We start from the raw sequence: 44,737 nt of genomic DNA, 5'->3' as shown, positions 1-44,737 counted from the left end.
CGACGACAGCGACCTGCTCGACGCGGTGCTCGCGCTCGTCGGGCCCGAGCGAGCCAGTCCCCCGGCGCTCTGGCTCCTGCTGCTCGACGCGGACGCACGTCCGCTCCCCGTCGTCCTCCCCCTGGTCGGCATCCCGCTCCAGCCGGAGCCGCGCGACGTCCGGCAGGTGATGGTCGCGATCGGCGACGTCCTCGCCCACGACGCCCCCGGAGGGTCGCTCGTGGTCGCGGTCGTACGGGCGGCCGGTGGGGACCGCGGGTCGTTCGAACGCACGTGGGAGCCCGCGCTGCGCGAGGCCGCCGCGGACCGCGGGATCACGGTCAGGGCGGTGCTGGCGGTCGGTGAGCACCGTGCGAGGGTCCTGCGGAGCTGACCCGCTCCGCCGCGACGCCACAGCTCGACGGCCCCGCGACCCTCCGCACGAGGGTGCGGAGGGTCGCTCCCGTGGGTCGACCGGTCAGCGACCGGGCGCTGCCGGGCGGGCGGTCACCGGGCGTCCGCGTCCGCGAGCTCGGGCGGCCAGACGACGGCGAACCGCTCGCAGACGATCTCGTCGCTCTCCGACCACGTCGCGCCCCGCGCTGCGCACGTGCGGGTCCAGTAGATGCGGTGCTCGCGGCGCCAGCTCTCGAGCGACCGGTCGTCCTCGCCCTCGGCGTACGCGAAGTCGGCGTCGACCTGGTCGAACGTGAGGATGCGCAGGTCCGTGCTGCGGATGACGATCGCGGGCGCGCCCGTGCTGTCGCACGCGATCCAGTGGCTCCCGACACGCGGCAGCTCGTCACCCCGCGCGCGGTACTCGCTGGTCAGCTCGGCGGTCCCGCGCTTCGGGCCGTGCGTCACGGTGCGCAAGAGCTGGTCCGCCAGGCGCGGGTTGTCGCCGAAGTACTCGACCGTGTAGTCGGAGCACGCCGCGACGGCGGCCGGGTGGGCGGCCGCGTAGGCGGCCCAGAACGCGTCGGCCGCGGCACGGTCGACCGGGGGCAGGGCGGTGGGCTGGTCCTCGTGGGGCATGCCGCCCACGCTACGGACGCGCCGACCGCGGGGACGAGCGCATACCTCGTCGGCGCGGCGTGACGGTCGTCTCACGACGGGCACGCGCTCCTCCGTCGGGGACCACGTGCCGTCGAGGCCGACGTGCCGACTACCCACGTGCCGACGACTCAGCGCGCTGCCCTGCACGACCTCCGCCCCGCGCTACCTCCGCCCCGCGCGCCCACCTTGCCGCCGCCTCAGGCGGGCCCGGGCGCCGCGTCGTCGATCGCCGCGAGCTGCTCGAGCGTCGGCTCCCAGAGTGCCGACGCGACGTTCGATCGGACCTGCTCGGAGGTGCGTGCGCCCGAGATGATGGACGCGACGCCGGGCTGGGCGGCCAGGCCGCCGAGTGCGAGCGTCGGCAGGTCGATCCCCCAGTCCTGCGCGAGCGCCGCGAGCGCCTCGATCCGGTCGAAGTCCGCCGCCGCGAGCCGCTGCGGCATCCGCGACAGGCGGCTGCCCTCGGGTGCGTCCTGACCACGTCGGTACTTGCCGGTCAGCAGGCCGGAGGCCAACGGGACGTACGGCAGGATCCCCACGCCGACCTGCTCGGCCGCGGGCACCAGCTCGGCCTCGGCCGTGCGGTCCAGGAGGTTGTAGCGGTTCTGCGCGGACACGAACGGTGTCGTGCCCGCCGAACGTGCTGCCCAGTCGGCGTCCACGACCTGCCACGCGGCGAAGTTCGAGGAGCCGACGTAGCGGACCTTGCCCTCGACCACGAGCTCGTGCAGCGCCGCGAGGGTCTCCTCGATCGGCGTACCGACGTCCGGCGCGTGCAGCTGGTAGAGGTCCACGTGGTCGGTGCCCAGGCGCCGCAACGAGCCCTCGATCGCACGCCGCACGTAGCGCCGCGAGCCGCGCGCGCCCCAGTCGGCGCCGTTGAGCCCGCCGACGTCCATGCCGAACTTCGTCGCCACGACGACGTCGTCGCGGCGCCCGCGCAGCGCGGCGCCCAGCAGCTCCTCGCTCTGGCCGGGGACGCCGCCGTACACGTCCGCGGTGTCGAAGAACGTCACGCCCGCGTCCAGCGCCGCGCCGACCACGTCGGCCACGCCGTCCGGCGCGAGCGTCGCACCGAACGTGTTGCACCCCAGCCCTGCCGTGGACACCGTCAGGCCGCTGTCGCCGAGTCGGCGGTACGTCATCGTCATGGGCCCAGCCTAGGCACGTGACCACGGCGTCCGCCCGCGTCACCGTGCTCCCCCGGCTCCCCCGGCCCCGACGCGCGCCCTCCGTCGGGAACTGCCACAGTGGGTGTTCACCAGACCTTCACCGCGGGCAGGAACATCGCCGTACCGACCCGCGTTGACGAACAGGAAGCAGAACGATTCGATCAATCCGGCGGGGCGCGAGCCGCCGGAGCCACACGGCACGGAGGTCCACCATGGCCAACAGGTCCCTGCGCGGCATGCGCATCGGGTCCCACAGCATGGAGACCGAGCAGGGCGTCGACTTCGCCCCTCGTCTCCAGGCGTACTACGACTGCCCCAACGGGCACACGATCATCCTGCCGTTCTCGGTCGAGGCGGACGTCCCGGTGGTGTGGGAGTGCCGCTGCGGCACCGAGGCGCTGCTGCGCGACGCGTCCAAGCCCGAGGTGAAGGCAGGCAAGCCGCCGCGCACGCACTGGGACATGCTGCTCGAGCGTCGCACGGTCAACGAGCTGCAGGAGCTGCTCGACGAGCGGCTCGACCTGCTGCGTGCGGGAAAGCTGCGCCGCAGCGCCTGACGCGCACCCCGCGACCAGCCGTCACGACGCCCCCCGGTGCCTGCGCCGGGGGGCGTCGTGCTGTTCGCGTCCTGACGCCCGGGGGTGCTCCCGACGCCTCGGCGTCAGGCCGGGCCCTCCGGCCGGTCGGCGCGGCGCAGGCGCGCCGCGCCGACCATGCCGGCGAGCGTGACCCAGACGGCCAGCGCGCACGTCACGCGCGCCGGCCAGTCCCCCGCGCGTGCCGCCGGCGTCAGGGAGTCGCGCAGCGGCAGGTCGGCGATCATCTGCTCGGCGGTGAACAGGTCGGTGCTCTGGGTGACCACGCCGTTGGGGGCGATGACGGCGCTCACCCCGACGGTCGAGATCTGCACGGTCGCGCGGCCGAGCTCGACGGCGCGCAGCCGGGCCATCGCGAGCTGCTGGGTCGACTCGTCCGACCACCCGAAGGACGCGTTGTTGGTCTGGACGACGAGGACCTCTCCGCCCTGCGTGACGGACTCGCGCACGATCGCGTCGTACGCGACCTCGAAGCAGATGACGTCCCCGAGCACGACGGTGCGGCCGAGCCGCTCGGAGTCCAGCGGGATCACCCCGGGCTTCGTGCCGGGGATCATGTCCTGCGTCACGAGGTCGACCGCCGAGGAGAAGTGGCGCACGAACGACCGCATCGGGATGTACTCCGCGAACGGCGCCGGTCGCTGCTTGGAGTACGTCGCGACCGGCCCGACGCCCGGCTCCCACAGCACGGCGGTGTTGTACCGACCGCCGGACTCCGGGTACTGCACCGTGCCCACGAGCAGCGGTGCCGCGACCTCACGGGCGACGCCGTCGATGAGCCCGGCCGCCTCGGCGTCGACCTGCGGGTCGATGTCGCTGCCGTTCTCGGGCCACAGCACGACGTCGAGGTCGCCGGGCGCCGTGCGCTCCAGCAGCGCGCGCGTCCCGGTGACGTGGTTGTCGAGGACCTGGCGCCGCTGACCGAACGCGTCGAGCCGTCCCGGCTCGGGCACGTTGCCCTGGACCGCACCGACGCGCAGCGTCCCGGTCTGCGCCGCCGTGTCCAGCGGGATCAGCAGCGAGCCCACAGCCAGGGCCCCGACGACGAGCAGCGGCACCAGCGTCCGGACGAACGCCACCTGCCCCGCCGCGAGCGCCGCCCGCGCGATGAGCAGACCGGCCCCCGCGACGACCGCGCTCAGCAGGGGCGTGCCCCCGAGCCACATGTACGCCGACAGCAGCGAGTCGGCCTGCGAGAAGGCCAGTCGTCCCCAGGGGAAGCCCCCGAACGGCCAGCTCGAGCGCAGCTCCTCCATGCCGACCCACAGCACCACGAACACGAGCAGCTGCCACCAGCCGCTGCGCCACACCGCGTGACCGCGGCGGGCCCACGCCCACGCCGCGCCGAACAGGGCGATGTACGACGCCTCGAGGACGGTGAGCGCGAGCCACGGCACGAGGCCGACGGCCTCGTCGGCCCACGTGATCATCGGGCCGAAGCACGCCAGGCCCCACACGAACCCCACGAGCGCGTTCCAGCGTGCGGAGTCGCGCCGCAGTGCGAGGTAGAGCAGCGCCATGCCCACCGGGGCGAGCAGGCTCCAGCCCGGGTCCGGGAACGCGAGGCGCGTGAACCACCCGCCGGCCGCTGCGAAGACGAGGGTCAACCAGCGGGCGGACGGCGGGAGAGGCACCGCAGCAGGGTACGTCAGCGGCGCGGGCGCCCGGCGGAGCGGGTGCCCGGCGACGCGAGTGTCCTGCGGCGCTGCGCGCCCCCGCTCCGACCGACCGGCCCGCGCGCCCTTCGTACCGGCGAGGCGGAGCCTGCCGTTCTCTGTTGGACGCGCGGGCCCGGTCGGAGCTCATGCGGCGCGGCGCCGATGCAGGCCTCGTGAGTCCCCCCGGCGCCCGCGACGGCGGGCCACTCGCGAAACTACCCGCCTCGGCACCACTGTCAAGGGGACGTCTGGCCAGGTCAGGGAGATCGGCGCAGGTCAGGGCGTCCGGATTGCCGGGAGCGCGATCACGAGGCCCGGCGTGTCGCCCGCGTGTCGCGAACCGGCGCCTTCCGGACGCCCGATCGACTCCGGGTCGACACCCGGCCGACGGCGCACCGTCGGCCACGGTTCACCCGGACGTGGTGTCGACCGGGTGCCGCCTCAGTCCAGCGCGTCGTGCAGGACGACACCCCCGCGCACGGTGCGCAGGCACTGCGGGGCGGGTGCGTCGGGCGACAGGTCGGGAAGCAGGGGGCTCCCGGCGCGTGCGTCGGCGCTCCACGCGGACGTCCGCGACGCCTGCACCACGAGGTGCTCCGCGCGCCACACCGCGAGGTGCGCCGGCGCGCCCACGCGCAGCTCGCCGGCACCGGTGTGGTCGAGGCCGGCGAGGCGCCAGCCGCCGCGCGTCGCGGCACGGAACGCCGCACGCACCGAGATCCGCTGGTGCTCCTCGTGGTGCGACGCCGCGGCGCGCACCCCCGCCCACGGGTCCAGCGGGGTCACGGGCGTGTCGGAGCCGAGCGCGAGCGGGACGCCCGCGGCCGCGAGGTCCGCGAACGGGTTCAGCGCGGCGGCGCGTCCGGCGCCCAGCCGGTGCGCGTACATGCCGTCGGGTCCGCCCCACGCGGCGTCGAACGCGGGCTGCACCGACAGCCGCAGCCCGAGCAGGACGATCTGCGCGAGCGAGTGCGCGTCGACCATCTCGGCGTGCTCGACGCGGTGCCCGGCCGCGGCGATCGCGGCGGTCCCCTCGACGTCGGCGGCGGCCCGCATCCCGAGCAGGAGCTCGTCGAGCGCACGGTCGCCGATGACGTGGAACGCGGCGTGCGAGCCTGCGCGCGTCACGGCGGTGACGTGGTTGGCGATCTGCTCGGCCGTGAGGTGCAGCGTGCCCGTGACGCCGGGCGCGTCCGCGTACGCGTGCCGCAGCGCCGCGGTCCGCGAGCCGAGCGAGCCGTCGACGTTGAGGTCTCCCCCGATGCCCGTCAGCCCCGGGACGTCGGCGAGCAGGGCGCGCGCGTCGTCGGCGGTCACGCACGCCTCCGCGCGGTACCCCACGACGAGCGGCAGGCCGCAGGCCGCGTCGGCGGTGAGCGCGAGCAGCTGGCGCAGCCCGTCGCGGGTGTCGACGTGCGGCGCCGACTGCTCGTGGACCGACGCGATGCCGACCGTGGCCGCCTGCGCGAGCGCCGCGCGGTACAGACCCTCGCGCTCGTCGTCCGCGACCGCGAGGGCGACGTCGCGCGCCGCGTGGTGCGCCGCACCCTCGACCCGGCCGTCGTCGGACCACCCCGGCAGCGCGCGGAGGCCCGCGAGGTCCGCCAGCGCGCTCGACACGACCGCCGAGTGCACGTCGACGCGTGCGAGGTACACCGGGAGCCCCTGGCCCGCCGCGTCGAGCTCGGCCAGCGTGGGCGGTCGGCCCTCGGGCCACGCGCCCTCGTCCCAGCCGGTCCCGCGCACGGGGCGACGGTCGCCCGCCGCCCGCTCGGCCGCGACGCGCGCGACGGCGTCGAGCACGTCACCGACCCCCGCCACGCCGGCCTCGGCGCGCAGGTCGAGCCCGGCCGACGCGAGCGCCGTCTCCAGGAGGTGGACGTGCGCGTCGACGAACGCGGGGGCGACGAGGGCGCCCTCGAGCTCGACGACCTCGTCGACGCCGGCCACCAGCCCGTCCGCGGTGTCGTCCGAGCCCATCCAGGCCACGGTGCCGTCCTCGACGAGCAGGGCCTCGGCGAACGGGTCGGCGGGAGAGTGCACCACTCCGTGCCGGTACAGGGTCGAGCTCACATCCGGCAACGATAGGGCCGGATGCCCCAGGGCGCGGCCCGAGACCGGTCCCCGGGCGCCGTGACCTGCGCCTCAGCGGCACTGCCGGTCGCCACGAGGTGACCGCTCAGACCGCCGAGTACGCGACGACACCGCGGCGCAGCGCGACGACCGCCCGCTCGGCCGTCGTCCTCAGCCGTGCCGTGGGTGCCGCGCCCGCGACCTGGTCGAGCACGTCGATCACCTGCTTGCACCACCGCACGAAGTCGCCCGCGGCGAGGTCGGACCCGCGCAGCACCGCGTCCAGGCTGCGGCCGGCGGCCCAGCGGTGGATGGCCTCGACGAGCCCGAGGTCGAGCGGCTGGATCGTCTCCAGCCGGGCCGCGTGCTCGAGGTCCTCGAGCTGCGACCACGCGCGCACGGCCGCGTCGAGCGCACGTCCCAGCCGTCCGTCGGGCCCGCCGGGCACGCGGGCGTCCGCGTCGTCGTCGCGACGCGACCGGTACACGAGCGTCGAGACGGCGGCGGCGAGCCCCGGGACGTCGAGCTCGTCCCACACGCCGCGGCGCAGGCACTCCGCGAGCACGAGGTCGTTCTCGGCGTACAGCCGACGCAGCCACCGGCCGTCGGGCGTCACCACGAGCGTGCCGTCGGCGTCGTGGTCGAGGTAGCCCAGCGTCCGCAGCACGTCGCACGTGCGGTCGAACACCGCGGCGATCGATCCGGTCCGGCCCGAGATGCGCTGCACGAGCGTCGCGTGCTGGTCCCGCAGCCGCTCCCAGCGCTCGGCCCACCGCGCGTGGTCCTCGCGCTCGGGGCAGCGGTGGCACGGGTGGGCCCGCAGGTCGCGGCGCAGGGCCTCGAGCGCGGCGTCCTCGGACGCGGCGGACCGCGCCTGCGCGCGGCGTCCGCCGGGACGGCCCGCCGGCGTGAGCTCGAGGTCGTCGAGCCGCGTGCGCAGCCGCGCCGCGAGGTCCCGTCGTGCCGCGGGCACCCGCACCTGGAAGCCGCCGGGCACCTTGAGCCGCCCGATCGTGCGCAGCCCCGTGCCCACGTCGGCGACCGTGAGCCGCCGCACCTGGCGGTCGACCGTGAGCACCGTCGGTCGCGGACCGTCGAACCCGCCCGGGCCGCCAGGATCGACGACCACGGCGTGCTGGGCGCGCCGGCCGACGGGGATCTCGACGACGTCCCCGACCCGGAGCCCGTCGAGCGTGCGGGCGACGTCCGCTCGGCGCGACGCGGCGGCCTCCTTGGCGGCGCCGCGCTCGCGGTCCGTGATGGCCCGGCGCAGCGCCATGTACTCGGCGAAGTCGCCCAGGTGGCAGGTCATGGCCTCGGCGTAGCCCTCGAGCGCCTCGGCGTGGCTCTGCGCCTGCCGCGCCAGCCCCACCACGCCGCGGTCGGCCTGGAACTGCGCGAACGACGTCTCCAGGACCTCGCGCGCCCGGTCGCGACCGACCTGCGCGACGAGGTTGACGGACATGTTGTAGGTCGGGCGGAACGACGAGCGCAGCGGGTACAGCCGGCGCGACGCGAGCCCCGCGAGCTGCACGGGGTCGAGGCCGGGGTGCGCGACGACCACCGCGTGGCCCTCGGTGTCGATGCCACGGCGGCCGGCCCGGCCGGTGAGCTGCGTGTACTCCCCCGGTGTGACGTCGACGTGGCCGCTGCCGTCCCACTTCACGAGCTTCTCGAGCACGACGGACCGCGCGGGCATGTTGATGCCGAGCGCGAGCGTCTCCGTGGCGAACACGACCTTGACCCACCCGCGCGAGAACAGGTCCTCGACCGTCTCCTTGAACAGCGGCAGCATCCCGGCGTGGTGCGCGGCGACGCCCCGGACGGCGGACTCGACGAACTGGTCGTACCCCAGCACCGCGAGGTCCTCGGGCGGGATCGCGGCGCACCGCTCCTCGACGACGCGACGGATCTCGGCCTGCTCGCGGGGGTTCGTGAGCCGCACGCCCGCCCGCAGGCACTGCTCGACGGCCGCCTGGCACCCGGCGCGCGAGAAGATGAACACGATCGCGGGCAGCAGGTCGGCCTGCGCGAGCTCGTCGACCACGACGAACCGTGGCGCGGGGCGCACGCCCCCGGGCCCGCGGTGGCCGCCGCCCCGGCCGCGTCCGCCGCGGTCGCCCGGGCCCCGGCGCGGCGGCCCGTCGGGCGGCTGGCGGCGCAGCAGATGCGCGAGGTCGGGGTTGATGGGCGGGTCGACGCCCGGGTCGGTCGGGTCCACGTGCCCGGCGTACAGGTCGAGGAGCTGGTCGCCGACCATGACGTGCTGCCCGAGCGGCACCGGCCGGTGCTCGCTGACGACGACGGTCGTGTCGCCGCGAACGGTCGCGAGCCAGTCGCCGAACTCCTCGGCGTTCGACACCGTCGCGGACAGCGACACGAGCTGCACGTCGTCGGGCAGGTGGATGATCACCTCTTCCCACACCGGGCCCCGGAACCGGTCGGCGAGGTAGTGCACCTCGTCCATGACGACGTACCCGAGCCCCGTGAGCGCCGGTGAGCCGGCGTACAGCATGTTGCGCAGCACCTCGGTGGTCATGACGACGACGTCGGCGTCGCCGTTGACGTTGGTGTCGCCCGTGAGCAGGCCGACGCGGTCGGCACCGTGCACGCGCGCCAGGTCGGCGTACTTCTGGTTCGACAGCGCCTTGATGGGCGTCGTGTAGAACGCCTTGCGCCCCGCGGCGAGCGCGAGGTGGACGGCGAACTCCCCCACGACCGTCTTGCCCGCGCCCGTGGGTGCCGCGACCAGGACGCCGCTGCCCCGTTCGAGCGCGGCGCAGGCCTCGAGCTGGAAGTCGTCGAGCGGGAAGTCGTGCCGCTCGCGGAAGGTCGCGAGCTCGCCGCGGTCGGCCCCGGCACGGCGCCGCGCGGCGGCGTACCGCTCGGCGGGCGACGGCTCGGCGTCGGCGGGCCGGGCGGGTCGCGTCGACCCGTCGGAGGGTGCGGTGCTCGACGCGGTGCGGTGGCGGTGACGACGGGAGGGCACGCGCCCACCCTAGGCACGCCGCGGCACGACGCTAGCCGAGGACGCGCAGCGCGCCGGGCACGATCTCGACGTCCAGCGGCAGCGGGCCCAGCCGCTCCCCGTCGGCGAACGCGTCGGGCGGCGGCGGGCCGAGCGCGGGCGCGTGCTCGACGGTCACGTGGGTCCCGCGCAGCACCCGGACGCGCGGGTCGTGCACGTGGGTGCCGCGGTACAGCCGGGGGAACAGCCCGACGACACCCCGACGGGTCAGTGGGCCGGCGAGCAGGACGTGCAGCAGCCCGTCGTCGGGCGCCGCGTCGGGTGCCACGCGCAGCCCGCCCCCGAACCACGGCGTGCTGGCGACCGCCACGAGCGTGCCGGCTGAGTCCCAGGTGGTGCCGTCGACGCGCACGCGGTAGCCGTAGGGCCGTAGCGACGCGAGCTCGGGCACGAGCGCTCGGACGTACCGGGCGTGGCCGTGCGGCCAGCGCAGCGCGTTCGCACGTGCGTTGACGGCGGCGTCGATGCCGCAGGACAGCACGCCGACGTACCACTCGGGGCCTGTGCCCGCGCCCCGGACGACCCGGACCGCGTCGACGCGCCGGGGGCCCGCCCGCAGGGCGTGGTCGACGACGGCGACGGCGCGGTCGGCGTCGCCCCGGGGCAGGCCCAGGGCCCGGGCCACGTCGTTGCCGGTGCCGACCGCGACCACGCCCAGCGGCACCGCCGTCCCCGCGACGAGGTTCGCGCCGAGGTGCACCATGCCGTCCCCGCCGACGACGACCAGGGCGTCGAGCCCGGCGGTCACCGCCTGCCGTGCGCGGGCCGTCGCGCGCGCGAGGTCCGGCGCGGACAGGTCGTGCACGTCGTGGCCCGCGCGCGTCAGCAGACGGTGCGCCCGTGCGCCGACGATCCCGCCGCGTCCGCGCCCGGCCACCGGGTTGACGACGAGCCCGAGGCGGCTCACGCAGCGCCGGCCGCGGAGCCCCCGGCCCCGCGACGGGGGCGCACCACGTCGTCCTCGGGCGTGGTGCCGTCGAGCCGGGGCAGCCCCTGGGCGACGAGGCGCCGGTCCAGGCGGCGGTCGTGCAGGTGGCAGATCCCGATCGCCAGGAAGAACAGGATGCAGATCGGGATGGCCACGACGAGCATCGTGATCGCGTCGGGCGTGGGCGTCGCGACGGCCGCGAACGTGAACGCGATGACGACCGCCCACCGCCAGCCCGCCAGCCACGCGCGCGCCCGCACCAGGCCCGCGAAGTTCAGGGCGACCATCACGACCGGGAGCAGGAACCCGATGCCGAACGCGAGGACCACGCGCATGACGAAGCTGAGGTACAGCTGCGCGTCGACCCAGTTGGTGGTGTCGGCCGGGGCGAAGTCGGTGAGCAGCCGTACGGCGTTGGGCAGGGCCCAGAACGCGAGCCCGGCCCCGGCGAGGAACAGCGGCACGCCCGCGGTGATGAAACCCACCGCGTAGCCCCGCTCGCGGCGCGTCAGGCCGGGGGTGATGAACGCCCACAGCTGGTACATCCACCACGGGCTGGTGACGAGCACCCCGAGGAACAGGGAGACCTTGATCTGCACGTCGAACGGTGTGGCGACGCCCTGGAAGTTCAGGGACACGGTGCCGCCGCGGCGTGCGGCGACGTCGAGGATCGGCTGCTGCAGCAGGTGGAAGACGGGCTCGTAGAAGAACCAGCCGGCGACGGTGCCGACCACGAGCCCGACGGCGGCCAGCGTGAGACGCCGGCGCAGCTCCCGCAGGTGCGCGCGCAGCGGCATCCGGCCGCCGTCGGCGGCGGGCTTGCGGGTCACGGTCGGTTCAGGAGCGCGGCGCGGCGGGCGGTGCGGGCGGCGGCGGAGGGACCTCGGAGCCGTCCGGCGCGGTGCTCGCGACGGGGTCGGGTGCGGTGCTCGTGCTCGCGGGCCGCGCGGCGCCGGGCTCGGCGGGTGCGGACGTCGACGTCCCGTCGCCGGTGAGGTCCTGCATCTCCTTCTTGAAGATCTTCAGCGACTGCCCCATGCTCCGGGCCACACCCGGCAGTCGGTTCGCGCCGAACAGCAGCAGGACGACGACGAGCAGGATGACGGCGTGCGTCGGGGTGAGCCTCATGACGAGTCCGTTCCCTCGGATGGGTGGCGGTGCTGACCGGGTGAGTCTACGTGGTGGACCCCCGCTGTCGAAGCGCTTCGCCCCGTTGCGCCGGAATCCGTGGCGCCGGCCGCCGGCGGCTCAGCCGAACCAGCGGCGCGACGCGTCCGCCACCGTCTCGCGGTGACGCGTGCGCCGCCGCGCGCGCCGAACCCGCCGCAGCGCGCGCAGCTCCTCGACGCGCGCCCCGAGCTCGTCCAGGTCCGCACCGAGCGCCGGACGCGCCTCTCCCTGCGCGGCGCGCGCCCGCGCCTCGAGCTCGGCGGCGTGCGCGGACACCTGCTCGGCGACCTCGCCCGCGCGGGCCAGCTCCTCCCCGAGCCCCACGAGCGAGCGCCAGAGCCGGCGGCCGAGCAGGAACGCCCCGCCGAGCGTGCCCAGGACCAGCAGGGTCCACACGGTGAACCAGAGCACGTCAGCCCTCCTCCGCGTCCAGCAGCGGCGTGTACGCGTCCAGCGCCGCGCGTGCGGCCGCCGCGGTGTCCCGGGCGACCCGCTCGGGCCGGACGTCGAGCACGTCGTCGGCGACCTGCAGCAGCAGGTGCCGCAACCAGGCCGGCTGCACGACGCGCAGCTCGACGTCGAACGAGCCGTCACCGCGCTCGTGCGTGCGCTCCACGGGCACGGACTCCGCGACCCAGCGCGCGCGCCCGGCCAGCCGCACCGTCACGAGCTCGCCCGACGCGTCGGGCTGGAACACGTCGGCGTCGGCCGTGACGTCGTGGGGCTGCGCCGCGTCGGGCAGCACGGTGGCCTCGACGACCCGGTCGAGCCGGAAGCGCCGCTCGGCGTCGGCCGCGAGCGACCACGCGAGCAGGTACGAGCGCTCGTCCTCGCTCACGAGGCGCACGGGGTCCACGTCGCGCTCGGTGAGGACGTCGGACGCGTCGACGTACCGCAGCCGCAGGCGGCGTCGCTCGGCCAGCGCCGTGCCGATCGCGGCCGCGACCGCCGGTGCCGCGCCGACCTGCAGCTCGACCTCGACCGGGACGGCGGCCGCGGCGTCACCGGTGGCGGCCTGCACCTTCGCGAGCACCGAGTCCAGCGCGGCCGCGCGGTCGGCGTCGAGCGCGGGACGCAGGGCCGCGAGCGAGCGCAGCGCCGCGAGGAGCGCCACGCCCTCGCGCGGGCCCAGCCGCAGCGGACGCGTCATGCCGCGCGACTCGGTCAGCCGCACCACGCCCTGCTCGTACGACGCGGCGTCGAAGTCGATGAGGTCGTCGGGCAGGTACCCGGGCGTGCCCGTCACCCACAGCGTGTCGACGTCGGCCATCACCTGCTCGGGCGCCACGCCGAACTGCGCGGCGAGCTGCTCGACCGGCACCGCGTCGTGCCGCTCGAGGTAGGCCACGATCCCCAGCATCCGCACGAGGCGGTCGCTCGCGCGCTCAGGCACCCCGCACCTCCTCGACCGCCGCGACGTCGTGCACGGCACGCTCCCCCGGCCGGTCGAGCCGCGCCGCGACGCGCAGCATCCCGACCACCTGGTCGCGCACGTCCGCGGGGGCCAGCACGACCACGGCGTCGCCGTACCCGACGACCTCCTCGGCCAGCTCCCAGCCGAGCCGGTACGGGACCGCCACGAGCTCACGTCCCTCGAGGACGCGGTCGGCACCCGCCGGCAGCGCGGCGTCCTGCGGCACGGCGACGGCGCGCGCCCGCAGCGCACCCGCGCGCTCCGGGGTCACGGCCAGCAGCGCGGTGCGCTCGGGACCGTCGCCGACCCACGCGCGCGACGCCTCGGCCAGCTCCTCGGGGGTCGGCGGTGTGAAGCCGCCCGCAGGCCCCAGCGGGCGTACGCCCCCGCGGATCCGGCTGAGCCGGAACGATCTGCTCGCGTCCCGGTCCCGGTCACGGGCGAGCAGCACCCAGCCGCCGCGGCGCGCCAGCAGCTTCCACGGCTCGACCCGACGCTCGCGGACCTCTCCGGTCGTGGCCGCGTGGTACGTGAAGCGCACGGCCTGCCGGTTCTGGACGGCGTCGACGAGCGGACCGAACGCGTCGCCGCCCGCGCGGACACGGGGCGCGAGGCCCGCGACGAGGTCGGCCGCACCCGGCTCCGCGCCGACCGCGCGCAGCTTGGTCAGCGCGCGCGTCGAGTCGGCGCGCAGGGACTGGTCCTGCCACACCTGCGCGGCCAGCGCGAGGACGCCGAGCTCGGCGGCCGTCAGCTCGACCGCGGGCAGCGACCAGTGCTCGACGTCGATGCGGTACCCGATGTCGTCACCGTGCCCGGCGTGCGTGACGGTGAGCACCGGGATGCCCAGGTCGCGCAGCGTGTCCTTGTCGCGCTCGAACATCCGCTCGAACGCGTCGTCGGAGCGAGCGTCGCGGTACCCGGCCACGGACGAGCGCACCTGCTCCTTCGTCATCCGGCCCGTGGTGTTGACCAGGGCGATGACGAGGTTGAGCAGGCGCTCGGCGGGTGGGATCGCGGGGGGCATCGGGCACCACGGTAGTCGCAGCGGGCGCCCCGCCCGACCCGGTGACGTGCGGCGCGCCGGTAGCGTGGGCGCGTGATCGCGTGGCGTGCCGGAGTCGTGACGGAGTGCCGGGCCCGGTGGGACGGTGCCTGCGAGTCGACCGTGGAGCTCGAGGGCGAGGACCGCACGGTCCGCGCGCTGTCGTACCCCCAGCTCGTGGGCGAGGTCGTGCCGGGTGCGCGCGTGCTGCTCAACGTGACCGCGCTGGTCCGCGGGCTGGGCACCGGCGGGTACGCGCTCGTCGTGGCCCGCACCGACGCGCTCGTGCCCGACCCGCTGCCCGGGCCCGGACACCTGGTCAAGGCCCGCTACACGCCGTTGCAGGCGATGGTCCTGGGGGTCGACGACCAGGAGTCCCCGCACCACGAGGCGCTGCGGGACGCCGACGACCTCGCCGGGATGCCCGTCGTGGTCGCGGACCTGCACTCCGCGCTGCCCGCCGTGGTCGCCGGTGCGCGCGCCGCGGCCGCGGCCGCCGGCCGCCCCGTACCGCGCGTCGTGTACGTCATGACCGACGGCGGAGCGCTGCCGGCGTGGTTCTCGCGCGCGGTCGACGGCCTGCGGAGCGCCGGCTGGATCGACGCGTGCGTCACCACGGGTCAGGCGTTCGGCGGCGACCTCGAGGCCGTCACCGTCCACACCGGGCTGCTCGCGGCCCGCCACGTGCTCGACGCCGACCTCGTGGTCGTCGCTCAGGGCCCCGGCAACCTCGGCACCGGGACCCGCTGGGGCTTCTCGGGCGTCGCGGCAGGCGAGGCCCTCAACGCGGCCGCGACCCTCGGGGGTCGGCCCGTCGCGTCGCTGCGGGTCTCGGGCGCCGACGCGCGCGAGCGCCACCTCGGTGTGTCGCACCACTCGTCGACCGCCTACGGGCGGGTCGCGCTCGCGCCGTGCGACGTCGTGGTCCCGGACTTCGCGGCCTCGCTCCCGGGGACGCCGCAGGACCTCCTGGCCGAGCCCGGCACGGGAGCGTGGCAGGTGCTCGCGGACCGCGTGGGCGCCCAGGTCGCCGCGCTCGTGGCGCCGCAGGGACGGCATCGCGCGGTGCGTGTGACGGCGGACGACGCGCTGCTCGACGCGCTGCGCGGCTCCCCCGTGACGCTCTCGACCATGGGTCGGCGGCTCGACGCGGACCCCGCAGCCTTCCTCGCTGCGGCGGTCGCCGGTGTGCACGCGGTGCGGTCGGCGCCGGTCTGACGGTCTCCGGTACCCGGGCGCCCCGGGTGCCCGGGGGTGTGTGGTCCCGGGCGTCGCCGCGGCGGGGTCAGTCGTCGCGCGGGGTCGCGGTGCGGCGGGCGACGAGCGTCGCGAGGCGGCGGGCCTCCTGCTCGGCGAACGCGCCGTCCGCGCGCTGCACGCCCATGACGGCGAGCGTGTCCCCGTCGGCCAGGTCGAGCTGCACCCACGCCCGGCCCTCACCGAAGCGCACCGACACGATCTGCGCCCAGTCGACGTGCGTCGTCACCAGCAGGTTCCGCACGACGATCCCGGTCGCGTCGGGCACGGCCCGCACGGACGCCTGACGCCAGCAGAACCACGCGATGAGGAGCCCGAACAGCACGAACCCGGTCTGGTCGAGCGGTGCGAGCCCCGGCATGGTCAGCACCAGCACCGCCGTGAGCGCGAGCACGACGACGGCCACCGCGAGCGTCACGACGCGCGCGAGGCGCGGGCGGAACGGTGCGGCGAGCGCGTCGTCGGGCGTGGGCACGTCAGATCCGGCAGGCGAGGATGGACGTCACGAGGATCGCGCGCGCGCCGACGTCGTACAGCGCGTCCATGACGCGGTTGGTCTGGCTGCGCGGGACCATCGCGCGCACGGCGGCCCACTCGCCGTTGTGCAGCGGCGACACCGTGGGCGACTCGAGCCCGGGCGTGATCGCCACCGCGTCGTCGACGAGGTGCAGCGGCACGTCGTAGTCCATGAGGACGTACTCGCGGGCCGTCAGCACGCCCTGCAGGCGCCGTGTGAGGGTGTCGAGGCCCGCGGGCTGGTCGACGTCGGCGCGCCGGATCAGCACGGCCTCGGAGCGCAGGATCGGCTCGCCGAAGACCTCGAGCCCCGCGGCACGCAGGGTCGAGCCGGTCTCGACGACGTCGGCGATGACGTCCGCGACGCCGAGGCGGATCGCTGACTCGACGGCCCCGTCGAGGCGCACGACGGCCTCGGGCTCGATGCCGCGCTCACGCAGGTAGGCGGCGACGAGCTCGGAGTACGAGGTCGCGACGCGCAGCCCGGCGATCTGCCGGGCGTCGGTCAGCCGCCCCGCGGCGCCGGCGAACCGGAACGTGGAGCGCGCGAAGCCGAGCGGCAGGTGCTCGACGGCCTCGGACGCGGAGTCGATGAGCAGGTCACGGCCGGTGATGCCGACGTCGACGGTCCCGGCGCCGACGTACACGGCGACGTCGCGGGGACGCAGGAAGAAGAACTCGACGTCGTTGTCCGGGTCGGGCAGCACGAGCTCGCGCGAGTCGCGGCGCTGGCGGTAGCCCGCCTCGCGCAGCATGTCGGCGGCGGGCTCCGACAGGGAGCCCTTGTTGGGGACGGCGATCCTCAGCACGGTGTCCTCGGGTGGTTCGGTGGGGTGTGGCGGGGGCGCGTCACAGGTGCGTGTAGACGTCCTGCAGCGTCAGGCCCTTGGCGAGCATGAGCACCTGCAGGTGGTAGAGCAGCTGGGAGATCTCCTCGGCGGCGCGCTCGTCGGACTCGTGCTCGGCGGCCATCCAGACCTCGGCGGCCTCCTCGACGATCTTCTTGCCGATGGCGTGCACGCCGGCGTCCAGCTCGGCGACCGTGCCGGAGCCCGCGGGGCGGGTCGTGGCCTTGTCGGACAGCTCGGCGAACAACGCGTCGAAGGTCTTCACGACCGACCAGCCTAGACGGGCGACGTGGTGGGTCGCGTCGCCGTCCACGTCCGCGGACGCGCGCGGGCGTCAGGCGGTCGGGACGCGTTCCGCCACGGCGTCGGTCGCGGCGGCCGCGTCGCGGGCGCGCCACCACACGACGAACCCGTAGAGGACGACGGCCCCGTAGACCGCGTAGAGCACGGCCGACGGGTAGTACCCGGCGGACAGCAGCAGCGGGACGCCGACCGCGTCGACGGCGATCCAGATGAGCCAGAACTCGATCCAGCCGCGCGCCATGCCGTACGTCGCGAGCATCGAGCCGACGAAGATCCACGCGTCCGCCCAGGGGCCCCACGACCCGAGCGCCGAGAACACGGCCGCGAAGACCGCCGTGCCCACGACCGCGACCGAGCCGATGAGGACCCACCCCCTCCGCCCGGCCCAGCGCGGCACGACGGCGGGGGCGTCGGCGTCGCCGCCCGCGGCCGCGGCCGCGGCCCGCTGCGCACCGCGCCAGCGCACCCAGCCGTACACGGACACGATGACGAAGAACACCTGCCGGCCCGCCTGCCCGTACAGGTCGGTCTGCTGCGGGGTGTGGAACACGCCGCCGAGGAACACCGTGAACAGCAGGACGTTCCCCACGACGCCCACGGGCCACGCCCACACGCGGCGCCGCAGGCCGCCGACCGCGGCCGCGAGGCCGAACAGGTTGCCGACGATCTCGCGCCAGAGCACGTCGTACCCCGCGACCGTCAGGGTCGCGTCGAAGAGCCAGCCGAGCGGGCCCACGTCACAGCCCCCGCAGCGCCAGGACGGTCGCGACAGCGGCCTGCGCGGCCTCGGCGCCCTTGTCCTCGTGGGACCCGGCCAGGCCGGCGCGGTCGAGCGCCTGCTGCTCGTCGTCGCACGTGAGCACGCCGAAGCCGACGGGCACGCCCGTGCGCACCGCGACGTCGGTGAGGCCCACCGTCGCGGCCTGGCACACGTACTCGAAGTGCGGCGTGCCGCCACGGATCACGACGCCCAGCGCCACGACCGCGTCGGCGTCCTGCGCGGCACGCGCCGCGGCCACGGGCAGCTCGAACGTGCCCGGCACGCGCACGACGCGCACGTCGGTCACCCGCGCGTCGTCGAGCGCGCGCCGCGCCCCGGCGATCAGGCCGTCCATGACGGTCGTGTGCCAGCTCGCGGCGACGACCGTGACGCGCAGCCCCGTGCCGTCGACGTCCAGGGTGGGCGATCCTGCGCCGCTCATGCCAGCTCCTCCAGGGGGTCGAACGCGTGGTCGGTGGTGTCGGTGCCCACGGGAGCGGGCGCGGCGTGCACGGGGGCGACGGGCACCGGGTCGACCCGCACGGGGTCGCCGGGCGCCGGGGTCGCGGACGCACCGGAGCCGTCCGGTGCGTCGTCGAGGTGCAGCAGGTGCCCCATGGTCGTGGCCTTGGTGCGCAGGTAGGCCTCGTTGTGCGGGGTGCGCCCCACCTCGAGCGCGCGCACCTGCGTGACCTCGACGCCGTGCGCGCGCAGGCCCGTGACCTTGGCGGGGTTGTTCGTCAGCAGGCGGACGCGGCGCGCGCCGAGGTCCGCGAGGATCGCGGCGGCCGCGCCGTACTCGCGCCGGTCCGCGGGCCAGCCGAGGTCGACGTTCGCCTCGACGGTGTCGCGGCCCGCGTCCTGCAGCGCGTACGCCGCCACCTTCGCGAGCAGCCCGATCCCCCGCCCCTCGTGCCCCCGCAGGTAGACGACCGCGCCGCCCTCCGCGGCGGCGATCCGCAGCGCCGCGTCGAGCTGCGGGCCGCAGTCGCACCGGGCGGAGCCGAACGCGTCGCCCGTGAGGCACTCGGAGTGCACGCGCACCGCCGGCTCGTCGACGAGGCCCGAGGCCGCCACGAGCGCGACGTGCTCGTCGCCCGTGCGCAGGTCGCGGTACCCGTGCACCCGGAACTCGCCGTGCGCGGTCGGCAGGGACGCGGTGTGCGTCGCGTGCACGCGCGGCTGCTCCGGGGCGGTCCCGGCGGCGGGCGCGACGTCGTCGTGCGCGAGGCGCCACGCCTGCAGGTCCGCGATCGTCAGCAGCACCAGGCCCGCCTCGGCGGCGATCGCCGACGCCTCGGGCAGGCGCACCATGCGACCGTCGTCCCGCACGAGCTCGGCGATCGCCCCCACGGCCTCCAGGCCGGCCAGCCGGCACAGGTCGACCGCGGCCTCGGTGTGCCCCGCCCGGTGCAGCACGCCGCCGGGCACCGCGCGCAGCGGCAGCACGTGCCCGGGGCGGATCAGGTCGCCGCGGCCCGACGCCGGGTCCGCCAGCACGCGCAGCGTGCGCGCCCGGTCGGCCGCCGAGATGCCCGTCGTCACGCCCGTCGCCGCGTCGACCGTCACGGTGTACGCCGTGCGGCGCGGGTCCTGGCTGCTGGGCACCATGAGCGGCAGGTCGAGTGCGTCCGCGCGCTCGGCCGGCATCGGCGCGCACAGGTACCCCGACGAGCGACGGATCGTCCACGCGACCCACTCGGGCGTCGCGGACTGCGCCGCGAGCACGACGTCCGCCTCGTCCTCCCGGTCCGCGGAGTCCGCGACGAGCACGGGACGCCCCGCGCGCAGCGCGTCGAGCGCCTCCTCGACCGTGCCCAGACGGACCTCGCCGTCCGCCGTCACCGTGCCACCCCCGACGTCGCGAGCAGCCGCTCGGTGTACTTCGCGAGCACGTCGACCTCGAGGTTCACGGTCGCGCCCGGTGCCAGGCTCCCCAGCGTCGTGACCTCGAGCGTCGTCGGGATCAGGGAGACCCCGAACACGTCGTCCCCCACGTGCGTCACCGTCAGCGACACGCCCGACACCGCGATCGAGCCCTTCTCCGCCACGTACCGCGCGAGCGCCGGGTCGAGGCCGATCTCGACCTCGTCCCACCGCGGCCCCGGGCGGCGCGAACGCACCACGCCCACACCGTCGACGTGCCCCTGCACGACGTGCCCGCCGTACCGACCACCCACCGTCAGCGCCCGCTCCAGGTTCACCCGGTCGCCCGCCCCCAGCCCGCCCAGCGCCGAGCGCCGCAGCGTCTCCGGCATGACGTCAGCAACGAACGTGCCGTCCCCCGGCAGCTCCGCGACCGTCAGGCACACCCCGCTCACCGCGATCGAGTCCCCCAGGTGCGCGTCGGACGTCACCAGGTCGCCCCGCACCCGCAGCCGCGCGTCCGCCTCCGCACCACCACCGGGCTCCAGCGCGACGACCGTGCCCAGCTCCTCGACGATGCCCGTGAACATCAGCGCTCCTCCTGCGACGTGGCCGCCGCGTGCGCGGCCGACCGGGGTTCGGGGGTCGCGACGACCAGCACGTCGGGACCCAGCGGGTGCACCTCGCGCGGCACCAGCCGCACGGCGTCGCCGATCGAGCGCACGCCCAGGTCGCCCAGCGCGGCCGGCCCGGTGCCGAGCAGCACCGGGGCCACGTACGCGTGCACCTCGTCGACCAGCCCCGCCGCGACGAACGCCGCCGCCAGCGTCGGCCCGCCCTCGACCAGCACGTGCCGCACCTCCCGCGCGTGCAGCGCCGCCAGCACCCGTGCGGGGTCGTGCGTGCGCAGGTGCACCAGCTCGCCGCCCGGGCCGCGCAGCCGCGCACCCTCCGGGACGTCACGGAGGCCGACGACCACCCGCAGCGGCTGGTGCTCGACGAGGGACCCGTCACCCGTCCGGGCCGTCAACGACGGGTCGTCCGCCAGCGCCGTGCCCGTCCCCACGACGATCGCGCCGACCTCGGCGCGCAGCCCGTGCGCGTGCCGGCGTGCGACGTCCGACGTGATCCACCGGCTGCTGCCGTCCACGGCCGCGACCCGCCCGTCGAGCGACGCCGCGAGCTTCAGCGTCACGAACGGCCGGCCCCGCGTCACCGCCGGCAGCCACGCCCCCAGCGCCGCCACGCCCTCGTCCGCGAGCACGCCCCTCACGACCTCGACCCCCGCCTCGTGCAGGCGCGCCGCTCCCCCGGACGCCACCGGGTTCGGGTCCTCGACCGCCACGACCACCCGCGCGACGCCCGCCGCCAGCAGGGCCAGCGAGCACGGACCGGTGCGCCCCACGTGGTCGCACGGCTCCAGCGTCACCACCGCCGTCGCACCGTGCACGTCCGCACCGCGCTCGCGGGCGTCGGCCAGCGCGGCGACCTCGGCGTGCGGCGTCCCCGCGCCGCGGTGCCACCCCTCGCCCAGGACCGCGCCGTCCGGGGACAGCAGGACGCAGCCGACCCGCGGGTTGGGGCCCAGCGGCCCGCGGGCCGCGAGCTCGAGCGCGTGCGCCATCGCGGCCCGCTCGTGCGGACGGACGTCCGCCACGGTCGTCGCGCTCATGCCCCGCACCTCCGTCGCCTCGGCGGGCTCCGGGGTGCACGGGCGTACGACGCACCGTCACGGCGCGCGCAGGGGCGCACCGTGCACGCGTCTCCTCCCATCCGGACTTTCACCGTCGGTCCTGGAGTTCCACCAGGTCAACCGCTCGCCCCTCGCGGGGCTCACGGGTCGCGGACTGTCACCGCCGGCTCGGACTTTCACCGACCCCGGAGCACGTGTGTGTTCTGCAACGATGATGCCACAGCGGCCATTCCCGCCACGCGCACGGTCCGGAACCGCGCGGCGCGGCCCCGTGACACGCGGTGGGCGGGCCTCAGGCCTCGGTCGTCGGGTGCGCGGCGAGCGTCCGCAGGGTCGCGATCTCGGCCGCCACGTCGGGCGCGCCGTAGACGGCCGAGCCCGCCACGAAGACGTTCGCGCCGGCCCGCGCGATGCGGCCGATCGTGTCACGCGACACGCCGCCGTCCACCTGCACCCACGTGTCCGCGCCGGCCGCGGTGATCGCCGCGCGCGTCCGCTGCACCTTCGCGAGCGTGCCCTCGATGAACGCCTGCCCGCCGAACCCCGGCTCGACCGTCATCACGAGCACCATGTCGATCTCGGCCAGCAGGTCCAGGAACGGCTCGACGGGCGTCGCCGGACGCAGCGCGACCGCCGCGCGGACGCCGCCTGCCCGCAGCTCGCGCGCGAGCCGGACCGGCGCCTGCGTCGCCTCCGCGTGGAACGTCACGGACCGCGCTCCCGCCTCGGCGTACTGCGGCGCCCAGCGGTCCGCGTCCTCGACCATGAGGTGCACGTCGAGCGGCACCGGGCTGACCTCGGCGATCCGCCGCACGACCGGCAGGCCGATCGTCAGGTTCGGCACGAAGTGCTGGTCCATGACGTCGACGTGCGCGTAGTCGGCGGTCGCGATCCGCTGCAGGTCGCGCTCGAGGTTGACGAAGTCCGCGGACAGGATGCTCGGGTTGATCAGCACGGGTGCCACGAGCCCACCGTACCGAGGCGCGGGGTCCTCGGCGCGCGCCGCTCCCCCGCGGGCAAGGCGCGCTCAGAGGCGGCGGAGCAGCGTGAGGTGCATCGCGTCGGTCCCGTGCACGTGCGGCCACAGCTGCACGTCACGGCGGCCCGCGACCGGTTCCCACGACGGAGCTACCTGCGCGACGACGGGCGCGGCGTCCAGGACCTCGACGGGCGTGCCGGAGCGCTGCGCCGCGCGCACCGCGTCGTGGACCACGAGCTGCGTCTCGGCCAGGTGCGGCGAGCACGTCACGTAGCCCACGACGCCACCGGGGCGCACCGCGGCCACCGCCGACGCGAGCAGCTCGCGCTGCAGCGCGCTCAGGGTCGCGAGGTCGGCGGGCGTCCGCCGCCAGCGGGACTCGGGACGGCGCCGCAGCGCGCCCAGGCCCGTGCACGGCGCGTCGAGGAGGACGCGGTCGTACGACGCCGGCTCGAGGCGCCCGACCTCGCGGCCGTCACCGGTACGCACCTCCTCGACCGCGGCGGCGGGCACGGCGCGCAGCGACTGCGAGACCAGCCGCGCACGGTGCGGCTGCAGCTCGTTGGCGACGACGCGCGCACCCCGCTGCGCCGCGAGGGCGGCCAGCAGAGCCGCCTTCCCGCCGGGGCCCGCGCACAGGTCCAGCCACCGTGCGTCGGTGCCCTCGACGGGCGCGGCGACCAGTGCCAGCGTGACCAGCTGCGAGCCCTCGTCCTGCACCCCGGCGCGGCCGTCACGCACGGCGCGCGCCGTGCCCGGGTCGCCGCTCGCGAGCACGAACGCGGTGGGCACGAGGCCCGCAGCGGCGATCTCGGCCTGCGCCGCGAGCTCGGCCTCCTCGACCAGCCCCGGCCGTGCGACGAGCGTGACGCGCGGCGGCGCGTTGTCGGCCGCGAGCAGAGCGCCCAGCTCGTCGGCGCCGCGACCCGACCCGACGAGCGACTCGCGCAGCGCCCGCACGACCCACGCCGGGTGGCTCTCGACGGCCGCGAGCCGTGCGGTCGCGTCCGTGCCCGCCGGGTCGGCCGCGTCGCCCACGACCTGCAACCACTCGTCGAGGGACCGCTCGGAGACCCGTCGCAGCACGGCGTTGACGAACTGCGCCGCACCCGCCCCCACGCGTCCACGGGCGAGCGCGACCGTCTCGGACACCGCTGCGTGCGACGGCACGCGCATGCCCAGGAGCTGGTGCGCGCCGAGCCGCAGCACGTCCAGCACCGGGCCGTCCACCTGGTCGAGCGGCCGGGACGAGGCGTGGCCGAGCACGGCGTCGTACCGGCCGCGCAGCCGGAGCGTGCCGTAGGCGAGCTCGGTGGCGAACCCCGCGTCCCGGCCCGTGACGCCGCGCTCGCGCAGCAACGGGGGGAGCACGAGGTTCGCGTACGCGTCGGAGTCCGCGACGGCGCGCAGCGCGTCGAAGGCGGCGCCGCGTGCGGGGTCACCCGCACGCGCACGCTGCGACGGGGCAGCGGTCGTGCGACCCGTGCGGCCCTCGGAGCGGGCGGCGCCGCGCTGGCGCCCCCGCGGGTCTCGACGTGCGTCGGGCTCGCCGCGGCGCGGACCGCGGTCCTCGCCGCGCCCCTCGCCCCGAGGCCGGCGCTCCTGCGGGCTCACGCCTCGACCTCCACGTCGGTACCGGTGTCATCTCCCAGGACTGTGCCGGGCGCGAGCCGGGCGCCACGCGCCCAGTCCGCGGCGGGCACGGCACGCTTGCCCGGCGCCGTGACGTCGCCGAGCCGGACCGCACCGACGCCCGTGCCGACCAGCACCTCGCGCTTGTCGGCACGCAGCTCACCGGGGCGCAGGTCGGTCACGTCGGCCACGACGCGCACGGGCCCCAGTCCCAGCCGCTGGCCGTCGGGCAGCGTCGTCCAGGCCCCGGGCGCGGGGGTGCAGCCCCGGATGCGCCGGTCGACGACGTGCGCGGGGTGCGTCCAGCGCACCCGCGCGTCCTCGGGCGTCAGCTTCGGCGCGTGGCTGACGCCGTCGTGCGGCTGCGGCACGGACTGCAGCGTGCCGTCCTCCAGCGCGTCGAGCGTGCGCACCAGCAGCTCGGCTCCCGCGACGGACAACCGCCCCAGCAGGTCGCCCGAGGTGTCGGTCGGTCGGATCGTCTCCGTCAGCGTGCCCAGCACGGGACCGGTGTCCAGCCCCTCCTCGATGACGAACGTCGACGCGCCCGTCACCTCGTCGCCCGCCATGAGCGCGCGCTGCACCGGCGCGGCGCCACGCCACGCGGGCAGGACCGAGAAGTGCAGGTTGACCCACCCGTGCGTGGGCACCGTGAGCAGGTCCGCCGGCACGAGCACGCCGTAGGCGACCACGGGTGCCGCGTCGACCCGCAGGTCCCGCAGCTGCGCCGCGACCTCGGGGTCGCGCAGCGTGCGCGGCGTGAGGACGTCCAGCCCGTGCTCGCGCGCGAGCGCCGCGACGGGCGACGGCTGCCGGGTCCGGCCGCGCCCGACCCGGGCGTCGGGCCGCGTGAGCACGGCGACCACCTCGTGGCGGGAGGCGAGCAGGGCCTCGAGCGAGGGCACGGCGGCCGCGGGACTCCCCGCGAAGAGCAGACGCATGGGCACGATCCTAGGTCGAGCGGCACCGGGCCCCGTGCGTCACAGCAGGTCGGCGGGGTCGACCTGCACGCGCACGGTGCCGCCCTCGCGCCGTGCGCTGCGGATGGCGACCGACGCGGCGACGGCCCGGGCGAGCTCCGCCCCGCGGTCGGGCGGGACGCGCAGCAGCGCCCGGACCTCGGGCTCCAGCGCGGCGCCCTGCTGCGGGTCGGCCGGCAGCGGGACAGGTCCCAGGAGCTCGAGCCCCGCGACGGTCACGCGGGACACGACCGCCGCGACCGCGTCGCGGGTGCCCGTGAGCGCCGCGACCCGCACGGCCGGCGGCAGACGGAGCTCGGCCCGTTCGTCGAGCTCGCGCTGCGCGAGGCCGGCGGGGTCCCAGCGGACCAGCGCCTGCGTCGGCCGGGCGGCCCCGTCGCCGACGAGCAGCACCTGACCGCCGTCGGCGGCCGACCGTACGAGCGCCGCAGCGGCGAGCCACCGCCGTAGCGCGTCCACCTCGGCCCCCAGGTGCTCCCCCGCGCTCGCCACCGCGGCGTCGAGCAGGACGGCCGCCGCGTAGCCCGACGCCACGTGCGGCTCCGCACCGGGGGTCGCGACGACGAGGGCGGGCCTGTCGGGGACCTCGGCCAGCACGCCACCCGCCGCACGTGCCCCCGAGACGCGCACGGTGACGCCCGGGAACGCACGCCCGAGCTCCTCGGCGGTGCGTTCGGAGCCGACCCGCACCGAGCGCAGCGCCTGCGCCCCGCACTCGGCGCACCGCCATCCCGTCGCCAGGCGTCCGCACCAGCCGCACGACGGCGGCCCGTCGCCCGAGGTCAGCCCGAGCGGGCCGTGGCAGGTCGTGCAGCGCGCGGGCGTGCGGCAGCGTCCGCACGCGACGACCGGCACGTAGCCGGCACGCGGCACCTGGACGAGGACGGCGCCGACGGCCAGCGCGTCCCGCATCGTGCGCCAGGTCGGCGCCGGCAGCCGCGCCGCTGCGGCCGGGCCCTCGCGCGCGAGCTCGACGCTCGTGAGGGCGCGCACCCGCGCGGCGCGGGCCCGTGCCGTGGCACGGTCCGCGGCGACCTCGTGCGCCCACCCCGTCGCGACCAGGTGCTGCGCCTCGACCGTGCGCGCGTGCCCGCCGACGAGCAGCGCCGCGCCCTCCAGCTCGGAGCGCAGCGCGAGCACCTCGCGGACGTGCGGGTAGGGCGAGCGCGGCTCGGCGTGCTGCAGGTCGCCGTCGTCCCAGCAGACCGCGAGCCCGAGGTCCGCGACGGGCGCGAACGCCGAGGCGCGGGTCCCGACCACGACGCGCGCGCTCCCCCGCAGCGTCGCGAGGAACGCGCGGTAGCGCGCGGCCGGCCCGTCGTCCGCGACGAGCCGGGCGACCGGCCCGCCCGCGCTGACGTCGTCGAGGCCCACCTCGCGCAGCGCGGCGCACACCCGGTCGACGTCGCGACCGTCGGGCACGACGACCAGCGCGCCGCGCCCGCCGACGACGCACGTGGAGACCGCCTGCGCGACGGCCGCCGCCCACCGGTGGGGCCCCGCACCGGGGAGCGCCGTCCACACGGCACGCGGCGCGCCGCCGGCCAGCACGTGCCGCAGGAAGGCGGGGCCGCCGCGGTAGGGGTCCCACGCGACCGCGGGCGTCGTCCCGGGTGCGGGCGCGGTGCCGGCCGCGCCGCCGGCGGCCTCACCCTCGACACGTGCGTGGCGCGGCGGCACGGCCAGGCGCAGGACGTCGGCGAGCGTGCCCGCCCACCGGTCGGCCACGGCGCGCGCGAGGCGCGCGACGGCGGGCGAGACGACGGCCTCCTGCGACACGACGCGTCGCAGGGGCAGGAGCCGTCCGTCGTGCTCCGCCTGCTCGACGCGTTCCAGGAGCCAGCCGTCGACGTCCTGGCCGGCGAACCGCACCTTGACGCGGACGCCCGGCCGCGCGGCGGCGTCGAGGTTCGCGGGGACCAGGTACTCGAAGGGGCGGTCGAGGTGCGGCGGTGCCAGGTCGACGCAGACCCGAGCGATCGGGAGGTGCTCGGCGGCACCCACGGGGGCCCGGACGCGGGGCCGGCGCGGTGCGGGCACCTCGAGCCCCGCGAGTGCGGGCTGCTCGGGTGCGGGCTCGTTCACGGTGCTCATCCCATCACGCCCCGCCGACGCACCCGTGCGGCTCGGGGACGCGACGCGCAGAGGCGTCCCCGAGCCGGTGGCGTCAGCCGACGGCCGCGATCAGCTCGGCCGTGCGGTCCGTGCGCTCCCACGTGAACTCGGGCAGGTCGCGGCCGAAGTGCCCGTAGGCGGCCGTCTTGCGGTACACGGGGCGCAGCAGCTCCAGGTCGCGCACGATCGCGGCGGGACGCAGGTCGAACACCTGGCGGATCGCGGCGGTGAGCCGCTCGTCGGAGACCTGCGAGGTCCCGAAGGTCTCGACGTACAGGCCGACGGGGTGCGCCTTGCCGATCGCGTAGGCGACCTGCACCTCGCAGCGCCGCGCGAGGCCGGCCGCGACGACGTTCTTCGCCACCCAGCGCAGCGCGTACGCGGCCGAGCGGTCGACCTTCGACGGGTCCTTGCCGGAGAACGCTCCGCCGCCGTGGCGGGCCATGCCGCCGTAGGTGTCGACGATGATCTTGCGGCCCGTGAGCCCGGCGTCGCCCTGCGGCCCGCCGATCACGAACTGCCCCGTCGGGTTGACCAGCAGGCGGTACGAGGACGTGTCGATGTCGACGTCGGCGAGCACGGGCGCGACGACGTGCTCGGCGATCTGCGCGACGAGGTGGTCGTTGAGGACGTCGGGCTCGTGCTGCGTCGAGAGGACCACGGTGTCGAGCGTGACCGGGCGGTCGCCGTCGTAGCCGACGGTCACCTGCGTCTTGCCGTCGGGGCGCAGGCCCGCGACGAGGCCCTCCTTGCGGACGAGCGTGAGGCGCTCCGCGAGACGGTGCGCGAGCCAGATCGGCAGCGGCAGCAGGGACGGGGTCTCGTCGCTCGCGTAGCCGAACATCAGTCCCTGGTCGCCCGCACCCTGCAGGTCGAGCGGGTCGAGGTCGGCACCGTCCTGGCGGGCCTCGAGAGCCTTGTCGACACCCTGGGCGATGTCGGAGGACTGCTGCCCGATCGACACCGAGACGCCGCACGAGTCGCCGTCGAAGCCGATCAGCGAGGACGTGTACCCGATGCTGCGGACGACCTCACGGACGATCTGCGGGATCTCGACGTACGCGCTGGTCGTGACCTCGCCGGCCACGTGCACGAGCCCGGTCGTGACCATCGTCTCCACGGCCACGCGCGCGCCCGGGTCCTGCTCGAGGATCGCGTCGAGGATGGCGTCGGAGATCTGGTCGCAGATCTTGTCGGGGTGCCCCTCGGTCACCGACTCGGACGTGAAGAGGCGCAGCGACGAAGTCATGCCCGCAGCGTAGCGTCGCGCCGCGAGGTCAGACGTGACGTCTCGTCAGCACGGCGTCCCAGACGACGTGTGCCACCTCGTCCTTCGTCCCTGCGGCGGTCGCGACCACGTCGCCGGTGCGGTCGAGGACGGTGACGTCGTTGGTCGTCGTGCCGAAGCCGCGGCCGCCCCCGACGGGGTTCACGACGAGCAGGTCGGCACCCTTGCGGACGGCCTTCGCGCGGGCGTGCTCGAGGACCGAGGCCTCGGCGTCCCCGGTCTCGGCGGCGAAGCCGACCACGGTCTGGCCCGCTCGGGGCGGGTCGGTCACGAGCTCGCGCAGGATGTCCGTGGTCTCCACGAGCGCGAGCACGGGCGCGCCGCCGGTCTTCTTCAGCTTGGCGTCGGCGACGCTCGCGGGCCGGTAGTCGGCCACCGCGGCGGCCATGACGACGACGTCGGCCTCGCCGGCGGCGGCACGCACCGCGGTCCTCAGCTCGTCGCCGGTCTCCACGGGGACGACCGTCACGCCGGGGCCGACGCGTGCGAGGACGTCCTGGGTGACGTTCGCCGCGACGAGCGTCACGCGTGCGCCGCGCTCGGCCGCGGCACGTGCCAGCGCGACGCCCTGCCGACCCGACGACCGGTTCCCGAGGAACCGGACCGGGTCGAGGGGTTCGCGGGTCCCGCCGGCCGACACGACCACGCGCGTGCCCGTGAGGTCCGACGGGCGGGCGGGGGCCACGAGCCGGAGGGCCGCCGCGGCGACGTCCTCGGGTTCCGGGAGACGTCCGGGTCCCGTGTCGGCACCCGTGAGGCGCCCGGACGCGGGGTCGAGGACGTGGACGCCGCGTGCACGGAGGGTGGCGACGTTCGCGACGGTCGCCGGGTGCTCCCACATCTCGGTGTGCATCGCGGGGGCGAGCAGCACGGGGCAGCGCGCGACGAGCAGCGTCGCGGTGAGCAGGTCGTCGGCGCGGCCGGCGGCGGCGCGCGCGAGCAGGTCGGCCGTCGCGGGGGCGACGACCACCAGGTCGGCGGTCTTGCCGATCGCGACGTGCGCGACCTGGTCGACGTCCTCGAAGACGTCGGTCGTCACCGGCTCGCCCGACAGGGCCTCCCAGGTAGCGCGACCGACGAACTCGAGCGACGCGCGCGTCGGGACCACGCGCACGGCGTGACCCTGCTCCCGCAGCAGCCGCAGCAGCAGGACCGCCTTGTAGGCGGCGATCCCGCCCGCGACACCGAGGACGACGCGCATGCGGGAGGTCAGGCCTCCGGCGTCGGCTCGGACGTGAGCAGGCCCTCGTCGATCTCGCGCATCGCGATCGACAGCGGCTTCTCCTGCGGGCGGGTCTCGACGAGCGGCCCGACGTACTCGAGGAGGCCCTCGTTGAGCTGCGCGTAGTACGCGTTGATCTGGCGCGCGCGCTTGGCCGAGAACAGCACGAGCGCGTACTTGGAGTCCGCGCGCTCGAGCAGACGGTCGATGGGCGGGTCGGTGATGCCCGTGGGGGCGGCAACGGTTCCGGACACGGAGGACTCCCGTTTCGTCGGAGGGCTGGTCGGCGTGCGTCCGCCGGCGGGTGCCGGTGACGGCACGGGCGGCGAGAGGCGCAGCGCACCATGCTACCCGGTCGCGGCGGTGGACCCCGGGACGCGGACGTCAGGCGCGACGCTCAGGCCTCGACGCCCATGAGTCGGACGATCTCGTCGGTCGCGCGGTGGACGTCGTCGTTGACGACGACGTGGTCGAACTCCGACTCGGCGGCGAGCTCGACGCGGGCCGAGGCGAGGCGTCGCTCGCGCTCCTCCTCGTCCTCGGTGCCGCGACCCACGAGCCGGCGCACGAGCTCGTCCCACGACGGCGGGGCGAGGAAGACGAACCGGGCGTCGGGCATCGACTCCCGCACCTGGCGCGCACCCTGCAGGTCGATCTCGAGGAGCGCGGGCTCCCCCGCGGCGAGCCGCTCATCGACCGGACCACGGGGTGTGCCGTACCGGTTGCGACCGTGCACGACCGCCCACTCGAGGAGCTCGCCGCGCTCGGCCATCTCGTCGAACCGCTCGGGCGACACGAAGTGGTAGTGCAGACCGTCGACCTCGCCGGGGCGCGGCGCGCGCGTCGTCATCGAGACCGAGAGCCAGACCTGCGGGTACCGGGCGCGGATGTCGGCCGACACCGTGCCCTTGCCCACGGCCGTCGGTCCGGCCAGCACGGTGAGCCGTGCCTGCTGCGTCGTCATGCGTGCCCTGCTCCAGGTCGTGGTCGTGAGGTGCCCGGGCGGTCCGGACACGGCGGCGCCCCGCCCGGGTCCGGGCGGGGCGCCGTGGGTGTCGCCGCGGCGCTCAGCCGAAACGGTCGACGAGGGCCTTCACCTGGTGCGGGCCGAGGCCACGCACGCGGCGGGTCTCCGAGATGCCGATCTCGGACATGATCGCGCGGGCCTTGACCTTCCCCACGCCGGGGAGGGACTCCAGCAGCGCGGCGACCTTGAGCTTGCCGATCGTCTCGTCCTGCTGGCCCTGCTCGATCACCTCGGACAGGGAGCCCTGCGAGTACTTGAGGCGGTTCTTCACCTCGGCACGGGCCTGCCGCGCCGCGGCAGCCTTCTCGAGCGCGGCGGCTCGTTGTTCGGGAGTCAGCGGAGGAAGAGCCACGCGCGTCACCTTCTCGTCACTGGGCCGGAGATCCTCGTCGGAATGCGCGGGATCTGAGGACGAAACTAGCGACGGTCCGACCGCTCGGCAACGCGGGAGCGCCGCGTGTCGCCCTGCGACCTGCGCCGACGCACCGGATCACACCTCGTCGAGGGCGCGGCGGGGGCCGTCGTCACCCGCCGACCGACCCCGCCCGAGCCCCCGGACGTGCGCGACGGTGCAGGTCGCGAGGCGCGGGTCGTCGCCGACCAGCGCGGCCAGGACCTCGGTGAACGCCTTGCGCAGCCCGCGCGCGGTGATGGGCATGCCGACGGCCGCGACGGCACCCGTGCGCGGGTGCACCGAGGGGTGCGCGCGGACCCAGAGCTGCGGCGGCGGGCTGCCCTCGAGCGTGGCGACCAGCGCCGCTCGGACGGGCAGCCACTGCTCGATCGCGTGCCGGGTCGGGTCGGACAGCTCGTGGGGCGCGCCGACGAGGCGCAGGGTCGTCGCGCCCGCCGCGAGGTCGGCGACGCACGCGCGCGCCAGGTCACGCTCGGACGCGCCGGTGTCCGCCAGCACGCGGACGTGCGCACGGAACCGGACCCACACCTCCCACGAGACGCCGTGGGGCCGCCGACCGCCCACCCGGGCGAGCAGCAGGCGCGCGGGTGCGTGGTCGCGCACGACGGGCGGGGTGGCGGGACGGCGCAGCGCGGCCAGCGCCCGGTCGGCGGCGGCCGCGTCGAGCATCGCGTGCTCGACCGCGTGCCGGAGGAGCCCGCGTGCGGCCGTGGCGCGCTGCCGCACGGACGCCGCCGACGGCTCACGGCCCGAGCCCGTCGGGGACGTCGACCACAGGGCGAGCCGGTCGTCCTGGGCGACCTGCCCGAGAGGCTCCTCCCCCAGCTGCGCGACCAGGTCGGTCAGCGCCCAGCGCTGGGCGCGTGCGGTCGACGCCGGGCGCTGCTCGAGCTGGACGAGGTAGCGCGCCGCGGCCTGCCCCACCGTCGTCCGTCCGCGCACGTCCGCACCTTAGCGGCGGGTCCGCGCCTGGTGTGTCCTCGGGGCGGGCCGCCGTGAGGCGGCCTCGGTTCGGCCCCCTGGCGGTGGTTGACCGCTAGGTTCCGTTATCGTCACGCATCGGCACGACGCTGAGCGGTGGTCGCGCGCCCTGGTGCGACGGACGCGCGACCCTGCGTCAGCGCAGCGCCGCGGCCGCCTGGGACGAGGCCTCGAGGGCAGCGGTCATCAGCGCACCGACCTCCGGGCCGGCGGCCAGCACTCCCCTGCTCGAGGACGCGAGCACCTGACGGCGGGCGTCGCCGAACACCGCGGCGAGCTCGGCGGCCCCCGCGCCCTGCGCACCGACGCCCGGTGCCAGCAGCGGGCCCGCGACGGCCGCGAGGTCGACCCCTGCGTCGCGCACGGCGGTACCGACCGTGGCGCCGACCACGAGCCCGATCGACCCGAGCGTCGCCGCACCCGTGTTCAGGGCGGCCGCGCGCGCGGCGACCTGCGCCGCGACGGTGACGCCCTGGGCCGTGCGCGCGTGCTGCACGTCCGGACCCTCGGGGTTCGACGTCAGGCAGAGCACGAACAGGCCTCGCCCGGTCGCCAGCGCGAGGTCCACCGCGGGGTCGAGCGACCCGAAGCCGAGGTACGGCGACACCGTCAGCGCGTCCCCCGCGAGCGGCGAGCCGTCCCGCAGGAACGCGTCCGCGTAGGCCCCCATCGTCGAGCCGATGTCGCCGCGCTTGGCGTCGACCACGACGAGCGTGCCGGTCTCCCGGCCCGCCGCGACGACCTCCTCCAGCACGGCCACGCCCGCGGACCCGTGCCGCTCGAAGAACGCGGCCTGCGGCTTCACCGCGGCGACCCGCCCCGCGACCGCGTCCATGACGCGGTGCGCGAACTCGCGCAGTCCCGTGGCGTCGTCCGGGAGCCCCCACGCGTCGAGCAGCGACGCGTGGGGGTCGATCCCGACGCACAGCGGCCCGTGCGCGTCCATCGCCGCGGCCAGTCGCTCGCCGAACGGCCGCACGGGAGCGTCCGCCGTCACGCCGGCACCGCCGCCGCACGCCGCGCGGCGGCCGCCGCGTCGTGCTCCTGCAGGCTCGTCACCGCGAACGGCCCGCCCTGCCGGGCCTCGATGGCCTGCACGGCTGCACCGAGCTGCTGCACGGTCGTCACGATCGCCTTGTCCGCGGCGGTCGTGGCCGCACGGATCTCGTACCCGTCGGCACGCGCGCCCTGGCCCGACGGCGTGTTGACCACCATGTCGACCTCGCCCGACGTGATGAGGTCGACGATCGTCGGCTCGCCGCCCGGCCCCCGCCCCGCCGAGTGCTTGCGGACCACCGTCGACGGGATGCCGCTGCGGCGCAGCACGGCCGACGTCCCCTCGGTCGCGAGGATCTCGAACCCGAGCTCGACGAGCCGCTTGACGGGGAACACGATCGAGCGCTTGTCCCGGTCCGCGACCGAGATGAACACCCGCCCGGTCGTCGGCAACCCGCCGAACGAGGCCGCCTGCGACTTCGCGAACGCGGTCGGGAAGTCGACGTCGAAGCCCATGACCTCGCCCGTCGAGCGCATCTCCGGCCCGAGCACGGTGTCCACGACCTGGCCGTCCGCGGTGCGGAACCGCTTGAACGGGAGCACGGCCTCCTTGACCGCGATCGGCGCGTCGAGGTCGAGCGTGCTCGCGTCGGCCCGCGGCAGGACGCCCTCGTCGCGCAGCTGCGCGATCGTGCGTCCCGCCATCACGAGCGCCGCGGCCTTGGCGAGCGACACGCCCGTCGCCTTCGACACGAACGGCGCCGTGCGCGACGCGCGCGGGTTCGCCTCGAGGACGTAGAGCACGTCGGACACCAGCGCGAACTGGATGTTCAGCAGCCCGCGGACGCCGACGCCGCGCGCGATCGCCTCGGTCGACGTGCGGATCCGCTCGAGCTCGGCGACCGAGAGGGTCACGGGCGGCAGCACGCACGCCGAGTCGCCCGAGTGGATGCCCGCCTCCTCGATATGCTCCATGACGCCGCCGAGGAACAGCTCGGTGCCGTCGTAGAGCGCGTCGACGTCGATCTCGATCGCGTCGTCGAGGAACCGGTCGATGAGCAGCGGCGGGAGCGACGCACGGTGCCCGCCGACCTGCTCGGCGAGCGCGCGCTCGACGTACTCCGTGAGCTGCGCCTCGTCGTAGACGATCTCCATGCCGCGGCCGCCGAGCACGTACGACGGGCGCACGAGCACCGGGAACCCGATGCGACGCGCGGTCTCGCGCGCGCCCTCGAGCGTCGTCGCGGTGCCGAACGCGGGCGCGGGCAGGCCGGCCGCCTCGAGCACGGCGCCGAACTCGCCGCGGTCCTCCGCGGCGTCGATCGCCTCGGGCGACGTGCCGAGGATCGGCAGGCCCGCGTCGGACAGCCGCTGCGCGAGCGACAGGGGCGTCTGCCCGCCGAGCGTGACGATGAGTCCCGCCACCGGGCCCGCCGCGAGCTCGGCCTCGTAGACCTCGAGCACGTCCTCGAACGTCAGCGGCTCGAAGTACAGCCGGTCGGACGTGTCGTAGTCGGTCGACACGGTCTCGGGGTTGCAGTTGACCATGACGGTCTCGTACTCGCCCTTGAGCGCGAGCGCCGCGTGGACGCACGAGTAGTCGAACTCGATGCCCTGCCCGATGCGGTTCGGCCCTGAGCCGAGGATGAGGATCGCGGGACGTTCGCGCGGCGCGACCTCGGTCTCCTCGTCGTACGACGAGTAGTGGTACGGCGTGCGTGCCGCGAACTCGGCGGCGCACGTGTCGACCGTCTTGTAGACGGGCCGCACACCCAGCGCCCAGCGGGTGCGCCGCACGGCGTCCTCGCTGGTCTGCCGCAGCGACGCGACCTGCGTGTCCGACAGGCCGTGCCGCTTGGCGCGCGCGAGCACGTCGCGCGTGAGCGCGGGCGCGTCGGCGGTCTCCTGCGCGACCTCGTTGATCAGCTGCACCTGGTCGAGGAACCACGGGTCGATGCCCGTGCGCGCGTACACGTCGTCGACGGGGACGCCCGCGCGCAGCACCTGCTGCACGTCGACGAGGCGGTGCTCGGTGGGCCGCGAGATCGTCGCGGCGAGACGCTCGAGCTCCTCCCCCGTGGCCGCCTCGCCGTCCCAGTGGAACGTCGAGCCCTTCTTGTCGATCGAGCGCATGGCCTTGCCGAGCGCCTCGGTGAAGTTGCGGCCCATGGCCATGGCCTCGCCGACCGACTTCATGGTCGTCGTCAGCGTGTCGTCGGCGGCGGGGAACTTCTCGAAGGCGAACCGCGGGACCTTGACGACGACGTAGTCGAGCGTGGGCTCGAACGACGCGGGCGTCGACCCGGTGATGTCGTTGGGGATCTCGTCGAGCGTGTAGCCCACCGCGAGCTTCGCGGCGATCTTCGCGATCGGGAAGCCCGTGGCCTTCGACGCCAGGGCCGACGACCGCGACACGCGCGGGTTCATCTCGATGACGATCACGCGCCCGGTGTCGGGGTGCACCGCGAACTGGATGTTGCAGCCGCCCGTGTCGACGCCGACCTCGCGGATGACCGCGATGCCGATGTCCCGCAGCCGCTGGTACTCGCGGTCCGTCAGCGTCAGCGCGGGCGCGACCGTCACGGAGTCGCCGGTGTGCACGCCGACCGGGTCGACGTTCTCGATCGAGCACACGACCACGACGTTGTCGTGCTTGTCGCGCATGAGCTCGAGCTCGTACTCCTTCCAGCCGAGGATCGACTCCTCCAGGAGCACCTCGGTGGTCGGCGAGTAGTGCAGGCCCTGCCCGACGATGCGCCGCAGGTCGTCCTCGTCGTACGCGATGCCCGAGCCCAGGCCGCCCATCGTGAACGAGGGCCGCACGACCATCGGGTAGCCGAGGTCCTCGGCCGCGCCGAGCGCCTCGTCGATCGTGTGGATGATCGCCGAGCGCGCCGACTCCCCGCCGCAGACCTCGACGACTTGCTTGAACTGCTCGCGGTCCTCGCCCTTCTGGATGGCGGGGATGTTCGCGCCGATCAGCTCGACGTCGTACTGCTCGAGGACGCCGGCCTCGTCGAGCGCGATCGCCGCGTTGAGCGCGGTCTGGCCGCCCAGCGTCGGCAGGATCGCGTCGGGGCGCTCCTTGGCGATGATCGAGGTGAGCACCTCGGTCGTGATCGGCTCGACGTACGTGGCGTCGGCGAACTCCGGGTCGGTCATGATCGTGGCCGGGTTGGAGTTCACGAGGACGACCCGCAGGCCCTCCTCCTTGAGCACGCGGCACGCCTGGGTGCCGGAGTAGTCGAACTCGCAGGCCTGGCCGATGACGATCGGGCCGGAGCCGATGACGAGGACGGACTTCAGGTCGTCGCGGCGGGGCATCAGGCGGCGCCCTTCTGGTTCGTCGCGTCGCCGCCGGTCGTGCCGGCGCCGTCGCGGTGGGAGGTCATGAGGTCGAGGAAGCGGTCGAACAGGTAGGCCGCGTCGTGCGGGCCGGCCGCCGCCTCGGGGTGGTACTGCACCGAGAACGCCGGCAGGTCGAGCGCCTCGAGGCCCTCGACGACGTCGTCGTTGAGGTCGACGTGCGACACGCGGACGCGGCCGTAGCGGCCGCCGTCGAACGGGGCGACGGTCTCGGCGTCGAGCGGCGCGTCGACCGCGAAGCCGTGGTTGTGGGCCGTGATCTCGACCTTGCCGGTCGTGCGGTCCATGACCGGCTGGTTCACGCCGCGGTGCCCGTACTGCAGCTTGTAGGTGCCGAAGCCCAGGGCGCGGCCGAACAGCTGGTTGCCGTAGCAGATGCCGAAGAACGGGATCCGGCGGTCGAGCACGCCGCGCAGCACGTCGATCTCGTGGCGCGCCGCGGCCGGGTCGCCCGGGCCGTTGGAGAAGAACACGCCGTCGGGCTGCACCGCGAGGACGTCCGCGATCGTCGACGTCGCGGGCAGCACGTGCACCTCGACGCCGCGTTCGGCCATGCGCTGCGGCGTCATGGCCTTGATGCCCAGGTCGACCGCCGCGACGCGTGCGCGCGGCTCGTCGAGCGGCACACCGTCGGGGCCGAGGGCCGGCACGACGTACGCGGCGTCGACGCTCACCTCGCCGGCCAGGTCGGCGCCCGTCATCGCGGGCGCCGTCAGCACCTCGTCGACCAGCTCGTCGACCGGGCGCCGCTCACCCTCGGGACGCACGAGCGCGTCGCCCGAGAAGATGCCGGCGCGCATGACGCCCCGCTCGCGCAGGTGCCGCGTGAGGGCGCGGGTGTCCACGTCGCTGATGCCGACGACGCCCTGCGCCGCGAGCTCCTCGTCCAGCGAGCGGCGCGAGCGCCAGCTCGACGGACGGCGCGCGGGGTCCCGCACGACGTAGCCGGCGACCCAGATGCGCCGCGACTCGGGGTCCTCGTCGTTGACGCCCGTGTTGCCGATGTGCGGCGCGGTCATGACGACGACCTGCCGGTGGTACGACGGGTCGGTCAGGGTCTCCTGGTAACCCGTCATGCCGGTGTTGAAGACGATCTCGCCGAGCGTCCTCCCGGTCGCGCCGTAGGCGCGTCCGGTGAACGTGCGGCCGTCCTCGAGGACGAGGATCGCGTCGCTCATGCCTGCTCCTCTCGCGCCGGGGGCGCGGCGTCGGTGTCGGTGGGGGCCGCGACGAGCGCGCGGGCGGCGTCGAGCAGCGTGCCGCGCTCGGCGTCGTGGCGCACGTGCAGCGCGGTGTCGAGGGCGGTTCCGGTGGCGGGGTCGGGCACCCAGGTGAGGACCACGAGGCCGTCGCGGCCGACGAACTTGCCGGCCTGGCCGCTCGCGGTACCCACGGCGGTCAGCGCGGCGGCGGGCACCCACACGTCGCGTGCACCCGTGCGGGTCACGGCGACGCCGTCGGCGTGCACGCGCACGCGGGCCGGGCTGCGGACGCCCAGGTCGTGCGCCACGACCCGGTCGAGCCAGTCGCCCGCCCGCGTCGAGGACACGTACACGGCCTCGATCGCGTCGGTGACGGGCGCGCCGGGCGCGTCCGGGAGCACCGGCAGCGACGGCACCAGCGCGGCGGTGCGACGCGCGCGCGAGCGCCAGCCGTGCCACATGCCCCACAGCCCGAGCACCGCGAGCGCGGCCAGCAGCGTGACGGAGAGCCAGACGGGCATCAGGCGGGCACCCCCGGCTCGACGAGCGCGCCGTCGAGCACGGTCGCGCGGCCGCGCAGGAACGTGGCGACCACGCGCCCGGGCAGCTCGGTGCCGGCGAACGGCGAGTTGACGCTCGCGGTGGCCTGCTGCTCGGGGACGACGACGCGCCGGGCGGTGGGGTCGACGAGCGTGAGGTTGGCGGGCTCCCCCACGGCGATCGGGCGGCCCTGGCCGTCGAGGCGTCCGATCCGCGCGGGCGCGGCGGACATCACGCGGGCGACGTCGGCCCAGGTGAACCGGCCGGTGTCGACCATGACCTGCTGGACCACGGAGAGCGCGGTCTCGAGGCCGGTCATGCCGAACGCGGCGGCCGCCCACTCGCAGTCCTTGTCCTCGCGGGCGTGGGGCGCGTGGTCGGTGCCGACGGTGTCGATCGTGCCGTCGGCGAGGCCCGCGCGGACGGCCTCGACGTCCTGCGCCGTGCGCAGCGGCGGGTTGACCTTGTAGCGCGGGTCGTAGCCGCGCACTAGCTCGTCGGTGAGGACGAGGTGGTGGGGCGTGACCTCGGCGGTGACGTCGATGCCGCGGGCCTTGGCCCAGCGGACGATCTCGACGGACCCGGCGGTGGACAGGTGCAGCACGTGCAGCCGCGAGCCGACGTGCTCGGCGAGCAGGACGTCGCGCGCGACGATCGCCTCCTCGGCGACCGCGGGCCAGCCGGTGAGCCCGAGCTCGGCGGAGACGACGCCCTCGTGCATCTGGGCGTCCGCGGTGAGGCGCGGCTCCTGGGCGTGCTGCGCGACGACGCCGTCGAAGGCCTTGACGTACTCGAGCGCGCGGCGCATGACGACGGGGTCGTGGACGCACTTGCCGTCGTCGGAGAACACGCGGACGCGCGCGGCGGAGCGGGCCATGGCCTGGAGCTCGGCGAGCCGCTCGCCCTCGAGGCCGACCGTGACGGCGCCGACGGGGTGGACGTCGGCGTAGCCGGCGTCGCGGCCCAGGCGCCAGACCTGCTCGACGACGCCGGCGGTGTCCTGCGTGGGGGTCGTGTTGGCCATGGCGTGCACGGCGGTGAAGCCGCCGAGCGCGGCGGCGCGCGTGCCGGACGCGACGGTCTCGGCGTCCTCGCGGCCGGGCTCGCGCAGGTGGGTGTGCAGGTCGACGAGGCCGGGCAGCAGCACGAGCCCGTCGGCGTCGACCACGCGGGCGTCGCGCGCGGCGTCGTGCGTGCGGGCGTCCGCGCCGAGCGCGGCGACGACGCCGTCGGCGAGCAGCACGTCGGTCGGGTCGCCGCCCAGCGGGCGGGCGCCGGTGAGCAGGGTGGCGGTCACGCGGGCACCTTCGTCTCGTCGGTCGTGCGGGTCGTGCGCGTGCCGTCGCCGGCGAGCAGCAGGTAGAGGACGGCCATGCGGACCGCGACCCCGTTGGCGACCTGCTCGACGATGACGGCGCGCGGCGAGTCGGCCGCGTCGGCGCTGATCTCGAGGCCGCGGTTCATGGGGCCGGGGTGCAGCACGACCGCGTGGTCGGGCAGGGTCGCCAGGCGGCGGGCGTCGAGGCCGTAGCCGCGCGTGTACTCCAGCGGGCTGGGGAAGAACCCGCCGCCCGCGCTGGACATCCGCTCGCGCTGCACGCGGAGCATCATCACCGCGTCGGGCCGCGTCGCGAGCGCGTCGTCCAGGTCGTAGGACACCGTGGCGGGCCACGTGTGCACGCCCACGGGCAGCAGCGTGGGCGGGGCGACGAGCGTGACACGCGCGCCGAGCGTGCGCAGCAGCTGCACGTTGGACCGTGCGACGCGGCTGTGCAGCACGTCGCCGACGATCGCGACGTGCAGGCCCGCGAGGTCGCGGCCGGTGGTGTCGGTGGTCCCGCGGTCGCCGACGAGGTGCCGGCGCAGCGTGTAGGCGTCGAGCAGCGCCTGCGTGGGGTGCTGGTGCATGCCGTCACCCGCGTTGACGACCGCGCCGCTGGTCCACCCGGCGTGCGCGAGCGTGTGCGGCGCGCCGGAGGCCTGGTGGCGGATCACGACGGCGTCGGCGCCCATGGCCTGCAGCGTGAGGGCCGTGTCCTTGAGGGACTCGCCCTTGGAGACGCTCGAGCCCTTGGCGGAGAAGTTGATGACGTCGGCCGACAGGCGCTTGGCGGCGGTCTCGAAGGAGATGCGCGTGCGCGTCGAGTCCTCGAAGAAGAGGTTGACGACGGTGCGCCCGCGCAGCGTCGGGAGCTTCTTGATCTCGCGTGCCTGGGTCGCGGCCATCTGCGCGGCCGTGTCGAGCACGTGGACGGCCTGCGCGGGGCTGAGGTCGGCGGCGGACAGCAGGTGCCTCATCGCGCACCCCCCTCGATGACGACGCGGTCCTCGCCGTCGGTCTCGGCCAGCAGGACCCGCACGCGCTCCGCGGTGGCGGTGGGCAGGTTCTTGCCGACGTAGTCGGCGCGGATCGGCAGCTCGCGGTGCCCGCGGTCGACGAGCACGGCGAGCTGCACGGCGCGCGGCCGTCCGAGGTCGCTGATGGCGTCGAGCGCGGCGCGGATCGTGCGCCCCGAGTACAGGACGTCGTCCACGAGCACGACGACCTTGCCGTCGACGCCGTCGCCCGGCACGTACGTCTCGCCGATGGTGCGCGTGGGGTGGTGCGCGAGGTCGTCGCGGTGCATCGTCACGTCGAGGCTGCCGACGAGGTCGCGCTCGGCGACGCCCTCGACCTGCGCGAGGCGCTGCGCGAGGCGCCGGGCGAGCGGCAGGCCGCGCGTGGGGATGCCGAGCAGGACGACGTCGGCGACGCCCTTGTTCCGCTCGACGACCTCGTGCGCGATGCGCGTCAGTGCGCGTCCCACGTCGTCGGCCCCGAGGACCGTCGTGCCGGTGCCCCCGGCGGGGGCGCCCCCGGATGCGGGCGCAGGTGTGCCAGTGCTCATGCGTGCGACTCCTTCCCCGCCTCACGGGACGGGCTTAAAGGGAGGTTGCTCGGGACGACACGTTACCGCTGCGCCGCGCGTGCCGACGGACGTGTCCACGTGACGCGCGGCACGGCGCGGGCGACGCCGCGTCCGTGATGGGCGCCGACGCGGCGTCCGCGCTGACGTCCCCCGTCACCCGGATGCCTCTCATGGGCCCCACGACGTGGGCCGATACTGGTCACATGCTCGGCGACGTCCCCCTGTGGGCCACCGTCCTGCAGTTCCTGACCGCCGGGCTCGTCGGCGGCTTCTGCGTGCTGCAGTGGGTCTGGTGGCGCGGAGCGCTGCGCTCCGAGGCCTCGACGTGGTCCCTCGCGCTGTCGGTGACGATGGGTGCGCTGCTGCTCGTCGGTGGCCTGCACGGGGTGTCCGAGAGCCCGGCCGCGCGGGAGCTCCTCGCCTTTGGGCACGCCCAGCTGCTCGGCGCGCTGCTGCTGGTGGCGCTGCCCGCCGCGCACGTGTTCGGCGGCCGCGGCCCGCGGCTGCGCCCCTGGGTGGTCGCCGTCGGCGCGGTGCTCGTGGCGCGCGCGCTGCTCTGGTTCCTGCCGGCCGACCGCGTGCCCGGCCTCTCGGGCGGGCGTGCCGGGGCGGTCGCGCTGCTGTTCGTGGCGCTCGCCGTCGTGGTCGGCTACGTCGTGGCCGCGCTCGGCCGGGCCCACCTGACGCGCCTCGGCTGGATGGTCGTCACGGCGGGCAGCACGTCCTCGGCGATGCTCGTCGCCGGGGTCCTGCTGCCCGGTCGCCCGGTCGGGGCGCTGCTGGCGTCGCTGTGGCCGCTGCCGCTCGCGCTCGGCCTGGAGTCGCTCGCGTTCGTACGCGTGCGCCGCGCGCAACGCACCGCGCAGCGGCGTGAGCTCATGCGCGACGCGCTCGCCGCCGTCACCAACAGCGCGTGGTTCCACCGCGACGCCGACGCGCTGCTGCTGCAGGCCCGTGACGCCGCCCGCCGCGTGCTCGACGACCCGAGCGTCGAGGCGTCGCTGCGTCCGCTGCAGCGCGACCGCTTCGTGGCCGACCTGTTCCCCGACGCGCCCGAGCGGCTCGCGGCGCACGACCGCACGTTCCTCGTCGACCTGGCCCTCGTCGTCTCGACCGCGGCCGAGCGGTACGCGCTCGGCGACAGGCTCGAGCGTGCCGCCGTGACGGACCCGCTGACGCGCCTGCCGAACCGGCGCGCGGCCGACACGCACCTCGTCGAGGTGCTCGAGCGCGCCGCGGTCGAGCGCACGCGCGTGGCGGTCGTCTACTGCGACATCGACGGGTTCAAGGACGTCAACGACCGCGCGGGCCACGCGGCGGGCGACGAGCTGCTGCGCCGCACGGCCGACCTGCTGCGCGGGTGGGTCGACGACGACACGTACGTCGCGCGGCTCGCGGGCGACGAGTTCGCGGTCGTCGTGTCCCGCGCACCCGACGACGACGCCCTCGGCGGGCTCGCGCACCGGCTGCGGACGGAGTTCGCGGCGCACGTCGGCACGTCGAACGGGCCGCGGCTGACGTGCGGCGTGGCCGCGTGGGACCCCACCGACGTCGTCGACGCCGACGCGCTGCTGCGGCACGCCGACGCCGCGATGCTCGAGGCCAAGCGCACGTCCAGCGGGCACCGCGTCTTCGACCCGACCATGCGGGCGCGCGCCGACGACCGCCGCCGCGTCCGCACCGCGCTCGAGCGCGCCGTCGCCGAGGACCGCATCACGGCGTACTTCCAGCCGATCGTCGACACCCGCACGCTCGAGGTCGTGGGCCTCGAGGCGCTCGCCCGCTGGCAGGAGGGCGACGCGGTCGTGCTGCCCGAGCACTGGATCGAGATCGCCGAGGAGACGGGTCTCATCGTGCCCATCGGGCGCTCCATGGCCCGGCAGTCCCGCCGCGCGCTGGACCGGCACCAGATGCCCGTGGCGGTCAACCTCTCGGCACGCGAGCTGCACGAGCCCGACGTGCTCGAGCGCCTCGACGAGGCGTGGGCGGGCGGCCCCTGGGAGCACCTGACGGTCGAGATCACCGAGAGCACGATGCTGCGCACGACGACGGCCGTCCCGGTGCTGTCCGAGCTGCGCGCGCGGGGCGCCCGCATCGCGCTCGACGACTTCGGCACCGGGTACAGCTCGCTCGCCCGCCTGGCCCGGCTGCCCGTGGACGTGCTCAAGATCGACCGCTCGTTCGTGCGCGAGCTGCGCACGCCGCGCGGCGTGGGGGCGGTGCGCGCCATCGTGGCGCTCGCCGAGCACCACGGCCTGGACGTGGTCGCCGAGGGCGTGGAGTCGGCCGGCGACCTGCAGGTGCTGGTCGAGCTCGGGGTGCCACGCGCGCAGGGCAACTTCGTGGGGCGCCCCGCGGCGGGTCTGCCGGTCCGCGGTGCGCGGCCCCAGCCGCGCTCGACCGAGCCGCTGCGCACGACGGGCGAGCAGCGGCGCGTCGAGGCGCGCGGCGCACGCACCGTGCCCCGCCCGCTGCGGGTCGTCCACGGCGGTGACGACGCGACGCCCGAGCACCTGTGAGGGTGCCCGGGCGTCGGGGGCCGTGCGGTGCGGTCGGTGCCGCGGTCAGGCCAGCAGCGTCGGCTTGAGCACGACGATGCGGCCCAGCAGGCCGTTGACGAACGCCGGCGACTCGTCGGTCGACAGCTCGCGGGCGAGCGAGACGGCCTCGTCGACGGCGACCGCGTCGGGCACGTCGTCGTTCCAGAGCACCTCCCACGTGCCGAGGCGCAGCAGCGCCCGGTCGACCGCCGGCATGCGCTCGACGGTCCAGCCGTGCGCGTGCGTCGCGAGCAGCTCGTCGATGCGCTCGGCGTGCTCGAGCACGCCCTCGACGAGGTCCACCGAGTACTGCGGGAGCGACGCCTCGGTGCCCGGCTCGACGACGCGCTGCGCGAGCAGGTCCGCGACGGGCACGCCGCGCTGCTCGGCCTCGAACAGCACGTCGAGCGCGCGCTTGCGCGCCTTGGTCCGGGCGCCCACGTCAGTCGTTCACGCGGCCGAGGTACGACCCGTCACGCGTGTCGACCTTGACCTTGGTGTTCGACTCGAGGAACAGCGGCACCTGGATCTCGTAGCCGGTCTCGAGCGTCGCGGGCTTGGTGCCGGCCGACGAGCGGTCCCCCTGCAGGCCCGGCTCGGTGTAGGTCACCTCGAGCACGACCGACGGCGGCAGCTCGACGTAGAGCGGCACCCCGTCGTTCGTCGCGACGAGCGCGGTCTGCGACTCGAGCATGAAGTTCGCGGCGTCGCCGACCGTCGCGGCCGGGACGTTGATCTGGTCGTAGGTGTCCGTGTCCATGAACACGAAGTCCTCGCCGTCCTTGTACAGGTACTGCATGTCGCGCTTGTCGACGTTCGCCGTCTCGACCTTGACGCCCGCGTTGAACGTCTTGTCGACGACCTTGCCGGACAGGACGTTCTTGAGCTTGGTGCGCACGAACGCGCCGCCCTTGCCGGGCTTGACGTGCTGGAACTCGACGACGGTCCAGAGCTGGCCGTCGATGCGCAGCACGATGCCGTTCTTGAGGTCGTTGGTGGTCGCCACGAGCGTCGTTCTCCCGATCGGTGGTGGTGCGCGCCGTGCGGCGCGTGCGGGCGGCGGGCGCCGGTGCTCCGGCAGGCCCGACCCGGCGCTGCCGCCGACCGGTGCGGTCGTCCGGCCCCAGGCCGTCGTCCATCCTAGCGCCCGCGCCCTCGCGCACCCGCACGGCTCGCTCCGACG

The 44,737-nt window shown here is 75.7% G+C and carries 42 protein-coding genes and 1 riboswitch; of the genes, 4 read left to right on the top strand and 38 right to left on the bottom strand.

Annotation, left to right across the window (positions count from 1 at the left end; all coding sequences use genetic code 11):
* Positions 1-373: hypothetical protein (locus tag ATM99_RS19425; protein ID WP_223305119.1), on the top strand; the 373-nt coding region annotated here is incomplete at its 5' end.
* 113 nt (positions 374-486) lie between these two features.
* Here ATM99_RS19425 and ATM99_RS14475 read toward each other — a convergent pair.
* Positions 487-1,014 carry an ASCH domain-containing protein gene (locus ATM99_RS14475; RefSeq protein ID WP_062103576.1) on the bottom strand — a complete coding sequence of 176 codons (528 nt, stop codon included), beginning with the start codon at positions 1,012-1,014 and terminating at the stop codon, positions 487-489.
* A 218-nt stretch (positions 1,015-1,232) separates the two neighbouring features.
* Complete coding sequence (locus tag ATM99_RS14470) at positions 1,233-2,180, bottom strand: aldo/keto reductase (protein ID WP_062103575.1); 948 nt, start codon at positions 2,178-2,180, stop codon at positions 1,233-1,235.
* A 239-nt stretch (positions 2,181-2,419) separates the two neighbouring features.
* Between ATM99_RS14470 and ATM99_RS14465 the strand changes: the two genes are divergently transcribed.
* Entirely contained in the window at positions 2,420-2,764 is a 345-nt protein-coding gene (locus tag ATM99_RS14465; RefSeq protein ID WP_046528400.1) for an RNA polymerase-binding protein RbpA, read from the top strand.
* 104 nt (positions 2,765-2,868) lie between these two features.
* Here ATM99_RS14465 and lnt read toward each other — a convergent pair whose 3' ends face one another.
* The 9 genes from lnt to ATM99_RS14420 all read right to left on the bottom strand — a co-directional run bounded on the left by lnt (position 2,869) and on the right by ATM99_RS14420 (position 14,101).
* Complete coding sequence (gene lnt / locus ATM99_RS14460; RefSeq protein WP_062103571.1) at positions 2,869-4,437, bottom strand: apolipoprotein N-acyltransferase; 1,569 nt, start codon at positions 4,435-4,437, stop codon at positions 2,869-2,871.
* A gap of 465 nt (positions 4,438-4,902) precedes the next feature.
* Complete coding sequence (locus ATM99_RS14455) at positions 4,903-6,534, bottom strand: amidohydrolase (RefSeq protein WP_062103570.1); 1,632 nt, start codon at positions 6,532-6,534, stop codon at positions 4,903-4,905.
* Between the two features lie 106 nt (positions 6,535-6,640).
* Positions 6,641-9,523: an RNA helicase gene (locus ATM99_RS14450; RefSeq protein ID WP_062103569.1), complete on the bottom strand. Its 2,883-nt coding sequence runs from the start codon at positions 9,521-9,523 to the stop codon at positions 6,641-6,643.
* Between the two features lie 31 nt (positions 9,524-9,554).
* A complete protein-coding gene (locus ATM99_RS14445) occupies positions 9,555-10,469 on the bottom strand; it encodes a diacylglycerol kinase family protein (RefSeq protein ID WP_062103568.1) in 915 nt (304 codons plus the stop codon).
* Positions 10,466-11,287, bottom strand: coding sequence for a twin-arginine translocase subunit TatC (gene tatC, locus ATM99_RS14440; RefSeq protein ID WP_062103574.1), 822 nt, complete (start codon positions 11,285-11,287; stop codon positions 10,466-10,468). The genes ATM99_RS14445 and tatC overlap by 4 nt, the downstream gene beginning before the upstream one ends.
* Before the next feature lie 40 nt (positions 11,288-11,327).
* A complete protein-coding gene (gene tatA / locus ATM99_RS14435) occupies positions 11,328-11,618 on the bottom strand; it encodes a twin-arginine translocase TatA/TatE family subunit (protein WP_062103567.1) in 291 nt (96 codons plus the stop codon).
* A gap of 120 nt (positions 11,619-11,738) precedes the next feature.
* Positions 11,739-12,071, bottom strand: a complete 333-nt coding sequence (locus tag ATM99_RS14430) for a hypothetical protein (RefSeq protein ID WP_062103566.1) — start codon at positions 12,069-12,071, stop codon at positions 11,739-11,741.
* Between the two features lies 1 nt (position 12,072).
* Positions 12,073-13,053, bottom strand: a complete 981-nt coding sequence (locus tag ATM99_RS14425; protein WP_062103565.1) for a YafY family protein — start codon at positions 13,051-13,053, stop codon at positions 12,073-12,075.
* Entirely contained in the window at positions 13,046-14,101 is a 1,056-nt protein-coding gene (locus tag ATM99_RS14420) for a YafY family protein (RefSeq protein WP_062103564.1), read from the bottom strand. The genes ATM99_RS14425 and ATM99_RS14420 overlap by 8 nt, the downstream gene beginning before the upstream one ends.
* A 72-nt stretch (positions 14,102-14,173) precedes the next feature.
* Between ATM99_RS14420 and ATM99_RS14415 the strand changes: the two genes are divergently transcribed.
* Positions 14,174-15,337, top strand: a complete 1,164-nt coding sequence (locus ATM99_RS14415) for a DUF3866 family protein (protein ID WP_062103563.1) — start codon at positions 14,174-14,176, stop codon at positions 15,335-15,337.
* 67 nt (positions 15,338-15,404) lie between these two features.
* Here ATM99_RS14415 and ATM99_RS14410 read toward each other — a convergent pair whose 3' ends face one another.
* The 25 genes from ATM99_RS14410 to pyrR form a co-directional block, all read right to left on the bottom strand.
* Positions 15,405-15,851: a PH domain-containing protein gene (locus ATM99_RS14410; RefSeq protein ID WP_062103562.1), complete on the bottom strand. Its 447-nt coding sequence runs from the start codon at positions 15,849-15,851 to the stop codon at positions 15,405-15,407.
* Position 15,852: 1 nt separating this feature from the next.
* Positions 15,853-16,701 carry an ATP phosphoribosyltransferase gene (gene hisG, locus ATM99_RS14405; RefSeq protein WP_062103561.1) on the bottom strand — a complete coding sequence of 283 codons (849 nt, stop codon included), beginning with the start codon at positions 16,699-16,701 and terminating at the stop codon, positions 15,853-15,855.
* Positions 16,702-16,741: 40 nt separating this feature from the next.
* Positions 16,742-17,005, bottom strand: coding sequence for a phosphoribosyl-ATP diphosphatase (locus ATM99_RS14400; protein WP_046530525.1), 264 nt, complete (start codon positions 17,003-17,005; stop codon positions 16,742-16,744).
* 69 nt (positions 17,006-17,074) lie between these two features.
* Positions 17,075-17,779: a nicotinamide riboside transporter PnuC gene (gene pnuC, locus ATM99_RS14395; RefSeq protein ID WP_062103560.1), complete on the bottom strand. Its 705-nt coding sequence runs from the start codon at positions 17,777-17,779 to the stop codon at positions 17,075-17,077.
* Between the two features lies 1 nt (position 17,780).
* A complete protein-coding gene (gene ribH / locus ATM99_RS14390) occupies positions 17,781-18,245 on the bottom strand; it encodes a 6,7-dimethyl-8-ribityllumazine synthase (protein WP_062103559.1) in 465 nt (154 codons plus the stop codon).
* Positions 18,242-19,648: a GTP cyclohydrolase II gene (gene ribA, locus ATM99_RS14385; protein ID WP_223305117.1), complete on the bottom strand. Its 1,407-nt coding sequence runs from the start codon at positions 19,646-19,648 to the stop codon at positions 18,242-18,244. The genes ribH and ribA overlap by 4 nt, the downstream gene beginning before the upstream one ends.
* A complete protein-coding gene (locus ATM99_RS14380; protein ID WP_062103558.1) occupies positions 19,645-20,259 on the bottom strand; it encodes a riboflavin synthase in 615 nt (204 codons plus the stop codon). Before ATM99_RS14380 ends, ribA begins: the two co-directional genes overlap by 4 nt.
* Positions 20,259-21,341, bottom strand: coding sequence for a bifunctional diaminohydroxyphosphoribosylaminopyrimidine deaminase/5-amino-6-(5-phosphoribosylamino)uracil reductase RibD (gene ribD / locus ATM99_RS14375; RefSeq protein WP_062103557.1), 1,083 nt, complete (start codon positions 21,339-21,341; stop codon positions 20,259-20,261). Before ribD ends, ATM99_RS14380 begins: the two co-directional genes overlap by 1 nt.
* Positions 21,342-21,426: 85 nt before the next feature.
* Positions 21,427-21,560: riboswitch (FMN riboswitch) on the bottom strand.
* Positions 21,561-21,654: 94 nt separating this feature from the next.
* The gene (gene rpe / locus ATM99_RS14370) at positions 21,655-22,326 is read right to left on the bottom strand and encodes a ribulose-phosphate 3-epimerase (RefSeq protein WP_062103556.1); all 672 of its coding nucleotides are present in this window, start codon (positions 22,324-22,326) and stop codon (positions 21,655-21,657) included.
* A gap of 63 nt (positions 22,327-22,389) precedes the next feature.
* Entirely contained in the window at positions 22,390-23,955 is a 1,566-nt protein-coding gene (locus ATM99_RS14365) for an RsmB/NOP family class I SAM-dependent RNA methyltransferase (protein WP_062103555.1), read from the bottom strand.
* Positions 23,952-24,914, bottom strand: a complete 963-nt coding sequence (gene fmt / locus ATM99_RS14360) for a methionyl-tRNA formyltransferase (RefSeq protein ID WP_062103554.1) — start codon at positions 24,912-24,914, stop codon at positions 23,952-23,954. The genes ATM99_RS14365 and fmt overlap by 4 nt, the downstream gene beginning before the upstream one ends.
* Before the next feature lie 39 nt (positions 24,915-24,953).
* Complete coding sequence (locus ATM99_RS14355; protein ID WP_062103553.1) at positions 24,954-27,047, bottom strand: primosomal protein N'; 2,094 nt, start codon at positions 27,045-27,047, stop codon at positions 24,954-24,956.
* A 73-nt stretch (positions 27,048-27,120) separates the two neighbouring features.
* Positions 27,121-28,317 carry a methionine adenosyltransferase gene (gene metK / locus ATM99_RS14350; RefSeq protein ID WP_062103552.1) on the bottom strand — a complete coding sequence of 399 codons (1,197 nt, stop codon included), beginning with the start codon at positions 28,315-28,317 and terminating at the stop codon, positions 27,121-27,123.
* A 28-nt stretch (positions 28,318-28,345) separates the two neighbouring features.
* A complete protein-coding gene (coaBC, locus tag ATM99_RS14345; RefSeq protein ID WP_062103551.1) occupies positions 28,346-29,557 on the bottom strand; it encodes a bifunctional phosphopantothenoylcysteine decarboxylase/phosphopantothenate--cysteine ligase CoaBC in 1,212 nt (403 codons plus the stop codon).
* A gap of 8 nt (positions 29,558-29,565) precedes the next feature.
* Positions 29,566-29,832 (bottom strand): DNA-directed RNA polymerase subunit omega, encoded by a 267-nt coding sequence (gene rpoZ, locus ATM99_RS14340; protein WP_046528381.1) that lies wholly within the window; start codon positions 29,830-29,832, stop codon positions 29,566-29,568.
* A 143-nt stretch (positions 29,833-29,975) separates the two neighbouring features.
* Entirely contained in the window at positions 29,976-30,542 is a 567-nt protein-coding gene (gmk, locus tag ATM99_RS14335) for a guanylate kinase (RefSeq protein ID WP_062103550.1), read from the bottom strand.
* Positions 30,543-30,645: 103 nt separating this feature from the next.
* Positions 30,646-30,957 (bottom strand): integration host factor, actinobacterial type, encoded by a 312-nt coding sequence (mihF, locus tag ATM99_RS14330; protein WP_013117080.1) that lies wholly within the window; start codon positions 30,955-30,957, stop codon positions 30,646-30,648.
* Positions 30,958-31,095: 138 nt separating this feature from the next.
* Complete coding sequence (locus ATM99_RS14325; RefSeq protein WP_062103549.1) at positions 31,096-31,962, bottom strand: hypothetical protein; 867 nt, start codon at positions 31,960-31,962, stop codon at positions 31,096-31,098.
* A 175-nt stretch (positions 31,963-32,137) separates the two neighbouring features.
* Positions 32,138-32,998 (bottom strand): orotidine-5'-phosphate decarboxylase, encoded by an 861-nt coding sequence (gene pyrF, locus ATM99_RS14320; RefSeq protein WP_062103548.1) that lies wholly within the window; start codon positions 32,996-32,998, stop codon positions 32,138-32,140.
* Entirely contained in the window at positions 32,995-36,321 is a 3,327-nt protein-coding gene (gene carB / locus ATM99_RS14315) for a carbamoyl-phosphate synthase large subunit (protein ID WP_062103547.1), read from the bottom strand. The genes pyrF and carB overlap by 4 nt, the downstream gene beginning before the upstream one ends.
* The gene (gene carA / locus ATM99_RS14310; protein ID WP_062103546.1) at positions 36,321-37,541 is read right to left on the bottom strand and encodes a glutamine-hydrolyzing carbamoyl-phosphate synthase small subunit; all 1,221 of its coding nucleotides are present in this window, start codon (positions 37,539-37,541) and stop codon (positions 36,321-36,323) included. Before carA ends, carB begins: the two co-directional genes overlap by 1 nt.
* Complete coding sequence (locus ATM99_RS14305) at positions 37,538-38,086, bottom strand: hypothetical protein (protein WP_062103545.1); 549 nt, start codon at positions 38,084-38,086, stop codon at positions 37,538-37,540. Before ATM99_RS14305 ends, carA begins: the two co-directional genes overlap by 4 nt.
* On the bottom strand, positions 38,086-39,402 hold the full coding sequence (locus ATM99_RS14300) for a dihydroorotase (protein ID WP_062103544.1): 1,317 nt from the start codon (positions 39,400-39,402) through the stop codon (positions 38,086-38,088). Before ATM99_RS14300 ends, ATM99_RS14305 begins: the two co-directional genes overlap by 1 nt.
* Positions 39,399-40,403 (bottom strand): aspartate carbamoyltransferase catalytic subunit, encoded by a 1,005-nt coding sequence (locus ATM99_RS14295; protein WP_062103543.1) that lies wholly within the window; start codon positions 40,401-40,403, stop codon positions 39,399-39,401. Before ATM99_RS14295 ends, ATM99_RS14300 begins: the two co-directional genes overlap by 4 nt.
* On the bottom strand, positions 40,400-40,993 hold the full coding sequence (gene pyrR / locus ATM99_RS14290; RefSeq protein WP_062103542.1) for a bifunctional pyr operon transcriptional regulator/uracil phosphoribosyltransferase PyrR: 594 nt from the start codon (positions 40,991-40,993) through the stop codon (positions 40,400-40,402). The genes ATM99_RS14295 and pyrR overlap by 4 nt, the downstream gene beginning before the upstream one ends.
* 224 nt (positions 40,994-41,217) lie before the next feature.
* Between pyrR and ATM99_RS14285 the strand changes: the two genes are divergently transcribed.
* Positions 41,218-43,533, top strand: coding sequence for a bifunctional diguanylate cyclase/phosphodiesterase (locus ATM99_RS14285; protein ID WP_223305115.1), 2,316 nt, complete (start codon positions 41,218-41,220; stop codon positions 43,531-43,533).
* Positions 43,534-43,578: 45 nt separating this feature from the next.
* On the opposite strand, the gene nusB is transcribed toward ATM99_RS14285, so the two are convergent.
* Both nusB and efp read right to left on the bottom strand, forming a co-directional pair.
* A complete protein-coding gene (nusB, locus tag ATM99_RS14280) occupies positions 43,579-43,995 on the bottom strand; it encodes a transcription antitermination factor NusB (RefSeq protein WP_062103541.1) in 417 nt (138 codons plus the stop codon).
* Position 43,996: 1 nt separating this feature from the next.
* Positions 43,997-44,560 (bottom strand): elongation factor P, encoded by a 564-nt coding sequence (gene efp / locus ATM99_RS14275; protein WP_062103540.1) that lies wholly within the window; start codon positions 44,558-44,560, stop codon positions 43,997-43,999.
* Positions 44,561-44,737: the final 177 nt, after the last annotated feature.

This window comes from Cellulomonas sp. B6 (genome assembly GCF_001462455.1).
Taxonomy (GTDB): domain Bacteria; phylum Actinomycetota; class Actinomycetes; order Actinomycetales; family Cellulomonadaceae; genus Cellulomonas.
Note: the sequence above shows the minus strand (reverse complement) of the source record. Positions and strands in the feature narration are given on the sequence as shown.

Coding starts and splice junctions, on each gene's coding strand:
- ATM99_RS14475 (WP_062103576.1), bottom strand. CDS start 1,014: ATGCCCCACGAGGACCAGCCCACCGCCCTGCCCCCGGTCGACCGTGCC.
- ATM99_RS14470 (WP_062103575.1), bottom strand. CDS start 2,180: ATGACGTACCGCCGACTCGGCGACAGCGGCCTGACGGTGTCCACGGCA.
- ATM99_RS14465 (WP_046528400.1), top strand. CDS start 2,420: ATGGCCAACAGGTCCCTGCGCGGCATGCGCATCGGGTCCCACAGCATG.
- tatC (WP_062103574.1), bottom strand. CDS start 11,287: ATGCCGCTGCGCGCGCACCTGCGGGAGCTGCGCCGGCGTCTCACGCTG.
- tatA (WP_062103567.1), bottom strand. CDS start 11,618: ATGAGGCTCACCCCGACGCACGCCGTCATCCTGCTCGTCGTCGTCCTG.
- ATM99_RS14420 (WP_062103564.1), bottom strand. CDS start 14,101: ATGCCCCCCGCGATCCCACCCGCCGAGCGCCTGCTCAACCTCGTCATC.
- ribH (WP_062103559.1), bottom strand. CDS start 18,245: ATGAGCGGCGCAGGATCGCCCACCCTGGACGTCGACGGCACGGGGCTG.
- ATM99_RS14380 (WP_062103558.1), bottom strand. CDS start 20,259: ATGTTCACGGGCATCGTCGAGGAGCTGGGCACGGTCGTCGCGCTGGAG.
- ribD (WP_062103557.1), bottom strand. CDS start 21,341: ATGAGCGCGACGACCGTGGCGGACGTCCGTCCGCACGAGCGGGCCGCG.
- fmt (WP_062103554.1), bottom strand. CDS start 24,914: ATGCGTCTGCTCTTCGCGGGGAGTCCCGCGGCCGCCGTGCCCTCGCTC.
- ATM99_RS14355 (WP_062103553.1), bottom strand. CDS start 27,047: ATGAGCACCGTGAACGAGCCCGCACCCGAGCAGCCCGCACTCGCGGGG.
- metK (WP_062103552.1), bottom strand. CDS start 28,317: ATGACTTCGTCGCTGCGCCTCTTCACGTCCGAGTCGGTGACCGAGGGG.
- coaBC (WP_062103551.1), bottom strand. CDS start 29,557: ATGCGCGTCGTCCTCGGTGTCGCGGGCGGGATCGCCGCCTACAAGGCG.
- gmk (WP_062103550.1), bottom strand. CDS start 30,542: ATGACGACGCAGCAGGCACGGCTCACCGTGCTGGCCGGACCGACGGCC.
- carB (WP_062103547.1), bottom strand. CDS start 36,321: ATGCCCCGCCGCGACGACCTGAAGTCCGTCCTCGTCATCGGCTCCGGC.
- carA (WP_062103546.1), bottom strand. CDS start 37,541: ATGAGCGACGCGATCCTCGTCCTCGAGGACGGCCGCACGTTCACCGGA.
- ATM99_RS14305 (WP_062103545.1), bottom strand. CDS start 38,086: ATGCCCGTCTGGCTCTCCGTCACGCTGCTGGCCGCGCTCGCGGTGCTC.
- ATM99_RS14295 (WP_062103543.1), bottom strand. CDS start 40,403: ATGAGGCACCTGCTGTCCGCCGCCGACCTCAGCCCCGCGCAGGCCGTC.
- pyrR (WP_062103542.1), bottom strand. CDS start 40,993: ATGAGCACTGGCACACCTGCGCCCGCATCCGGGGGCGCCCCCGCCGGG.
- ATM99_RS14285 (WP_223305115.1), top strand. CDS start 41,218: ATGCTCGGCGACGTCCCCCTGTGGGCCACCGTCCTGCAGTTCCTGACC.